The following is a 57,526-nucleotide window of genomic DNA, read 5'->3' as shown; positions in this document are numbered from 1 at the left end:
GCGCAGCAGCCACCGGATCTTCACCCCCGGCGGCCGTCATGGTTTGACGGCGCTGGGCGGCGGCTTCGGCGTGACGCGCTTCGCGGGCGGCTTTCTCCCGCTCGAAACGGGCCTGCTTGGCCTCGAAACGCTGTTTGGCGCGTTCGGCTTTTTCGGCCTCGGCACGGGCTTCGCGAATGTCGTCTTTGGCGATCTTGTAGTACTGCACCAGCGGGATCTCGCTCGGGCAGACCCAGGCGCAGGCGCCGCACTCAATGCAGTCCATCAGGTTGAGCTTCTCGGCCTTGTCATACTCCTTGGCCCGGCTGTACCAGTAGAGCTCTTGCGGCAGCAGGGTGGCGGGACAGGCATCGGCGCAGGCGCTGCAACGGATGCAGGCTTGCTCCGGGCCGGGGGCGGGCAGTTCGGCCTGCGTCGGCGCCAGCAGGCAGTTGGTGGCCTTGACCACCGGCACCATGGCGTGGGGCAGGGTAAAGCCCATCATGGGGCCCCCCATGATCACCCGCTGCTCCGCTTCCGGTTGCAGCTCGAAACGCTGCAACAGCCAGCGCACCGGCGTACCGAGGCGCACCCAGGCGTTGCCGGGCTTTTTGAAGCTGTCGCCGGTGAGGGTGACGATCCGCTCGATCAGCGGCTCGCCGTCAATGATGGCGCGCTTGATGGCAAACACGGTGGCGACGTTGAGCACCATGATGCCGATATCGACCGCGCGGCCGCCCTTGGGCACCTGACGACCGGTCAGCAGCTCGATGGTCTGCTTGGCACCGCCGGAGGGGTACTTGGTCGGCACCGTCTTGACCAGCACATCTTCGTCGGTGGCGTGGCGGGTCAGCTGCTCGATCGATTCTGGCTTGTTGTCTTCAACCCCGATCAGGGTCAGCTTGGGTTTGAGCAGGTGCTTGAGCACCCGGATGCCATCCATGATCTCGTCAGCGTACTGCTGCATCAGCCGATCATCGGTGGAGATATAGGGTTCGCACTCCAGCCCGTTGACGATCAGGATCTCGGTGAGCTGACCGCGGCCGTCGAGCTTGCTGTGGGTCGGGAATACGGCGCCGCCAAGGCCCGCTACCCCCGCCTGCTGGATGCGCTCAAGCAGCTCGCCTCGCTCCAGATTCCAGTAATCGGCTTTGCCATTGCGCTCGCCCCAGGCATCTTCGCCATCGGGGGTGAGGATGACGCAGAGATCGTCGAGCCCGGAGGGGTGGGCCACCGTGTGGTTGCCAATCTCGGTGATGGTGCCCGAGGTAGAGGCATGCACCGGCACCGTGCGCCCTTTGGCGTAACGGGTCAGCGGCTGGCCTTTTTTGACCTTGTCGCCCACCTGCACCAGCAGATCGCCGGCGGGGCCAGCGTGCTGGCGCAGCGGAATAATGAGGCGCGGCGGCAGACCGGCGTTCACCACCGGGCTCTGGCTCGATTGCAGCTTGTTGTCGGCGGGGTGAATGCCGCCGTGAAAATCCCAGAGCGTGCCGGCTTTGATTCGTTCGAGTAAGGAATGCATGGTTGCTCCGCTGTTTATTCCACTATCTTGACCGGAATCTTGCCCGGAACATGCACGTTATTGAGATCCCACTTCCAGTTATCGACCGTGGTGGGCAGCGGGATCATCTCGATGCAGTCGGTCGGGCAGGGATCAACACAGAGATCGCAACCGGTGCACTCGTTGGCAATCACGGTATGCATCGCCTTGGTGGCGCCGACGATGGCATCCACCGGGCAGGCCTGAATGCACTTGGTGCAGCCGATGCACTGATCTTCGTGGATAAAGGCGACCTTCTTGACCGGCACCGCGGCCTCGTCACTGCCCCCCAGCGGCTGGGGCTCGACCCCCATCAGATCGGCAATTTTGCGCATGGTGGCCTCACCACCGGGCACGCACTTGTTGATCTGATCGCCGTTGGCGAGCGCCTCGGCGTAGGGTTTGCAGCCGGGATAACCGCACTGGCCACACTGGGTCTGGGGCAGCAGGGCATCGAGCTGATCGACGATAGGGTCTGCTTCCACATGAAACTTGACGGCGGCAAAGCCCAGGATAATCCCGAACGCCAGCGCCAGCAGGGTGAGCACCAGAATGGCAAAGAGAATATGGATCATGGTTATATCTTGATTAGGCCGGTAAAGCCCATAAAGGCCAGCGACATCAGACCGGCGGTGATCATGGCAATCGACACCCCGCGAAACGGCGCGGGCACATCGGCGGCGACCAGACGCTCGCGCATGGCGGCGAACAGGATCAGCACCAGCGAGAAGCCGGTGGCGGCGCCAAAGCCGTAGATCACGCTCTGGATAAAGTCGTGTCGCTCATTGATGCTGAGCAGCGCCACCCCGAGCACCGCACAGTTGGTGGTGATCAGCGGCAGGAAGATCCCCAGCAGGCGATAGAGGGTCGGGCTGCTCTTGCGCACCACCATCTCGGTAAACTGCACTACCACGGCGATCACCAGAATAAAGGCGAGGGTGCGCAGATAGGCGATATCCAGCGGCAGCAGGATATAGTGCTCCACCAGATAGGAGCTGGCACTGGCGAGGGTCATCACGAAGGTGGTCGCCAGCCCCATGCCGATGGCGGTTTCCAGCTTGCCGGAGACCCCCATAAAGGGGCAGAGGCCGAGGAATTTCACCAGCACGAAGTTGTTAACCAGCACGGTGCCGATCAATAAAAGCAGGTACTCAGTCATCAATTACCGTCACTGAAAGTCGGGTTATCCGGGTTTGAAGGCGGCCGGTATTATCTGACGTTAGGGCCAGTTAAACAACCGCAAGGCCGCATGGTTATTATGCAACTGGATAATTTAGCCAGGGTTTTGGGCAAGAATCAGGTGGGTTTTGCATCATATCCCCACCGGGCGACGATCCCTACTAACCAACAGCCAGTTTGGCGGCCTCTTTCCACATAAATGGCGGCATCGGAGTGGTGAGACGCCATTTAATGTTCATCGGTTGGCTACCGCTATGAGATACGTACTCCACCTCACCAAAGTTCACAAAGCCAAGGGTGCGGCCAAATTCATCTTTGCTCTGCTCACGGACGAACAAAAACAAGCGCTTACCTTCTGCTCTGTGGTTAATGTAACTCAGACCCTTACCCCGCTCGGGGCGAGCACTGTTTTGGCTCTGCCAATGGAACAGTGACTCGTTGATGGCGTAGTCGTGATAACGGGTGGTGGGGGAGAAGTGCTGCTCCGTTTTGTTCAGGGTCACGAACAGTAACTCGATATTTTGCTCTGCGATGACATACACCCCTTCGCGAGCAGTTGGTTGTTGCGCGAAGGTGGTCGCGCCAAAGCCAACCAGCACCTGCTCTCTGGCATAGCGGGCATGCAGTTGCAGCGGATTACCGGGAAGATCTGGCATGGCGCTTTGTTCGTGTTGCACCCGATTGATCAGCATGGGCAACAGATCTGCCAGCTCGGCCCTCAACTCTGGTTGATTGAGTTGTTTCAGGCTGTGCGCCAAGGCGCTAAAGCCTGCGTTGGGGCCGCTCTGTTGCCAGAAGTCGTAATGGCACATCAAGGCCATGCGTTCATCGTGCTCGGCCGTTAAGGCAAAGGCGTCTGCCACCAAGGTTTGTAAGAAGTGCAAGTAATGGAGCGCATCGCAGCCCAATAGCCGGGTTCTGATGGCCCGGGTGTAGAGGGTGGATAGCTTCTCATCGCTCATTTCAGAAACGGTATGGTTGCGGGCCTGTTTGACCAAGGCGCTCCAGTTACCGCGCTTGTAGATCTCCTCAAGGCTGATGTGAGGGTAAAACTTCAAAAAGTTCGCCAGCGTCAGCGGTAAATCGCAATCCTGCGAGAAACGGCGGATCAGGCCCATCAGTCGCGAGGTATTGAGGGTCGCCTTCTTGATATTGCTCAGAATTAACTCTTGGGTCTGTTTTGAGAGCTCGATGCGACAACCCAAGGGGGCGTGAGGGAAGCCCTGTTTGATTTCGTGGCTGATCGCCTTATTGGTTTTCCCCACCAGTGCCCGGAATTTCTGGGCAAAGTCATACTCCGCATGAGCATTGCCAACAAAATCCAACACGGTGCAGCACTCTTTATCGCTTGCCAGCCGTAGGCCCCGTCCTAATTGCTGCAAGAAGATGGTGAGACTTTCCGTTGGTCGTAAAAACAGCAAGGTATCGACTTCTGGGATATCGACACCTTCGTTGAAGATATCCACTACACAGAGAATATTGATAACCCCGGTACGCAAATCTTGTTGTTTACTATGCCGCTCGTCTCGGTTATCGCTGGTGAGGATGTCAGCCTTGATGCCTTTTAGTAAAAATGCCTTGCACATAAAATCGGCATGTTCACGGCTCACACAAAATGCCAGCGCCTTGATCTTGGTAATATCGGTGACGATCTCATCGAGGCTCTGGACTATTTTCTGTACCCGCTGCTGATTGTGGGTGTAGATATTGGTGAGCTCACTAATGTCATAGCGGCCATTTTTCCAAGCGACTTGGCGCAAGTCAGTATCATCATCGATGCCAAAATATTGGAATGGACAGAGATGGCGACGATTGATGGCCTCTGGCAAGCGGATCTCTGCTGCAATGACACCACAAAAGTCAGCGAGAATATCACCGCCATCATGGCGCTCTGGCGTTGCGGTCAATCCCAACAGAATGTGAGGTTCAAAGGCGGCGAGCAGACCACGATAACTGGCCGCCGCAATATGGTGAACTTCATCGATAACGATGTAATCGAAATAGTCTGGGCTAAGGCGCAACGTAGCCAGTTGGTTATTCAAGGATTGCACCGAGGCAAACAGCTGACGATAGTGGGTTGGCACGGAGCCACCGACTAACAGTTCGCCAAAATTAGATTGCTTGAGCACACCGCGGTATGAGGCCAATGCTTGGCGCAAGATCTCCTCTTTATGGGCGACAAACAGAAACTTGGCATCGGGTTTGGTTTTCAGAAAACGCGCGAAATCAAAGGCGGAGATCAGGGTTTTGCCCGTACCGGTGGCCGCTACCACCAAGTTACGAAAGCGCTGGTGTAAAGCGCGCTCCATCGCCAATTGCTCAAGGATCTCCTGTTGATGGGGAAACGGCGTGATATCAAAGAAATAAGCAGGGCTATTTTTGTCACCATCCCCACGTGCCTCTCGCAGCGCATGCTGTAATTTTGTACGGCTTTCGAGCTTGCCATCAAACAGCTCAAAATCATCGGACTCCCAATAGGTTTCAAAGGTACTCAGGGATTTCTCGATAATATGAGGGATCTCTTGCGAGGTGATTTTTAGGTTCCACTCCAAGCCACTGGTGAGGGCAGAATGGGAGAGATTGGATGAACCGATATAGCCGGTATGAAAGCCGGTATTTCGGCAAAAGAGATAGCTCTTGGCATGCAATCGCTCGCGCTGGGTGTTATAGCTGAGTTTGACTTCGGTATTGGGGAGGTTGGCTAAAAATTCAACTGCCTTGGCGTCGGTTGCCCCCATATAAGAGGTAGTAATTACTTTTAATTGGCGGCCACTGCGGGTGAACTCCTCCAGCTCATGGCGGAAAATACGGATACCTGCCCATTTGATAAATGAGACCAGCCAGCAGATGCTATCTGCAGACAATATCTCCCGTTTAATCTCCGACTCCATCGACAAACCCGCATTGCTGCCGCAGAACAGCTCACTTTGCGTTAGACCGGTCAGAGGGAAAATATCCTCGGCATATTGCTTTAAATTGGCGGAGATGGGGTTATCCAACTGGTAGAGCGCTGTCAGAATTTTTCCCTGACTATCGATGAGGTTCTCGCCAATGAAGTCTGGGTCTTGGGTGCGATCCTTTAGCCAAAGCAATAACTGGTTAGCCAGCTCAATCTGCCGTTGCAGCTGATCCTCTCCAGTTACCGAACCCACCGCATATTCCAAAACCCGGCTCAGAAATCTGGATAACCAAACTGCCGCTTCGGCAGGTTCAAGCTGGCGTTCCCCTACGTAAAAGCGCTCGCGGTCGAGTCGAGATGTCAGCAGTTGAGTAATGAGCTGTTCATAAATACCGCATTGTTGCATCGCACTTTAGCCTTGAACGTTGTACATGAGGGTGGCGAGAAGAGTATCATTTTTTCCAACCAAATCAGTAAGCTGTTGTCGCCTGTTGCTCGTTTGAAAATCGCCCCGGTTTTCGGTAATCAAGCCCGGCAGTGACAATCACAGGGAGGTGGTGATGGATCCGGTTTCCTATCTTTTTTCGGCTTATCTCAATCTGGTACAGCAGCAGGTTGCGGATATCTATGGCACCGAGGCCAAGACGCTGGTGGTGCAGTATGAGGGGGAGTCGGTCCCGTTCTCTTTTCAGCTGTGGCAGATCCAGCAGCCGAGCGTTTGTCGTTCCTACCAGCAGGATGTGCGGCGTTTTAGCCAATGCACGGTCAAGGCGTCCGCCCTGTTTCACAAGCTGTGTGATGACTTGACCCGGCAGGATGACAGCAGCTGGCAACTGCCCAAATATCGCGCCATGTATTGTTCGGCCGCCGTCAGCTACAGGCCGATGATTGCCGAGATTGGGAATGCCAAACAGAGTCCGGCCAAGCTGGCAGAGCGGGCCTGCAATCAGGCGATTCTGGCGGCAATGGACAGTGACGATGAAGCCCTGCTGGCCCAGCGTGACAAAGCGTGCGCAGCGGTGCAGTAACGCGAATTTATTTGACCAGATCATTTGCGCTCGCTTTGCGCGCCACGGCACACATGGGCTTCCCCTTGCCGGGTATGATGGGGTTGCCCGCCGTGGCGACGACAGTCGGATGCTTGCGGGCATATGTCGGTCACATCAGCCAGATCACCACCAGGAGGAGACCATGATCAGCCATATCGACCATCTGGTATTGACGGTCAGCGATATTGAACGGGCCGTGGCGTTTTACAGCTCGGTGCTCAATATGGAGGCCATCACCTTTGGTGCTGGGCGCCGGGCGGTGGGGTTTGGCAACCAGAAGATCAATCTGCAACTGTTGGGGCAGGAGCCGCGCAATCGGGCGCAGGTGGGATCGGGGGATGTCTGTCTTATCACCCGCTGGCCGCTGGAGCAGGTAATGGCCCAGCTTGCCTGCCACGGGGTGGAGATTGTCGAGGGGCCGGTGACCAAAAGCGGCGCCTGCGGACTGATAGAGTCAGTCTATTTCCTCGACCCGGACCAAAACCTGATAGAAGTCAGTATCTATCCCTGATACCCCTGAGCCATCACCCATCGCCATCATCAATAGAAAGGGGCCGTCAATTGACGGCCCCTTTCTTGTATCGCCATCGACCCAGCGCCAGTGACTCTTTGCCGATTCTCTAGAAACGTCCTAGAAAGGCGCGCTGCTCTCGTCGCTCTCCTGTAAAAACTGCTCCAGCTCTGCCTGATAGGACTCGTCGTTTTGACGGCTGTTGGCAGTTTTTAAAGCCGCAGGCTGGGCGATTGGGGTGGCGGTGAGGGTCTCCATCACCCGCTGCTGCAGATAGGGGTAGAAGGGGTTGGAGGAGGTGCGAGTGAGGGCGCCGGGGTTGACGATCAGCACCCCGCGCTCGCCACGCAGGGCCAGACCGCCGAGATTGATGCCGTATTGCTCCCGCTGCTCCGGGCGCGCCGCCATGCCATAGAGGGGATCGTCCATCGGGAAGGGCAGCGCCACATGTGAGAGGGAGTAGATCTCCTTGGGATAATCGATACCCAGCAAGCGGACTTGCTCAGGCTGGTCGACGGTGGCCAGCGTCTTGGCCTGTGTCGCGGGGGAAGCGGGCTCGACATTGCCCACCACAGTGAGGCGGTAGTGTTGGGGGGCGTTTGGCAGCAAACGGTGCAGCGCCAGCTCGGAGGCCGAGCTCATCAGCGGGCCAAACAGGGTGCTGCGGTTGATATCAAACAGCACCAGTTCGCTGCCGTTGGCCGGCAGGTAGTGGTAGAGATCGGCAATGATGGAGCGGGTGCTGACGGTGTAGTCCATCACTGACTGGAAGGTGAGGGCGGGGGGAAACGCCGCCAGCTCGCCACTGGCGGCCAGCTGGCGCACCTGCTGCTGGATGGCGTGGGTCAGGCGATAGGACTGGCGTGCGCCGTTGACCGGAAACGAGTTGTACTTGAACGGGTTGAACTCCGGCATGGTGTCGAGCCAGGCGGCGTTGGCAAAGGCGGGTAGCAGGGCGGGCACGGCTTTGAGCCCGGCGAAGCGGGCAAAGCGGGTCACTCCGATCATCGGGGAGATCAGCACCAGTCGATCCGGTTTTGCCAGCGTGCCGCTCTGATCGGCCAGCGCATCGAGCGCATATTTCACCGCCAGCGCGCCGCCGTTGGAAAATCCCACCAGATGCAGCGGCCGCTTGCCGGGTGCCAGCAATCTGGCCTCCCGCACCGCCAGTCGGGTGGTGGCCAGCCAGGTCTCCCAGTCCATATCCACCAGCCCTGCGGGCACGGTGCCGTGGCCGGGGAGCCGCAGCCCCAGCGCGATAAAGCCCTGCTGCTGATAGCGTCTGGCCAGATGGCGCAGGCTATAGGGGGAGTCGGTCAGGCCGTGCAGCAGCACAGCCACCCCTTTGACTTCCCCCTCGGGGCGCAACAGGTAGGAGCGGTTCCAGTTCTCCTTGAAGCGGGCGGGGTTGATGGGGGAGTCCTGATAGTAGCGATTGCTGGCCAGTTGCTGTGCTGGCGGCGTCTTGGCGACCACCTCGCTGGCCACCAGCTCGAACAGCTGATCTTCGCGGGCCAGATAGGCTTTCCAGTCGCTCTGATCAAGCTCATCGGCGCTGAGTTCAGGGGGCACCACTGTGTGCCACAGCTGCAGCGGCGCGCTCTGCCAGGCGAAGTAGGCGATCACTGCCCATGCGGTCAGCAACAGCAGCAACAGGGTCAGCAGAGCACGGCGGATGAGGCGGCGAGTATGAGCCAGCATGGTGCAATCCTTGGCGATAGGGGTGGAGCCGCATCTGGGCGGGGTGAGTTCGGCGCAGCACTCAAGGTGCTGACAACCGGCTTAAAGCCTAATGGAAACAAGATGATATGTATAGTTGATGGCGATGGGCCGCGCCGGAGCCGGGCGTCTGCTCCCGCCAGCAACGTCAGGCTGGCAGCTCCGGGGTGGTGTCGTGTGCGTGTCGTGTGCTTTGTGTCGACTTGAGCTGATCACCGGATGGCTGCCCGATCCCCGTGGCCCTGTAACTATCTGCCCCTGAAAGGGGGCAATTATGCTACTGTAGCGGCGTTTTTTGCGGGTTAGGCTGGCATTGGCCTTTTTTGAAGATGGAATGGTATGCAGAACTTTGATGCAGTGAATTGGCTGATCCAGCAGACAGCCTTCCCAGCGTGGCTGACGCTGGCAAATGGACAACAGAATGGGGCCAAGGCCCTGTGGCAGGTGACCCATGCTGGCTAATGAATCCATGCGTCTGAACAAGTACATCAGCGAGAGCGGCATCTGCTCGCGCCGTGAAGCCGACCGCTTTATCGAGCAGGGTCAGGTGTTTATCAACGGCAAGCGGGCCGGGATCGGCGATCAGGTGCTGGCTGGCGATCTGGTCAAGGTCAATGGTCAGGTGATCGAGGCCCGTGAGGCAGACAGTCTGGTGTTTATCGTGCTGAACAAGCCGGTGGGCATCGTTAGTACCACAGAGGCGGGCGAGAAAGACAACATCGTCGATTTCGTCAACCACAGCACTCGCGTCTTCCCCATCGGGCGGCTCGACAAGGATTCGCAGGGTCTGATCTTCCTGACCAACCACGGTGATCTGGTCAACAAGATCCTGCGGGCGGGCAACGATCACGAGAAAGAGTATCTGGTGACCGTCGACAAGCCAGTGACCGACGAGTTTGTGCGCGGCATGGCGGCCGGGGTGCCGATCCTCGGTGCCGTCACCAAGAAGTGCAAGGTGAAGAAAGAGGCGCCGTTCGTCTTTCGCATCACGTTAGTGCAGGGGCTTAACCGCCAGATCCGCCGCATGTGCGAGTACTTCGGCTTTGAGGTAACCAAGCTGGAGCGTATTCGCATCATGAACGTCAGCCTCAAGGGGGTGCCGGTGGGTGAGTGGCGCGATCTGACCGATGACGAGCTGATCGAGCTGTTCAAGCTGATTGAGGACTCCTCCTCCGAGGTGAAACCGGCTAAAGGCGACAAGCCCAAGGTGGCCAAGGCCCCGGCTGGCAAAGTGGCGCCCGGCAAGAAGCCGCGCCGCGATGACGATCACGAGATCGGTGGCCGCCCCAATGTGCCGGGCCCGGATGCCTTCGAGAATAAGAGCCCGGTAGGCAAGGTCGGCGCGGGTAAAGGGGCAGCCAATAAAGGCGGCGCTGGCAAAGCGGCTGCAGGTAAAGGGGCCCCCAACAAGGGTGGCAAACCGGCCGCAGGTAAGCCGCGCGCCGGTCAGTCAGGACGGCAGAAGAAGGGGCGCTGAGTTGCAACCCTGAGCGGCTTCTGCCTCACCTTGTTATTCCCAACACGGTTATCCCCAACACTGTTATCCCAACACACCGGCCTCAGGCCGGTGTGTTGCTTTGGGCTGCCGCCTTTTTAGCCGCAGTCGTTGGCATGGCGGCTGCTGGCATTGACATGATGGCGGGCGGCAGCCGCATGGCGCGGGGGTAGTGGCGCGGGTCGAGGCGCAGCACCAGCAGGCTCATCAGTAGCAAGCCCCCTAGTTGCCACTGCCAGGCGGCCGCGAAGTCGCCGAAATGGTGATAAAGCCGCGCCGCCACCCAGGGGCCGGTGGCCGCCAGCATAAAGCCGAACCCCTGCATCAGGGCGCTCAGGGTGCCCGCGCGGCGCGGGTCGGGCAGGTGATCCAGCGCTATCACCATGATCAGCGAAAAGCTGCCGCCAAGACCGGCGCCGCACAGCATGCACCAGAACATGGGGGCCGCCTGTGGCGCCAGCCAGAGACCGCCAAATCCCGCCAACTGCATGGCGATGGCCAGCGCCATCCAGGGGCGTCGGTCCATCTTGCGGGCCGCCAGCAGCGGCAGGCTGAGGCCGCTGGCAGTCTGCGCCAGTGCCAGCCAGGCCACCAGCTCGCCCGCCTGCGCGGCGCTCCACCCTTGCGCCATATAGGCGGGGGCCAGCCATGCCACCACTATGCCGTAGCCGCTGTTGATGATGCCAAAGCAGACGATCAGCAACCAACTGCGGGGCAGGGTGATCAGCCGCTGCTCGCCGTGGGGAATCGCGACCGCTGCGGCCCGTGGCAGCCGCACCTGCCACACCAGCCAGACGAGGGCCAGCAGCACCGGCAGGCTCCAGAGCGCCAGTGCCCGCGACCAGTCGAGGCTGGCCGCCAGCCGTGGGGTGAGGCTGGCCCCCAGCGCCCCGCCCCCCATCATGCAGGCGGAGAAGATCCCCATCACCAGCGGCACCTTGTGGGCGAAGGCCTGCTTGATCAGCGCGGGCAGCACCCCTTGCACCAGCGCCGACCCCAATCCACATAGCGCCGCGCTGGCGATCAGCAGACTGCCGCTTTGGGCATCGAAGCGCATGGCGCTGCCAATGCCGAGCAGCAGCAGGGCCGCCCCCAGCAGCTGGCGGGCACTGGCGCGCCGACGCAGGCTCGGGGTGAGCAGCACGCCAATACCGATCAGCCACAGTGGCAGCAGGGTGAGCCAGGCGAGGGTGTCCATCCCCAGCGCCAGACGCTGGTCAATGGCTTGGGCCAGCGGGCCGATGGCGGTGAGAAAGGGGCGCAGGTTCAGGCCAATCAGGATCACCAGCACCAGCAGGGCGGTCTGGCCTGCTGGTTGATCCGAATTTTGTTGCTTCATTGGGTGTCGTTTCCGGTTCTGGGAGAAACAGGGAGCCTTCGGGACGCGGAATAATCGGGGCTGAACATGGCAGAACACCGTCAAAGGAGGCAAAAACGTCAGCCTAACGGGGTCTAAAGTCATTTGGAAATTAAATGATATAATGGGATTCAGTGGTTTTGTAAATGGAGCGCCCCATGCTGGATCCCCTGTTACTGCGCAGTTTTGTCGCCATTATCGATACCGGCAGTTTTACCCGCGCCGGTGAGCGGGTCCATCTGACCCAATCCACCATCAGCCAGCAGATCCGCCGCCTTGAGCAGCAGCTTGGCTGCCCGCTGCTGGATCGCGCTGGCCGTCAGGTGGTGGCGACAGCGGAGGGGGAAAAATTGCTGGGGCTGGCCCGCCGTATTCTGGCGCTGCTGGCGCAGGCCGAGGAGCAGGTGACCGAGGGGAGCGTGGCGCTTAGCCTCGGGGTGCCGGAGGATTTCGCCGCGGGTGCCATTACCCCGGTGCTGGCCGCCTTTGCCCGCGATTATCCCGAGGTGCGGCTGGAGGTGCAGAGCGGCCTGAGCCACGAGATCTGGCAGCGTTTCGCGGCGGGGGAGCTGGATCTGGCGCTGGTCAAGCAGACGCGTGGGCAGGGTTCGCCGATCGCCAACTGGCGCGAACCGCTGGTGTGGGTCGATAGCCGCGACTGGCCCGCTCGGGATCGCGAGCCACTGCCGCTAGTGGTGTTCCCGAGCGAAGGGCTCTATCGGCGACAGATGACCGAGGCGCTCGATGGTCTGGGGCGGCGTTGGCGCATCGCCTATGTCAGTGCCAGCCTCGCCAGCTTGCAGGGGTCGGTGAGCGCAGGGATCGGGGTGAGCTTGCTGCCCAAGCGGTTGATGCCTGCCGATCAGCAGGCCCTGAGCCAGTGGCCCAAGGTGGCGCCGGTGGAGCTGGCGCTGCATGCCGGAGTGAGCGGGGGCGAGCCGCTCACCCGCTTGAGCTCGGCCCTGATCGCTCTCTGCGACGAGGTGATGGGGCCGCAATGAGTGGCGATGCGGGAAAGGAAAGGCTGGGGCCGGAAGAGAAGGCGGCAAGAAACGCGACAAAGTGCGGGGGGATCAGTGATCCGCCCCCTCCGCCAGCTTGCGCTGGTAATCCTGTTTCACAATGGCCAGCGCCGCCAGCACCAGTTCGGGGGCAAGCCCGTTGGTTTCCAGCAGTTCGATGAGATCCACCGCGAGTTTTACCTCGGGCGGGGCAGTTTCCAGTGACATTCGGTTTGGCCTCGGTTGGTTCGGGTTGCAGCAATAAGGGGGGATTATACAGGGGCGCCACCGCTGGCTGAAAGCGCCCCGCTGTGTCGGGGGGGAAGTCACCAAGGTCAGAGGTGCTGGCGCATCTCCTTGTCGATCTCCTCGCGCAGGGCAATCAGCTTTTTGGCGTACTGCTGCAACTGCAGATCGCTCTCGCTGACCGGCTGCCACTGGGGCACCGGGGTCGGTTTGCCCTGCTCATCCATCGCCACAAAGATGATGATGCAGTGGGTGGTTTTGTGGCGCTCGGTGTCGGTGGGGTGGCGGCTGTAGACATCCACCGCCAGATGCATGCTGGTGGTGCCGGTGTGGATCACCTGGGCGTGCACCTCCACCAGCTGGCCAATCTGGATGGGGCGCAAAAAGCGGATCCCCCCCACATAGACGGTCACCGCATAGCCGCCGCACCAGCCCGCCGCGCAGGCATAGCCCGCCTGATCGATCCACTTCATTACCATGCCGCCATGAACCTTGCCGCCGAAATTGACGTCAGAGGGTTCGGCCAGAAATTGCAGGGTCAGTTCGCGATTGGGCACAGTCACATCCTTATTGCCTGAAGAGTTTCCCTGAGCTTTGCCCCATCGCGCAGCCCGGTCAAGGGTTCATCCCCGATTCAGGGGGGCGGGGTCACTATCTTGCTTCACGTATCCCGATTTCAGATTTCTTACCCGCAGGAGTGACGCCATGAAACAGATGCTGGAACAGTTGCTGGGGGCTGGCAAAGGCTGGCTCAATGACGGAGGCGACAAGCGCAAGGGGCAGATGCAGGGGGCGCTGGCCGGTGGCGCGCTCGGTCTGCTGCTGGGCAACAAGAAGGTGCGCAAATATGGCAGTCAGGCAGCTGCTGTGGGCGGCGCCGCAGCCCTTGGCGGACTGGCTTACAAGCTCTATCAGGATTGGCAGGCCCAGCAGTCGGCACCTGCTCAGCCCACTCATCCCATCAGCGCGCTGGAAGGCAATGCGCTGGATGCCCGTGCCGCTCTGCTGGTGCGCGCCATGGTGGCGGCGGCCCGGGCCGATGGCCATATCGACGCTGGCGAGCGCGAAAAGATCCAGCAGTACCTGACCGAACAGGGCCAGAGCGATGCCGCCCGCTGGATTGACGCCGAGCTGGCCCGCCCCCTCGACCCCCACGCGCTGGCGCGGGAAGTGACTGATATGGAGCTGGCTACTGAGGTTTATCTCGCCTCCCTGCTCGCCATCGAGGTGGATCACTTTATGGAGCGCGGTTATCTCGATGAGCTGGCGCGGGCCCTCAAGCTCGATGACAACCTCAAAGGAAGCATCGAGCGGCAGGTGGCCCAACTTAACGCCCCCGCCTGATATTGCTCACCGCCATGGATTTCCGATAACGCCCCGCAAGGGGCGTTGTTGTTTCTGGTGGTTGTAAAAAGATACGGATGAGCCTCTGTTGATTGCGGGTCACAGTCTCTAAGATGGCGCAGGGTCACATCATCTTTGCAAGGAGCAGCAGTTGGAAATGCGATTCTCGTTTATTAACTGAACTCCACATCATGTTAATGTCAAAGAACAATATCAACGTTTGCACAAGGAGCGTGCGTAATGTCAACTTCCCCAGTCGAGCTGGCCAAATATTACAGTGTTGATGATTTAACCAGTGCAACAACTGGTGGAGGCAGGCTTAACAACTTGCTTTTATCCGTGAGCAAAGGCCTGCCGCTGTCCATTTTGAGTCAACAATACCTTGAGTCTAAAGGGCTGAATGCCTTGCTTGGTTTTCTTACAGGGGTGTTATCCAAAGAGGAGTTTTATAGACGCGCCTTATTAGAGCGAGAGCAGCGTATCGCAATGGCTATAAAGCGACAGCTTGAACTTGAAGCAATTAAAATAGCAGAGCAGAAAGCAGCAGCCCTGAGGTATGAAACACTTCAGGCTCAATATAAAGCTGAACGCATAAAACGTGAGAGCGACCCAAAATTTATTGCGCGGAGGAAAAACCAAGATCTTCGCCGGAAGTTTGGGGTAGATGTATTTGTGGAAGAAGATCACTTTAAGCAACTGATGCAGATTTTGCGTACGCTGGATGCCAAGTCACGACTTTCTGAACTTGATTCTATATGGCTAAAAGTGGAGGGGAGGGACTATCAAACAGATGAAATATGGCATGCTTACCATCGAATAGAAGCTGATTTTTATATTGCAGAGTACAAGCGAACCAGTGACCCGTGGCAAGCAGTCAATGCCAGTGCGCATCTTCGAAAATGTGCAGCCGCCGCCTCGGCTGTTGAATTGCTCTCGGCTATTCCAGCTAAACACCAAGAGCATGCGAAGCTCAAGTCAGCGATTAGAACAACCCATGGCGGGGCGTTGCGTGACTTGGGAAAACGTACAGATGCTCTGAAAATGGGAGCTGAGGCTCATGCATTGCAACCGAATAATTTCAGACCATGCACACTGTTAGGTGCTCTCAATATTGAGCTGGGAAATATTGAAGAAGGACATAATTGGTATCTCATGGCGGAAGCCCGTGGTGCCAATCGAGATAGTATCGAGTACGAATTGCGTTCTCTGCTTTTGCGCATGAGCGAGGAGAAGCGTAAAGCAGCTATTGCCGAGCTATTAAAAATCGCTCCTCGAGAATATGACTGGTTACGCCGAGTATTTAAGATGTGATTGAGCGCAGAGTTTAGGTTCATGTTCCACGAGTGGCAGTATTTGCGTCATATGAAGTGCCTTGGGCAAGTTGGCGATTGATAAGCTCGGCAAGTTTGAGCAAGGCCTGCTCCAGCGGTTCGCTCCAGGGATGGGAGCTGTTGAGGCGCAGGCAGTGGTTGTGTTGCCCCTGACTGGAAAAGAGCGCGCCGGGGGCCACTGAAAAACCGCTGCCAAGGGCCTGGGCGTGCAGGGCGCGGCTGTCGAAATGGGCAGGCAGCTCTAGCCAGAGGAAGTAGCCGCCATCGGGGGAGGAGATCCGCACCTCGCCCGGCAACAGCCGCAGCAGGGCAGCCCGCATCTGCTGCTGGCGCTGGGCCAGGGTGTGGCGCAGGCGGCGAAAGTGGGCATCCACCCCGCCTTGGCGCAGCATCTCGGCCAGTGCCAGTTGGCTCGGCACATTGGTGGAGAGGGTGGACATCAGTTGCAGCCGCTGCACCCGCTCGGCATGGGGCCCCGCCACCACCCAACCGACTCGAAAGCCCGGCGCCAGACACTTGGAAAATGAGCTGCAGAGCAGGCTGTCGCCGCGCTGATCCCAGTGCCAGATCGGCTTGGGGCGCTCGCGGCCAAAGTAGACCTCTGCATAGACGTCATCTTCCACCAGCGGCACCCCGTGGCTGTTGAGCAGCGCCATCAGCCGCTCTTTGTGGCCATCCGGCATGGTGTGGCCCAGCGGGTGCTGCACATTGCCCATCAGCCAGCACGCCTTGACCGGCATGCGGGTGAGGGCGTCGGCCAGCATCTCGAGATCGATACCCACCCCCGGAATGACCGGGATCTCCACCGCCTTGAGTTTCAGCCGTTCGATGGCCTGCAGGGCGCCATAGAAGGTGGGGGACTCCACCACCACCCAGTCACCGGGCTCGGTCAGCACCTGCAGACTGAGGGAGAGCGCCTCCATGGCGCCGGTGGTGATGATGATCTCCTGCGGATTGACCGCCACCCCGTCGTTGGCGTAGCGCTGGGCGATGGCGCGGCGCAGCGCCTCGTTGCCGGGGGGCAGGTCGGCCACCGTGCTGAAGGGATCGAGCTTGCGCATGCAGCTGGCCAGCGCCCGCCCGAGCTGGGGATGGGGGAACAGGGTCGGGTCGGCCACCGACATGCCAAGGGGCACCAGCTCCCGCGACTTGCTCGCTTGCAACACCTCGAACACCAGATCGTTGATATCGACCGAACCGCTGTAGTGGGTCTGGCTTGGGGTGTGCTGCATCAGCTGCGGCGAGGCCGCCTTGACGTAGTAGCCGGACTGGGGGCGGGCGAGGATCCGCCCCTGACTCTCCAGCAGTTGATAGGCCTGCAACACCGTCATGGGGCTGAGGCCATGGGTCTTGCAGCTCTGGCGAATGGAGGGGATGCGCTCCCCCGGTTGCCAGATGCCATCGTCGATCTGGCTTTGCAGGCGGTCGGCCAACTGCTGGTAAAGGGACATGATCTGGATCAACTGTTATAGGTGTAATTCAATATAACTGCATCTGTTATAGGTGTCATGCTCCGTGGTGTACTTGTCAAACACGAAACGTGTAGAGCAAATACAACAAAAGAGAGTGACGCATGATCAATCCGGATGACGTGGTCAGCCTGTCTCGCCTGCAATTTGGCGCCACGGCTCTGTTCCACTTCCTGTTTGTCCCCCTCACGCTGGGGTTGTCCTGGATCCTGGTGATCGCCGAGTCGGCCTATGTGATGACCGGCAAGGTGATCTATCAGGACATCACCCGCTTCTGGGGCAAGCTGTTTGGTATCAACTTCGTCATGGGGGTCACCACGGGGATCACCATGGAGTTTCAGTTCGGCACCAACTGGGCTTATTACTCCCAATATGTCGGTGACATTTTTGGCACCCCGCTGGCTATCGAGGGGCTGATGGCCTTCTTCCTTGAATCAACGCTGGTGGGTCTCTTCTTCTTCGGCTGGGACAAGCTCTCCCGTGGTCAGCATCTGCTGGTGACCATGCTGGTGGCGCTCGGTTCCAACCTCTCGGCGCTGTGGATCCTGATCGGCAACGGTTGGATGCAAAACCCAGTGGGGGCCGAGTTCAACCTGCTGACCCAGCGGATGGAGCTGGTGGATATCGCCGCAGTGCTGTTCAACCCGGTGGCGCAGGTGAAGTTCGTTCACACCGTCGCGGCGGGCTATGTCGCCGCTTCCATGTTCGTGATGGGGGTGAGCAGCTGGTATCTGCTGCGCAAAACCGAGGTGCAGTTTGCCCTGCGCTCCTTCGCCATCGCCTCCGGCTTCGGGCTGGCGGCCATCCTCTCGGTCATCGTGCTGGGGGATGAGTCTGGCTATCGCACCGGTGAGGTGCAGAAGGTCAAACTCGCTGCCATTGAGGCGGAGTGGGAGACCGAGCCTGCCCCTGCCTCATTCACCCTGTTCGGCTTCCCGGATCAGACTGCCGAGACCACCCACGCCGCCATCAAGATCCCGTATCTGATGGGGATCATCGCCACTCGCTCCATCGACGAAGCGGTGACCGGGCTCAAGGATATCAAGGTGCAGAACGAGGCGCGCATTCGCAGCGGCATGGTGGCGGCAGAAGCCCTCGACCAGATCCGGCACGGCGATGACAGCCCGGCCAACCGCGCCCGCTTCGAGCAGCACGGCAAGGATCTCGGTTACGGCATGCTGTTGACCCCCTATGCCAGCAATATCGCCAAGGCCGGTGAGGCGGAGATTGCCAAGGCGGTCGATGACTCGATCCCGCCAGTGGCACCGCTGTTCTGGGGCTTTCGGGTGATGGTGGGGCTCGGCGTCACCATGCTGGGGCTGATGGTGGTGAGCTTTGTCCAGCTCTGCCGCAACCGGCTGCAAGACTCGCCACGGCTGCTCAAGACCCTGCTCTGGAGTATTCCGCTGCCCTGGATTGCCATCGAAGCGGGCTGGCTGGTGGCGGAACTCGGCCGTCAACCCTGGACCATCAGCGACGTGCTGCCGGTCTCGGCCTCGGTCTCGTTACTTCAGCCGGGCCAACTCTGGTTCAGCCTGATCGCCATCTGTTCTATCTACACCCTGTTGTTGGTGGTGGAGCTGTTCCTGCTGCGCCATGTGATCCGCAAGGGGCCCGCCATTCTCCATACCGGCCGTTACGCTGGTGAACAACCCGAACTTGCGAGGATCGCCTGATGGATTACGCAACCCTGAAACTCATCTGGTGGGGGCTGGTGCTCTTCATGATGGTCGCCTTTATCGTGATGGATGGCTTCGATCTTGGCATCGCCATGTTGCTGCCGGTGGTGTCGAAAGACGACGCAGATCGGCGACTGGTGATCAACAGCGTGGGGCCGGTGTGGGAGGGCAATCAGGTATGGCTGATCGCCGGTGCCGGTGCCCTGTTCGCCGCCTGGCCGCTGGTCTATGCCGCCGCCTTCTCGGCGCTTTATATCCCCATGGTGGTGTTGTTGCTGGGGCTCTTCCTGCGTCCGGTCGGCTTTGACTATCGCAGCAAGCTGGCCGATCCGCTGTGGCGTCGCTGGTGGGATCGGGCATTGGTGGCCGGTGGTTTGGTGCCAACCCTGATCCTCGGCGCCGCTATTGGTCTGGTGATGGAGGGGCTGCCGTTTCGTTTCGACGAGGGGCTGCGGTTGCACTACGGGGCGTTCAATTTCCACTGGGGCTGGCTGCTCTCGGTGCTCGCCACCGCCATCAGCCTGTTGCTGCTCCATGGCGCCAGCTTTTTACAGGTCAAGGTGACGGGCACCCCGGCGCTGCGCGCACGAGGGCTGGCCATCCTGCTGGCCCCGCTGGTGACCCTCTGTTACCTGCTGGCGGGTTGGCATCTGGTGGATCTGCCGGGCTATCAGCTGAGCGGTCTGGGCACGCAGCCCTTTGACCCCAATGCCGCTATCACGCCCTTGATGAAAGGGGTGATCCCCCAGAGTCATGGCTGGCTGCAGAACTATCTGGATTATCCGCTGTTGTGGCTGGTGCCGATCATCGGGGCGCTGGCGCCGCTGGTGAGCGGGATTGCCGCCTGGCTGGAGCGGGGCCGGCTTGCGCTGCTGGCAAGCGGGCTGGCCTGCGCTGCCATGCTCTGCTCGGTGGCCATCGCCCTGTTCCCCTTCGTGCTGCCCTCATCCCTCGATGCGGTCAGCAGCCTGACCCTGTGGGACAGCACCTCCAGCTACAAGACGTTGGCCATCATGTTCGGCATCGTGCTGGTGCTGCTGCCCATCAACCTTGGCTATACCGGCTGGGTCTATCGGGTGGTGCGCGGCAAGCTTGACCGTGCCCGCATCAAGCGCGACAGCCATCAACTCTACTGACCATAAGGAGGACGCTATGTGGTACTTCACCTGGATTTTGGGCCTCGGATTCGCCCTGCTGCTGGGCCTGTGCAACCTGCTCTGGCTGGAAGCGCGCTGGCAGGCAGACAAACGGGACGGCAACTGACGGCGGGGTGCTCACCGCCCCTCCCCATGGCCGGTGGCTGGCGTTCACTCGTCGCCACCGGCCCCTCTCACCCCTCTTTAAACAACACAAACGATACAAACGACACACTTTCAACCGACAACCAACCGACAGGTAATTGTGATGAAACAGAGATTGAAAGCGGTGGCGCTGGCCATCGGCTGCGCGCTCACCGTCGCCCCGGCCTGTGCCGAACCGGTACAACTGACGCCACTGGATAAAACCTTCACCCTGCAGGTGCTCGGCAGTGGTGGCCCCATCTCCGACGATCTGCGCGCCTCCTCCAGCGAGGTGATCTGGTGGAAGGGGAAATCCCGCATCCTGATCGATGCCGGTGGCGGTGTCTACCTGCGCTTCGGCCAGGCGGGGGCCAAGCTCGAAGAGGTCGATTTTATCGGCATCAGCCACTTTCACACCGACCATGTGACCGATTTGCCCGCCCTGCTCAAGGGAGCGTATTTCTTCGAGCGCAGCGATCCGCTGGATCTGGCAGGGCCGCAAGCCGGCTCGGCCTTCCCCAGCATGAGCGGCTACTTTGATGCCCTCTTCAACAAGGAGAAGGGCGCTTATGCCTACCTGAGCGGCTTCAAGGATGGCACCGATGGCCTCTTCCCCATCAACTTGCACGATGTGCCCTACCAGAGCCCGCAGCCCCACACCGTCTATCAGCAGGATGGGCTGACCATCACCGCACTTGGCATCCCTCACGGTGACGTGCCCTGTCTGGCCTATCGCATCGAGAGCGCCGAGGGGACCATCGTCATCTCGGCGGATCAGAACGGCAGCAACCCGGCTTTTGTGCCGTTTGCCAAGGGGGCCGACATTCTGGTGATGCCGCTCGCCATCCACGAAGCGGCCGATCCTGTCTCTGCCTCGCTCCACGCCAAGCCATCTGTGGTGGCCAAGATTGCCGCCGAGGTGAACCCCAAGCTGCTGGTGCTGAGCCACTGGATGGGGGTCGGCCTCAATCATAAGAAAGAGGCGATGGCCATCGTCAAACAGCAGTTCCACGGCCAGATTGTGGCCGCCCGCGATCTCTCCAGCTACCCCGTTTCATCCGTCAAGGAGTCCGCTCATGAGTAACTCAAGCAGCAACAAAACCACCGGCAAACTGACCCTCTCCATCGCCATGACCAGCCTGATTGCCCTGACCCCGGGACTGGCGCTGGCGGCCACCCCGAGCGATGCGCCGGTGAAGGCCGCCCCCAGCGAACAGCACGGCGGCAAGTGCGCGGCGGGCAAGTGCGGCACCGAGAAGCGCTTTGAAAAGCAGGCTTTAGAGAGCGATCCGCAGGGTCGGCTGGTGCGCGCTCGCGATGGCAAGTGCGGTGTGGCGGAGCAGGGGATCGATGGCGACAGATCCAGTGCCAACAAGGGCAGCAAGATGACGGAGGGGGTATGCGGCCAATAAGCTCCCGCAGTCGGGGGATCGGGCTGCGCCAAGAGCATCTGGATGCGCTCTGCTCCGGCCCCATCCGCCCCGGCATCGACTTTCTCGAGCTGGCGCCGGAGAACTGGATGGCCATCGGCGGCGCCAAGCGGGCGCAGCTGCATCAGCTGGCCGAGCGTTACCCGCTGGTGGCCCACGGGCTCAGCCTCTCCCTCGGTGATTGTCAGCCCCTCAATCTCACCTTGCTCGGCCAGATCCGCACCTTTCTGGACGAGTTCGGCATCGAGATCTACAGCGAGCACCTGAGCTTTTCCCGCGACCAGCAGGGTTATCTCTACGAGTTGCTGCCGGTGCCGCGCCAGTGGGAGAACATCCCCTATCTGGCAGAGCGGATCGAACAGGTGCAGGAGGCGCTGGCCCGCCCGCTGGTGCTGGAAAATATCTCCTACTACCACGGCTATGACCACGAGATGCCGGAGGAGGGTTTTCTCGCCGAGCTGGTGGCGCGCAGCGGTTGTGAGTTGCTGCTCGATATCAACAACGTTTTTGTGAACAGCCGCAACCACGGCTACTGCCCCAAGCGGATGATCGCCGGGTTGCCGGGCTGTGCGATCCGCTACTTCCATATCGCCGGTCATCTGGAAGAGGCGGACGGCACTTTACTGGATACCCACGGCAAACCTGTGTGTGAGGAAGTGGTGGCGCTGGCCCGTTATACGGTGCAGACCCACGGCCTGCGTCCCCTGTTGCTGGAGCGGGATCACCATCTGCCGTCGTTGCCTGAGCTGGAAGCCGAGCTGGCACGGGTGCACGGCGCCTGTTGTGAGGCGCTCGACAGTCAGGTGCGGGAGGTGCGCTATGGATAGACGGTTATCTCTGATCACATCGCCCAAAGCAGCCCCGCAGCGGATGCAGCAGCAGACCGCCTGGCTGGCGAGCCGGGTACGGCTGCCGCAGGATGGCATTGCCAGTCACTATGCCCGCAGCGTGCGCGCCAATGTGGCGTCGGTGCTGGAGAGCGCGTTTCCGCTTACCCACGGCCACTGGGCGCCGGTGGACAGATGGCAGCTGGTGGAGGGCTTTGTCATCGCGCACGGCGCCGAGGCCCCCGAGTTTCACCATATCGCCACCGAGTTTGTCCGCTATGTGCAGCATCGCCACGGCGAGGGCACCCTCAACTGGCCAAAGCAGCGGTTGGCGCTGCTGGAGTATGAGTGGGCCTGCCTTTGTGTCGAGATTGACCAAGGGGTGGTGCCGCAAGCGTTACCGGGGGAGGAGGTGACGGCGGAAAGTCCGCTCGTGCTTAATCCCACCCTGCAACTACTTGAACTCCCCTTTGCCATCCATCGCAGCGGCGTGCTGCCGACCCGGCAGGGCAATCACTGCTATGGCCTGTTTCGCAGCCCGGATCATCAGGTGGTGACCCAGCGGTTGCGCGAATGGGATGTGGCGCTGATCCAATCGCTGCAACAGCAGCCGGGGATCACCCGAGCCGCGTTCCAGCAACAGGTGCAACAGGTTCGCAGCGATTTTGATCTGACCGAGTGGGCGCGCCATTTTCACCGGCTGGGTCTGCTGACGCTGCCCGCTGGTGAGCGCCAGCCCGGCGCCCCTGTGTCCTGACTTAGGCCCTCATTTAGCAAACACCAAGGAGAATTCCCATGAACAACACCCTGATCCAGTGGTACGAACGGGCAGTGGCCCAGTGCAAGCGGCTCGATTTTCTGGCCCTGCTGGCCATTCGCCTCTATCTCATTCCGGTCATCTATGTGGGGGCCCACTCCAAGGTGGTGGGCTTTGCCGGCACCGTCGCCTGGTTTGGCGCGCCAATCTCGGAAGGGGGGCTCAACCTGCCATTCCCGACCCTGCTCGCCTTTCTGGCGGCGGGCACCGAAGTGCTGGGTTGTATCTGTATCGCCCTTGGCCTCTTTACCCGCATCATGGCCATTCCCACCATCTTCCTGATGAGCGTGGCGAGCGCCATGGTGCACTGGAAGCACGGCTGGGATGCCATCGCCACCGGCAGCATGGAGGCCACCTTGCGCCTTAACGGCTTTATCGAGTGGCTGGCGACGAACTTCCCCGGTCGCTACAACTACATCACCGAGCTCGGGGATCCTGTGATGCTCAACAACGGGATGGAGTTTGCCGCCACCTACTTCGTGATGTTGCTGGTGCTGCTGGTTTACGGCGGGGGGCGCTACGTCAGCCTCGACTACTGGCTCACGCGGGCGGTGAACAAGGGGGCAGTGGTTTCCCGCACGGCATAACAACCAACAAAAATAACAGCGCGTGAAAAGAGACGAGCGGCCTGAGCCGCTCGTTTTTATTTGATGACGGGAGAGGCTGAGTTGCCTGCTGGCGCAGCTTATGCCTGACAGGCGGCGAGCCGGACGGCTTCGCGGCGCTCGCTGACATGGGTCAGCCCATAGGCCAGCAGCACGATAAGGGCGCCGATCCAGGGGGTATGGATCAGGCCAAGGTGCTCCACCACCAAGCCACCGACGATCGACCCCAGCGCAATACCGACGTTGAAGGCGGCGATATTGAGGCCCGATGCCACATCCACCGCCTTGGGGGTGTGCAGCTCGGCCTGCTTGACCACCAGCACTTGCAGACCCGGCACATTGCCAAAGGCAAAGGCGCCCCACACCAGCACGGTCAGTACCGCCAGCAGCGGATAGGGGGCGGTGAAGGTGAGGGCCAGCAGCACCAGTGCCAGACCGGCAAACAGCAGCTTCAGGGCGGGGAGGGGGCCCAGACGGTCGGCCAGCTTGCCACCCCAGATATTGCCGATGGCGACCGATACCCCGTAGACCAGCAGGATCAGGCTCACCGCACCGGCGCTAAAGCCGCTCACCTGCTGCAGGATGGGGGCGAGGAAGGTGAAGGCGGTGAAGGCACCGCCGTAACCGAGGGCGGTTTTGGCATAGACCAGCAGCAGCGGCTTGTTAGTCAGCACGACAAGTTGCTCGCGGATGGTCGAGGCCGCCCCCTTGGGCAGGTTGCTTGGGATCAGCAGCAGGCTACCCACCATGGCGACGAGGCCCAGCAGGCTCACCACCAGAAAGGTCTCGCGCCAGCCAAAGACCTGACCAATCCAGGTGCCGAGCGGTACGCCGGTCACCAGCGCCACGGTGAGGCCGCTGAACATGATGGCGATGGCGCTCGCCGCCTTCTCTTTGGCCACCAGCCCGGTGGCTATGGTGCTGCCCACCGAGAAGAAGACCCCGTGCGCCAGTCCGGTCAGGATGCGGGCCACGATCAGGCTCTCGTAACCGGGGGCCTGCCAGGCCAGCAGGTTACCTGCGGTAAAGAGCGCCATCAGCCCTACCAGCAGCCACTTGCGCGGCACCTTGCCGGTGAGCGCCGTGAGCACGGGGGCGCCGATGGCCACCCCAAGGGCATAGAGGCTGACCAACAGCCCCGCCGAGGGGAGCGACACATTCAGCTGCTGGGCTATGGTGGGGATGAGCCCCACAATCACAAATTCGGTGGTGCCGATCGCAAAGGCACTTAAGGTAAGGGCAAATAACGCCAGTGGCATAACAACTCCTTGGATAGGGACTCCCGATGGGAGAATGGCGCCAGTATGCAGGGGCTGTTTGTTGGCAAAAATGACGGTAACAGCAAATGACTTTTGATAAATCAGCATCAATGGCGGTGAGCCGCAGGGGTGCTCGTCATCCTCTGTGCGATCGCTAATCCGTGATCGCCATCCCGGAGTTGAGTGGCTGTGAACCCTTTTGGGACTCGCTTAAGCTCCAGTACAAGATGGTCAGCATAGGATTGCCTTTGATGATCCCTCTTGTACCGGTCGTGTCACGGCCGTCTCTTGTTTGACAGGTAACATGATGAAATTAAACCGACTCTCCTCTCTTTTGCTGCTGTGCGGCGCCTTTACGGTACAGGCTGGCCAGAGCGATCCCTTATCTGCCTGGAATGACACCGCAGCCAAGCAGGCGATCACCCGCTGGGTGACCAATGCCACCGATCAGCAGCAGGCCACCTTTATCCCCCAAGAGAAGCGCCATGTGGTGTTTGACAATGACGGCACCCTCTGGCCGGAAGCGCCCATGACCTATCAGCTGCAGTTTGCGATGGACGAGATCAAGCGCCTGGCGCCGGAACACCCGGAGTGGAAGGCCGATCCCATCGTCGCGGCAGTGTTGAGCAACGACCTCAAGGCCGTGGCCAAATCGGGGGAGAAGGGACTCGCCAAGCTGGTGGGGCTGACCCACAGCGGCATGACCACCACCGAGTTTGCCGAGCGGGTCAGCCGCTGGGTCAACAGCAGCAAGGATCCCCGTTTTGGCTGCCACTATGATCAGCTCGGTTATCTGCCGATGAAGCAACTGCTGGGGTATCTGCGGGATAATGGCTTCCAGACCTGGATTGTCTCCGGTGGCGGCGTCGACTTTATGCGGGTGATGTCCGAGCAGATGTATGGCATCCCGCCCCAACAGGTGATTGGCTCCTTCACCCTTGGTGAATTTGCCCTGACCGGGCAGGGCAGCGAGATCCGCAAGACCATGAACGGCGCCTTCTTTGATGACGGCAAGGCTAAACCGGCCGCCATCCACCTCTTTATGGGACAGCGCCCGGTCGGCGCCTTTGGCAACAGCGATGGCGACGTGCCCATGCTGCAGTACACCTCGACCAATCCGGACTACCAGACTTTCGGTCTGCTGGTGCACCACACCGATGCCAAGCGTGAATACGCCTACGACAGCCATCCGCCAGCCAGCGGCAAGCTGATCGACGGACTGGCGCAGGCCAAAGATCGGGGCTGGGTAGTGGTCGATATGAAATCAGACTGGAATCAGGTGTTTGACTCAGCCCTCTGCCAGAACGCCCGTTAAGCGCGGGAGCTGCGTCAGGCATCTACAGGGCTAGATGCCTTTATGAGGCAAGTGAGAAAACAGGGAGAGCGAGCGATCGATAGAGCCTCGCTCTCTTACGCCTCGAAGCGTCTTTGTCACCTGTTTTTTGCCAAGGCCCGCTCCACATAGAGGTAGCCGATGCCCATTACCTGTTGAGGGCGAGTCAGTTCGCCGAAGCGCAGTTGGGTCGCATTGACCGCATCGCTGCAGTCGAACGGATTGGCGCCGGTCTGGCTGACGATGGTTTGCAGCCAGCTTTCACCAAAGTCGCAGCTGCGGCCATAGAGCCAGATGTGGTTGATGTTGAGGATATTGAGGAAGTTGTAGAGGCTCAGGCCAATGGCGCGGGCCCCTTCGTCCACCAGAGTGCGGATCATGGCATCCCCCTGATGGTAGAGCGCGAGCAGCCGGGCAGTATCCAGCTCCACACCCGCCTGCGCCGGGTTATCGGCGCAGGCTTGTTGCTTGAGAAAGACCCGGGCCCGTTTTTTGATGGCAAACAGCGAGGCGACCGTCTCCAGGCAGCCATAGCGGCCGCAAGCACAGGCGCTGCCGTCCGGATTGATGATGGTGTGGCCTATCTGGCCGCTGCCAAACAGGGCACCCCGGTAGATCTGACCGTTGATGATAAAGGCCGACCCTATGCCGTAATCGACGTTGATGACGCAAAAATCCCCGTTTCCTTCCCGGCCCTGCCACTTCTGGGCCAGCGCCAGCATGATGCAGTCGTTATCCACCATCACCTCGCAGCCGAGGCGCTTCTCCAGCAGATACTTGAGCTCGACCGGCGCGTGCCATGGGGCTTGCGGCATGGTTTGCGACACCCCGGTCGCCGGGTTGACCTGACCGTGTACCGACAGGGCCAGCCGGATCGCCAGCCCCTTGTGGTGGCGTTTGTGCTGGTAGTAGTGCGCTTCAATCAGGCGCAGCAGCTCATCGGGGGTTTGCGGGGCAATCTTTTGGTCGCTGAACTCACCCAGCGGGGTGATCAGGTTATCCACCAGTATGCTCTCCAGACGGGTGGGGCTGATATTGAGGCAGAGGATGGCCCCCTGGCCACTGGCAATGCGGTAGCTGCCGCCATTGATGCCGCGCTGGGAGAGGTTCTGTTCGCTGTGGCTGATGGCGCCATCGGCAACCAGTTCGTCGAGGATCTTGCTGACCGCCGGGATGGAGAGTTCGCAGTGGCGGGCCAGGGTGGACTTGCTCGCCTCCTTGAGCTGATAGAGCAGGGCCAGCAGCACCTGCTTGTTGTGGTGGCGGACCTTCTGGTTGTTCAACCCTATGTTCATCGCTTAACTAAACTCCGCTTACTGTATTGCGTGATCTTTCGGCAATTAATGCAGCTTTAACCATTCTAATCTGGTCTCACTGAAAACTTTACTAACAAATGTTGAGTGAGGCGAGATTAATGAGAGCTGATGTAAAAGTCTGGGTAGAGACCATCTCACTGCCGACCTACGAGGTTGGTGCCGAAGATCCCAACCCCATGTTTCTCGAGAAGCGGGTCTATCAGGGCTCCTCGGGGGCCGTCTATCCCTACGGCGTGATCGACACCCTCACCGGTCAGAAGCAGATGAAGTCCTATCAGGCGGTCTGGCTGGAGAATGACTTTATCAAGGTGATGCTGCTGCCGGAGCTGGGTGGCCGCATCCACCGTGCCTACGACAAGGTGATGCAGCGGGATTTTGTCTATTACAACGAGGTGATAAAGCCGGCGCTGGTGGGGCTGGTAGGGCCCTGGATCTCCGGTGGTATCGAGTTCAACTGGCCGCAGCACCACAGGCCCACCACCTTTATGCCGGTGGATTTCACCATTGCGGAGCGGGAAGGCGGTGCCAAGACCGTCTGGCTGGGCGAGGTGGAGCCGATGCGCGGTCTGCAGGTGATGGCGGGCTTTACCCTCTATCCGGACAAGGCGCTCATCGAGATCACCGGCAAGGTGTTCAATGGCAACGACACGCCGCGCCACTTCCTCTGGTGGTCCAACCCGGCGGTGAAAGGGGGCGATGCCCACCAGAGCGTCTTCCCGCCCGATGTGACCGCCGTCTATGACCACGGCAAGCGCGACGTCAGTGCCTTCCCCATCGCCCGTGGCACCTACTACAAGGTGGACTACTCCGCCGGCGTTGATATCTCCCGCTACCGCAACATTCCGGTGCCCACCTCCTACATGGCGGACAAGTCCGATTACGACTTCGTCGGCGCCTACTGCCATGACGAGCAGGGCGGCCTGTTGCACGTGGCGGATCACCACGTCTCGCCGGGCAAGAAACAGTGGAGCTGGGGCAACTGCGACTTCGGTCTGGCCTGGGATCGCAACCTGACCGACCACAACGGCCCCTACATCGAGCTGATGACCGGGGTTTACACCGACAACCAGCCCGACTTTACCTGGCTGGATGCGGGGGAGGAGAAGGTGTTTGTGCAGAACTTCCTGCCCTACAACACCCTGGGCACCCTGCAAAATGCCAATACCCGCGCCGCCATCAAGCTGGAGCGCAGCGACGACGGTCTGCTCTGCGGTGCCTACGCGATCGCGCCGCTGTGCCAGGCCCGTTTCGAAGTGAGTGACGAGAGTGGCGTGCTGTTCACCCAGACGCTGGATCTGCAACCGGGTCAGGCCTGGCTTGAGCCACAGGCCATCACCAGCGAGGGACGTTTGCAGGTACGCCTGCTGGATGAGCAGGGCCAGCCGATCCTGAGTTATCTCGAACATCAGCCTGCGGGCGAAGCCCTGCCGGATCCGGCCACGGCACCGGAGCCGGCCGTCAATCTCGACTCAATCGATGAGCTCTATTTCATCGGTCAGCATCTTGAGCAGTATCTGCACGCCAGCCGCTCGCCTTTTGATTACTACCTGCGGGCGCTTGAACTCGATGGTGGCGACTACCGCTGCAACCTGGCGCTGGCGACGCTGGAGTACAACCGCGCCAACTATGAGCCGGCGCTGGCCTACGTCAATCAGGCGCTGACCCGTGCCCATCGCCTCAACAAGAACCCCCAGTGTGGCAAGGCCAGTCTGCTGCGCGGCCACATTGAGGAGCGTCTGGGTCAGTTCGATGCTGCCTTCGATGACTTTTACAAGGCGACCTGGAGCGGTAACTGCCGCGACAGCGGCTTCCTCGGACTGGCCCGTATCGCCATGGTACGCCGTGATCCCCTGCAGGCGTTGCCCTTTGTCGAGAAGAGCCTCGCGGTCAACGGTACCCACTATGGCGCCATCGCTCTCAAAGGGTTGGCGCTGCTGGAGTCTGGTCAGCGGGCGGCGGCCCTCGTCTATATCGACGAGCAGCGAGTCCGTTATCCGCTCCACTATCAGCTGGCCTTCCTGCGCTGGCTGGCAAGCGAGCAGCCGACCGATCTCGAGGCGCTGCTCACCCTGTGCAACGGGCGTGGGGTGAACCTCTGTTTCCTGGCGAGCAATCTGCTGGCGCTGGGTCGCCCCGAGTTGGCGCAGCAACTGCTCTCGCTGCTGCCAGTGGAAGAGACCCTGCCGCTGTTGTTCCAGGCCGCTCAGTTGCCCGAAGGTGAGGCGCAGGATGCCCTGCTGGCGCGGGCCGAGCAGGCCTTTGGCCGCAAGGTGCGCTTCCCCAATACCCTTGGCGAGGTGGCCATGCTGGCGCAACTGCCCCACAGCTGGTTTGCCAGCTACTTGCTGGGCTGCTTCCACTACAGCAAGCGCAGCTACCCGCAAGCCATCGCCCTGTGGCAGCAGGTGTGCGAGCAGGCGCCCGGGTTTGCCCCGGCCTGGCGCAACCTTGGCATCTATCACTTCAACAAGAGCGGCGATCCGGTGGCGGCCGAGCAGTGTCTGAGCCGGGCCTTTGCCCTCAAGCCGGATGATGCCCGCCTCTTGTTCGAACTGGATCAGCTGCACAAGCGCTGCACCATGGCACCCAACGAGCGGTTGGCGCTGCTGGAGACACACCGTGAGGTGGTCCTCAAGCGCGACGATCTGACCGCCGAACTGCTCAGCCTCTATCACATCACCGGCCAGTTGGATGCGGCGGCCGAGATCTTGCGGCTGCGCGAATTCCACCCCTGGGAGGGAGGCGAGGGCAAGGTGACCGGTCAGTACCTCATCAATCAGCAGCGCCGGGCGCTGGTGTTGATGACTCAGGGGCGCCATGAGCAGGCTATTCCGTTGCTGCAACAGGCGCTGCACTACCCCCTCAATCTGGGGGAGGGGCGTCTGGTGGGGCAAACCGACAACGATATCCACTACCTGTTGGCGCTCTGCCATCTGGCTTGTGACAACCAGAGTCTGGCGGCCCAGTGCCTGCAACAGGCCTGTCTCGGTCAGGGGTCGCTGGGGGTCAGCCGCTACTACAACGATCAGCCGGTGGATTACCTCTTCTATCAGGGCATGGCGCTGGCGCGTCTTGGCCGGGTTGCGGAGGCGCAGCGTCTGTTCGAGGGGATGGTCGGCTGGGCCGAGCAGGCGATGGGCGAGTCGGTCGAGGCGGATTTCTTCGCCGTCTCACTGCCCGACCTCATCGTGCTGGATGACGATCCGCAACACAAACATCGCCAGCACTGTCTGCTGGTCAGGGCGCTCGGCCTGTTGGGGCTGGGTCAGCGGGATGGTTGTGAACAGACCTTGCGAGAGCTGCTCACTCTCAACCCGGCTCACGACAAGGGGCACCTCTTTGCCCTGATCTGCCGCGAGCTGTCACTCAACTCACAACACTCATAACACTCATAACAAAAACCGGCGCCCCGCCACGGTGAGGGGCGCCACTGCACCTTACAATCGACAAGATAGAAAGGATGAGACATGGAACGCACGAAAAATCAATTGGATACGAATGAGCTCAATATGAGCTACATCTGGATGATCTGCTTGGTGGCCGCCTGCGGTGGCCTGCTGTTTGGTTATGACTGGGTCGTGATTGGCGGGGCCAAGCCCTTCTATGAGGCCTATTTTTCCATTACGGATCCGGCCCAGTCCGGCTGGGCCATGAGCTCGGCGCTGGTGGGCTGCGTGCTGGGGGCAGCCATCTCCGGCTGGTCTTCCGACCGCTTCGGTCGCAAAAAGCCGCTGATCCTGGCCGCCATCCTCTTCACCATCTCGGCGTGGGGCACGGCTGCAGCCAGCAACTTCGATCTGTTTGTGGTCTATCGCATCATCGGCGGGATTGGCATCGGTCTGGCCTCTGCGCTCTCGCCCATGTACATCGCCGAGATCAGCCCGGCCGACAAGCGGGGCAAGTTTGTGGCCATCAACCAGCTCACCATAGTCATCGGGGTGCTGGCGGCCCAGCTGGTGAACCTGATGATCGCCGATCCGGTGGCGAGCAACGCGACTCAGGCCGATATTCTGGCGACCTGGAACGGTCAGTCCGGCTGGCGCTGGATGTTCGGTGCCGAACTGGTACCTGCGTTGGCGTTTCTGGTGTTGATGTTCTTCGTGCCGGAGTCGCCGCGCTGGTTGGCCAAAGATGGTCAGTATGAGAAAGCCTCCCGCATGCTCGGCAAGATTGGCGGTGATGCCTATGCCAAGCAGACCCTGGCCGATATTCGTCAAACTCTGGTGGGCGAGACCCACAAGGTGTCACTGGCGGAGCTGGGCAAACCCTCGGTGCGGCCGATCCTCATCATCGGAATTGTGCTGGCGGTATTCCAGCAGTGGTGCGGCATCAACGTCATCTTCAACTATGCGCAGGAGATCTTTGCCTCCGCCGGGTTTGATATCAACAGCACCCTCAAATCCATCGTCGCTACCGGGCTTATCAACCTGCTGTTTACCCTGATCGCACTGCCCATGGTGGACAAGATTGGCCGTCGCAAGCTGATGCTGATTGGCTCGGCCGGTCTCACCATCATCTACGGCATGATGGCTGCGGCCTATGCCACAGGCGTACTGGGGCTGCCGGTGTTGCTGCTGGTATTGGCGGCCATCGCCATCTATGCCCTGACCCTGGCGCCGGTCACCTGGGTGCTGCTCTCGGAGATCTTCCCCAACCGGGTGCGGGGGCTGGCGATGTCGGCCGGTACGCTGGCACTCTGGATCGCCTGTTTCGTGCTGACCTACACCTTCCCGCTGCTTAATGCCGGGTTGGGTGCTGCAGGCAGCTTCCTGCTCTATGGCCTCATCTGTTTTGCCGGTCTCATCTTTATCTATCGCAAGGTGCCCGAGACCAAGGGGGTAACGCTGGAGGCACTGGAAGCCCAGCTGGCCCAGGGCAAGGTCGAACTGACGCCGACCAAGGCGAGCGCTTCGGCATGACGGTATACACATTAAACAACCCGCATCTTAGGATGCGGGTTTCTGCACAAGGGGCCTGCCTGCTGGGGCTGGAGGATGATAAAGGGCGCCCGCTGCTGCGAGACACGGACCCGGCGCAGCCATGGCATCCCGGGCAGAGCGCGCTGTTTCCCATGGTGCCGCTGGCCAATCGGGTAGCGGGCAATCGGTTCGAGCTGTGGGAGGATGACTGTTCGTTGCCCGAGAGCGAGCTCGATCCCGACTTCTTTTTGCATGGGGATGGCTGGCTACAGCGATGGCAGCGGGTGGCGTTAACCGACAGCTCGGTGACCTTGCAGCTCACCAGCCAGCATGGCCCTTTTCATTATCTGGCGGAGATCGACTATCGGCTGCAGGGAGCAAGCCTGGTGGCGCGGATCAGCCTGACCCATCTCGGGGAGACGCCCTGTCTCTACGGCGCGGGTTTTCACCCCTTCTTCTGGCGTGACGAGCAGACAAAGATTCGCTTTCTGGCGAGCGGTGTCTGGCAGGAGGGGGAGGATCATCTGCCGACCGACTGGTCGAGCAGGCTTGCGCCCCACCTCGATTTTCGTCAGTGGCAGCGCCCGCAAGGGTGGCTCAACCACTGTTACGGCGGCTGGCGCGGTCAGGCCGAGATTGACCATCCTGCCCGCCAGCAGCGGCTGCTGGTTTCAAGCGAGAGTGCCTTCCTGATGCTCTACCAGCCCGATGAGGGGAGTGGCTTCGTCTGTCTGGAGCCCCAGAGTCACGCCGCCAATGCCCACCACCTGGCCGGTCACCCCGGTTTGCGGTTACTCGCAAGAGGTGACCGTATGAGTATCGGTATGACCGTGACACTGGTGTCCGGGGGCTAACGCAATCCTGCTTCGATCAGTGGGGATCCGCTGGTACCAGCAGTACCTCGATCCCGGCATGACGCAACCCGGTCAGCACTTCTGCTGGCAGGGCATCATCGGTGATCAGGGTATGAATACGCGGGGTATCGATAATCTTGTGCAAGCTGCGTCGGCCAAATTTGCTGGAGTCGGTGACCACGATGATCCGCTCGGCGACCTGACACATGCAGCGGTTAAGGCGCGCTTCATCCTCGTGATGGGTACTGACGCCACGCTCGAGGTCGATGCCATCCACCCCGAGAAACAGCTGGTCAAAATGGTAGTTTTGCAGGGATTGCTCGGCCTGCGCACCATAGAACGAGAGTGACTTGCGGCGCAGGTGACCGCCGGTCATCAGCAGCTCGACCCCCTCCGCCTCCAGCAGTGCATTGGCCACGTTCATACCGTTGGTCATCACCAGGATCTCCTGATGCTCGCGCAGATGACGAGCCACCTCCAACGTGGTTGTACCCGAATCGAGGATGAGGCGACTCCCTGGTTGCACCAGCGTCGCCGCCAGTGCACCGATCCGCTGTTTGACCGGCGTATTGAGCACGCTCTTGTCGGCAATGGTCCGCTCGGGCACAGCCTGATTAGGTTCACACAGCAGGGCGCCCCCATAGGCGCGTACAGCGACCCCTTGTTTTTCGAGGAAAGCCAGATCGTTGCGAATGGTGACGGTCGACACCTGATAATGGGTAGCCAATTCATTGACCTGAACGCTGCCATTGCTGCGCAGCTGCTGAATGATCCGCTCCCGCCGCTCACTGGTACCGAGTCCGATCTTTTCTGTTGTTTGCATAGTCTCTTCTGCCGGAGTGCTGTGGTGAAAAACGACTTTCACTTTATTACGGTTTCATATTAACGCGCAGTACCAGAGCCAAATCAAGCCTTCATTAAGCTTTCACATAGTAATATCTGCATTTATCACCCCCACGAATAGTTTCGATGTCTTTCTTTTTGTGATCACCTTCAAGAACCTATGACTCTTTTGTTTCGCTTTCCTTTTCTTGCGATTACCGTAAAGAAAAGAAAACGAAAGACTATTTTCATCTACAGCAACGAAGGAAGATCAAAATGAAATCCATGCTGGCACTGGTCGAAAGACATAAACAGGGAGAACCGGTCGGGATCTATGCCGTCTGCTCCGCTCACCCGCTGGTGCTGGAGGCCGCTTTGTGCTTGGCCGCCGAAGGGGATCAACTGCTGCTGGTCGAGGCCACTTCCAATCAGGTGGATCAGTTCGGTGGTTACACTGGCATGACCCCGGCCGATTTTCGCGATCGCCTCTATCAGCTGGCTGCCGAGTGCCACTTTCCAGCGCACCGACTGATTCTTGGAGGGGATCACCTTGGTCCAAACCGTTGGCAAGGTGAGCCCGCCGAGCAGGCCATGGCCCATGCCGAGGATCTCATCGCCTGCTATGTTGCTGCCGGTTTCAAAAAGATCCATCTTGACTGCAGCATGTCTTGTCAGGGGGACCCGGTGCCGCTGACCGATGAGCTGGTCGCCAAGCGGGCCGCCCGTCTGGCGCAGATCGCCGAGCAAACCTGTCTGGCCAAATTTGGCCAGAGCGATCTGGTCTATGTCATTGGTACCGAGGTGCCGGTTCCGGGCGGTGCCCATGAAGAGCTGGCCGAGCTGACTGTCACCACGCCGGAAGCCGCCCGTCATACCCTGGAAGCCCACCAGCAAGCCTTCGCGCAGGTCGGTCTGGCCCATATCTGGCCCCGGGTCATTGGGCTCGTTGTCCAGCCCGGGGTCGAGTTTGACCACACCCACATTATCGATTACCAATCAGCGAAAGCGGCACCACTGAGTCGGATGATCGAAGCCTACCCCCATCTGGTGTTTGAGGCTCACTCCACCGATTACCAGACCCCCGAGGCTTATCGTCAGCTGGTTCGCGACCACTTTGCCATTCTCAAGGTCGGTCCGGCCCTCACCTTTGCCCTGCGTGAAGCGTTGTTTTCCCTTGCCGCCATCGAAGAGGAGTTGGTTGTCGCCAAGGCGTGCTCGGGCCTGCGCCAGGTGATGGAAGAGACCATGCTGGATCGCCCCGACTTCTGGCGCAGCCACTATCAGGGCAACGCCAACGAATGCCGACTCGCGCGCGGTTACAGCTACTCAGACCGCATTCGCTACTACTGGCCCGATGCGCGCGTAGATGAGTGCTATGCCAGATTGCTCACCAACCTGGCCGCCGAGCCCATCCCCTTGCCACTGCTCAGCCAGCACCTGCCCCTGCAGTACCGCAAGGTACGTCAGGGCACGTTGGCGGCCAATCCCCATGAGCTCATTCTCGATCAGGTGCAGGAAGTGTTGCGCAGCTATGCCAATGCCTGCGGCACAGTCTGCCCCTGTCCTTCCCAGCTTGACCCTGTTGTTTAAGGAGTTGTAGACATGATCCTTGGTTATTCAGAAGAGATGTTGCGCACGGCCAACGGCCTGGCGACAGCCCGTGAAATAGAGCAACAACCGGCCACCTGGCGAGAGACCCTTGCGATGGTGGAGGAGTGCCGCAATGCGCTGGACCGCTTTCTTGCGCCTCTCTTGTCCCATCGCAATTTGCGGGTGATCCTGACCGGTGCCGGTACCTCTGCCTTTGCCGGACGAGCGCTGGCCCCTTACCTCTCTGGCCACTTGAAGGCCCGGTTCGAGGCGATTGCCTCCACCGATATCGTCACCGATCCGGCCGAGTATCTGGCCGAGGATTGCCCGACTCTGCTTATCTCGTTCGCTCGCTCAGGCAATAGCCCGGAAAGCGTGGCCGCCGTTGAGCTCGCCAGCCAACTGCTCGGCAACTGCCATCATCTGGTACTCACCTGTAACGGTGAAGGGGCGCTCTATCGCCGCTGCCAGCAAGATGCCCGCTCTCTGGCCCTGCTGATGCCGCCCCAAACCAATGATCGCGGCTTCGCCATGACCAGCAGCCTCACCAGCATGATGCTGAGCTGTCTTGCCGTCTTCCTGCCGAGCCAGTTCAACCAGCAGGTTTGTGCGCCGCTGGCTGGCGTCAGTGAAGCGATCCTTGAGCAGGTTGTTCAGCGGGTACCAGCATGGAATGAGCCATTGCCACAACGGGTCATCTATCTTGGCAGCGGCAGCCTGCAAGGGGTTGCCCAGGAGTCAGCCCTCAAGCTGCTGGAACTGACCGGTGGCCGACTGGTCGCCATGTTTGACTCTCCCACCGGCTTTCGCCATGGCCCCAAATCCATCGTCAATGCACAGACCCTGATCGTCCAGCTCATCTCCAACGACCCCTATACCCGTCAATATGATCTGGACCTGCTGCGCGAACTGCGGGCTGATGGACAGGCAGCCCGGGTGGTCGCCATTGCTGACCAGCATGATCCTCACATCGAACAGGGTGAGCACATCTATCTGCCCCGCACCCTGCACTGTGATGATGCCCAGCTGGCCTTCGGTTACCTGCTCTATGCCCAGTTCTATGCCTTTCATACCTCGTTGAGCCTCGGCATCAGCCCGGACAATCCCTGTCCGACCGGGCAAGTCAACCGGGTCGTACAAGGGGTAAAAATTTATCCATATAAAAGCCAGGAATGCGAATCAATGGGCAGAAATTGATACATGAATGAATCAGTATCTGCATGAATAAATTGCATATTTAAAATTGTAAACGTTTCCATTTTTCATGGTCTGTTTGTTGTTAATCATTAGAAAAAGGAGTGAGTCACATGTTGGGCATCATCATCACGGGGCATGGCGGTTTTGCCAGTGGGCTGGCAAAGGCAATGGAACAGATCCTCGGTGAACAGCCATATGTGGCGGCAATTGATTTTCCCGAATCATCGACCACCAGCAAGTTGGAGCATCAACTTGCAGAAGCCATGTCGGCAGTAGAGCAGGGTGATGGTGTGGTGTTTCTCACTGACTTGCTAGGGGGAACACCTTTCCGGGTGGCCTCTTTGTTATCAATGGCAGCTCCCAAACGAGAAGTGATCACCGGAACCAATCTCCAGCTGTTGTTGGAGATGCTGCTGGAGCGTGATGGTCTGAGTGTCAGTGAATTCCGTATCCAGGCCCTTGCCTGTGGTCACCGGGGCCTCACGTCGCTGGCGGATGAAATGCAAAAAGATCGCCAGGCAGAAGCAAGTCTGGTCGAGGAGGGCATTTAAATGGCTTCACGGATCCGTGCCCGCCGCCTGCTGACCGAGCAGGGCTGGCTGGAGCATCAGGAGCTCACCCACCAAGAGGGCATCATCACCGCCATCGCTCCCATCACAGATGGCGATCCGGTGCGGGATGTCGATCTGCTGGTCCCGGCGCTGATCGATGGTCATGTCCACGGCGGCGCCGGTGTAGATGTGATGGACAACGACAGCAACGCCCTCGGCATCCTGTCGATGGCCAAGGCGGCGGAAGGAGTCGGTGCGTTTCTCGCGACCACGGTTACCGCTCAGCTCCCCGAGATCGAGCTGGCCCTTGCCCGCATTGCCGATGGCGTCGCCAGCGGCATGCCGGGCGCCGAGCTGCTCGGTTGCTATCTGGAGGGGCCCTATTTTACCCCCGCCAACAAGGGTGCCCACGATCAGGCGCTGTTTCGGGATCTGGAGGTTGCCGAGCTGAACCATCTGCAACAGCTGGCTCGCGGCACCCTGAAAGTGGTGGCGCTGGCACCGGAAAAGCCCAATGCCATCATGGCCATTCGCCATCTCGCCGCCAACGACGTGCGGGTGATGCTGGGACACTCGGCGGCGGATCACGACACTACTATGGCCGCGCTGTCGGCGGGCGCTTCCGGGCTGGTGCACTGCTTCAATGGCATGCGGGGTCTGCACCACCGCGAGCCTGGCATGGTGGGGGCGGGCCTGGTCCATCCCGATGCCTGGCTGGAGCTGATCGCCGATGGTCATCATGTCCATCCAAGCGTGCTCAAACTCTGCCACTGCTGCGCCGGTGAGCGCCTGCTCCTTATTACTGATGCGATGCGTGCCGCTGGCATGCCAGATGGTCACTACCTGCTGGGCAACTACCGGGTCGAGATGAAAGAGGGGGTGGTGCGCACCGAGGCCGGCGGTCTGGCGGGCAGCACCCTCACCCTGCTTGGCGCCGTACGCAACATGGTGCAGCTGGCGGATGTGCCGCTCGATGAAGCCATCGCAATGGCCTCGCTGGCCCCGGCAAAGATGCTCGGCATTGCCGATCGTCTCGGTTCGCTGGCGGTTGGCAAACAGGCCAACCTGCTCGCCCTCACTACTGAACTTACTCAGCAACACATCTGGGTTGCTGGTCGGGAGATTGAGCCCGCCCACTTCACCCCCCTTTTCTCAGGATCTCGCGTCAATCAGGACGCTCAGGAGTCACTATGTATCTGATCTCTTCCCATGAAATGCTCAAAGATGCCCAGCGCCGCGGTTACGCCGTGCCTGCTTTCAACATCCACAACCTGGAAACCGTCCAGGTGGTCGCTCGTACCGCAGCACGCATGCGTTCACCGGTGATTTTGGCTGGCACTCCGGGTACCTATCGCCATGCCGGGGTCGAGTATCTGGTCTCCATCTGTCAGGCAGCTGCCCATGAGTACCGCATTCCGCTGGTGCTGCATCTGGATCACCACGAAGACGAGCAGGACATCCATAACAAGGTCGAAGCGGGTATTCGCTCGGCCATGATCGATGCCTCGCACTTTCCGTTTGAAGAGAACATCGAAAAGGTGCGCAGCGTAGTCACCTACTGCCACCGCATGGGTGCCAGCGTCGAAGCCGAACTGGGCCTGCTGGGCGGCCAGGAAGATGACCTCATCGTTGATGCCGCAAATGCCAAATTTACCGATCCGCTGAAGGCGGCCGAGTTTGTCCGCCGTACCGGTATCGACTCGCTGGCTGTTGCCATCGGCACTGCCCACGGCCTCTATAAGGAAGAGCCCCGCCTCGATTTTGCCCGCCTCGCTGCGATCCGTGAGCAGGTGGATATTCCGCTGGTTCTGCACGGCGCCTCCGGTGTGCCGGAAGCCGATGTACGCCGCTGCACCGAGCTGGGGATCTGTAAGGTCAACGTAGCGACCGAACTGAAGATCGCCTTCGCCGATGCCATGAAAGCCTTCCTTGGTAGCCACCCCGATGCCAGCGACCCGCGCCAGTATCTGGTGCCTGCCATGGCTGCCATGGAAGAGGTGGTCGAAGCGAAAATCCGCATGTGTATGAGCGATAACAAATTATAAAAACCGATATTAGTAACGTGAAATAAAGGATTACCACTATGCCAAATATTGTTTATACCCGTATCGATGAACGAGGATTACATGGTCAAGTCGCTGTAGGTCATGGCCCTCATTCTGGATGTAACCTGATTCTTTTTGCCAATGACGCGGTTTCGCAAGATCCTGCACAGCAAGCGTTGGCAAAAATGTCGGCTGGTGAATTTGATACCCGTTTTTTCAGTTTGCAGAAAACGATTGATGTCATTCATAAAGCTGCGGACCATCAAAAAATATTCATCCTTGTTCGTACACCTCAGGATGTATTGATCCTTGTTAAAGGTGGTGTGCCGATTAAGAAAATAAATGTTGGAAATATGCATTACAAGGAAGGTAAAGAGCAGGTTCATGCAACTGTGTCGTTGGATGATAATGATAAAAGTACATTCAGAGAGTTGGTCTGTCTCGGGGTTTCTTGCACCATCCAACGTAACCCATCAGATACTCCCATAAATATTGAACAATATTTGTAAGGTGAAAATATGGATATTTTAACTGTATTTGCCATCGCCCTGTGGGTTGGCTTTGCCGGGCTTGATTATTATGGATCAGGGTTGATGTTTGGTCGGCCTATTGTCACCGGGACGGTTGTTGGCCTGCTGATGGGGGATATTGAGTCAGGCCTGTTAATTGGTGCAACGTTAGAACTGGCCTGGCTTGGTTTAATGCCATTGGCTGGTGCTCAGCCACCTAATGTCACTATCGGATCTGCAGTTGGTGTTGTTTTCGGGATCCAGTCTGGATTGTCCCCAAGTGCTGTAGTCGGTGTTGCAATACCTTTCGCGATATTGATGCAGCAGTTGACCGTCATTCAATTTACAGCTTTTGCTACCTTGATGGCCAGAGTCGATAAAATGGCGGATAAATGTGACATAAAAGGGATTGAACGAGTCAATTACCTTGGTATGGCCGCCTACTTTTTCACGTTTTTCATCTGTGCCTTTATCCCGACTTACTTTGGTGATGTCGTTGCAAAAACAATTGTTGAGCAGGTGCCGAAGGTTATCATCGAAGGGTTAAGTATTGCTGGTGCCATGATGCCTGCGTTGGGTTTTGCAATGCTTTTGAAGATGATGTTGAAAGAGAGAAAATATACTCCATTTTTCATCATCGGCTTTGTCTGTGCGACATTTTTGAAGTTGCCCGTTATCGCTGTTGCGCTTCTTGGTTTGTCTGTCGCAATTATCGATTATTTTAATCATGCCGAGCGCAAGAATAGCAAAAATAAAGTAACTTCGCTTGACAATGAACAAATGGATGAGGGCATTTAATATGTCACAGCACACTGAAAAAATGATGAACAATGAAGAGTATCTTGACCAGGACACTAACGCAGTTCTGGACCAGAAGATTATGAGGCAGTCCTGGCTGCGGATGCTGTGGGTCCAAGCTTCTTTTAACTATCAAAGGATGCAATCATCCGGATTCCTCTATGCGATGTTACCAGCATTGCAGCGAATTCATAAGAATAAGCATGACCTCTCATTGTCATTGAAGCTGCATAACGAGTTTTTTAATACTGCACCTTGGCTGGTTACTTTCATGCAAGGGGTTATCCTTGCCATGGAAAAGGGCAAGCAACCAATAGAAACCATTCGCTCTTTCAAAGTGGCGGCGATGGGACCATTAGGCGGGATTGGCGATGCAATGTGTCAACTGACAATATTGCCAATCACAGCTTCTATTGCAGCAGCCTTGGCATTGGATAAAGTTTATATAGCGCCACTCATTTTCCTTTTGCTCTTTAACCTGGTTAGATTTTCAATCTACATCCCATTGTTTAACTATGGTTACAAATTAGGGCTCAGTGCGCTTGGCTCTCTGAAGCAGCAAAGTGATGCTTTTAGTCGTGGTGCAACAATTCTTGGCCTGACAGTTGTCGGAGCACTTACTGCATCATTTGTAAGGGTCAAGCTTGGTGCTGAAATTCATCTCGGTGACTCGGTGTTGAATATCCAGGATGGGATTTTAGACAAAATTATGCCGAATATTTTGCCTCTTATTGTCGTCATTGGGTGCTACAAGCTGATCATGCGTGGGCTATCACCTGTAAAAATGATGCTTGGCATGATTGTTGGTTCAGTGTTACTGCATTATGTCGGAATACTTTAATAGATATATGAGAGGACAACATGATTAAGTATATAGATAACTGTAAAGCCATTATTGAGAAACTGATGGCGAATGAAGGGACTAACATTGAGAATGCTGCGAAACTGATGAGCAATGCAGTTCAGCATGATGGTGTTATTCATGTTTCCGGTGGTCACTGCCATATATATGCGATGGAAACATTTTATCGTGCTGGTGGTTTGGTGCCGATTAACCCGCTGTTACCACATATTTATTCTACCGCGCCACGAACTCAGGCTTATTCAGATCATATTTATGAAGTTGAAGGTGTTGGGACGACCATTTTTGAAGACCAGCGGGTGACTGTGCATGATTGTGTCATTTTGGCCTCGATTGCAGGGCGTACAATTCCGACGGTAGATATCGCTTTGGCGGCCAAAAAGCGTGGGCTTCCGGTGATCGCATTGCAATCGATGGAGTTCAGCAAGCGGACAAAACCAAAGCACTCTTCCGGTTTGTTTTTGAGTGATATCGCAGATATTACGATTGATCTCAACATCCCGTATGGTGATGCGGTAATAGAATTGGATGGACTATCCGAAAAATGTTGCCCGGTATCATCCATTATTGGCTTTTCAGTTATTCAAGCATTAGTGACACAGACGGTATGCAATTTGGCTGAGGCAGGGGTAACACCACCAGTTTGGGTTAGTTCAAATCTGGATCGTGGTGATGCGATCAATAAAAAGCATATTTTGTCTATGAAAGGCCGTGTGAGTTGCCTGTAATTGGAGATGGTTATATGTACAAGAAATATTTGACTGACTTACTACAACACATTGATGCGGTGAAAGATCAGCAAGAGGTAATTGAACAGTGTGCTGTAGCGATGGCCAATTCAATCATAAATGATGGAATGATCCATGTTACAGGTTGTGGCCATTCACAAATGTTTGCCCATGAGATGTATTTCCGTGCCGGAGGCCTGGTACAAGTCAATGCTATTTTGCCACCTGTTTTGGCACTGTCTCCCTATGCTCCGATGAGTACTTTTGCTGAACGGCAACATGGGTTGGCGGCTATCGCGCTTGATGGTGAAAAAGAGTTGCGTCAAGGCGATATATTGATCGTGGTATCTACCTCTGGACGAAATCCGGTACCAGTGGAGTTTGCCATGGAGGGTAAAAAACGAGGCTTGACCGTAATTGGTTTGACTTCATTTTCATTTACTCGTTCAGTTACATCAAGGCACCAGAGCGGTAAAAGACTGGAAGATGTTTGTGATTATGTACTTGATATGGGGGGCGTGCCCGGAGATGCAATTATTCCGGTGCCCAATCATGATTTTTCAACCGGCTCAATTTCTTCCGTCATTGGCTTTACTATCTTGAATAGCTTGGTATGTGAATGTGTCAAACATACTATCAAGCTGGATAAACAACCGCTGTTATGGCGTTCTGTGAATGCGGTACAAGCAGCAGAGGTCAATAAAGGAAATCTTGACAAGTATAAGAATCGAGTTACCTGCATGTAGTTTAATTTTGGTATTGCCTGCGTGTGGCGGGCAATATCATTTCTTCTAATGACATGGAGTTTAAGATGAAAATACGCTCACAACTTGTTGCTGGGGGGATAATTGGCTTAAGTTGTTTATCTGTTCAGTATGCCAATGCCGCCGTTACTGCTACACACACACACCTCCGGTAGCGGTTCATTTAGTTAATGACTCTCCCGGTTTTTCATTCATTGATGAAACCGGGAAGTATTTCTATCATGACACCCTGTCACAATATAATAAATATAATCCCAATAATGCTGATCACGCTTGGCGTTTCTTCAGTGCAAAGAACTATCAAGAAGCAAGTGATAACATCAAAGACAAGTTGCACGATTACAACGAAGTTAAGAAAATTTATGACCAGGCAACAGTTCAAAATACCGTCCCATTGTGCACTAATACGCCATTGATGAAGCGTATACAACCCCAGGGGAGTGGTTATGATTATATAAACTATTGTGGATTAATGGATGTGTGGGTTGATCCTGATAGCGGAGATTGGTATGGCTTGCTGCATGATGAAATTTTTGGCCTGACCCCAAGATACGATGCAATTGAACTGGTTAAGTCCACGGATAAAGGGGTGAATTGGGCAGTAACTGATGTTATTCAAACTTCCCAGTATGGTATGAAAGACTCTCGAGATGAGGCGCTTGGTCAGACCTACAATTATGGTGGTGGTGACCCTCGGCTGTTTGTCGATTATGCATCAGGTTATTTCTACGTATTCTACACCAGTCGCGTAATGAACCTCTCTGGCTGGTCCGGGTTTAGCTCGTTCATGCAAGAGCATGTCATGAGAGCGCCAATAGCAGGCAAGATGTCACCAGACAGCTGGCGGAAATACCATAACGGAAAGTGGGAAAAGTTTGAGACTAATGATTACTCTCTGGGTAATGCGGGTGCTGCCAGTAACATTGTCTCAGTAGATGTTTCTTCTGATGGATATTTTTCACCTGAGTATGATCCAGATTCGATGAATGGTACTGCATCAGAATTGGCAGAACAAGGGGAATTGGTCAATTCACCCTTGAGGGTGGCCAATGTCGCATGGAATAGCTACTTGAGAAAATATATTGCTACACCGGAGCCTTCATCTGGGGTACAAAATGAAGGAAAAGCACCTCTGGAGTTTTATGTGACCGATAGCTTGTCAAGTCAAAAGTGGGCGAAGCTATTAACGCTAAATAACTATGTGACGCGCTCCTGGTATCGCTTCATGATGGATCCGCAAGTACAAACATTGTCAAACTTCATTGTGGGTAAAACGACCAGAACGTATTGTTATATTGACTGCCAACAATATGATGGTGAATATATTGATGTTACGTTCAAAAATACTGATAAAGATAGTCAAGCTGCCATAGAGAAAACACGATTAAAGAATAGTGATGGCGACGTATTGACGGCCGATAAAAAGTTCAACCTGACTGTTAAGCATGAACAAGGTAAAGGGAACCTCTCTTGGGGTCTCGTGAACAGGCAAGATGGTTATTACCATGTTGTGGCTTATCCGATAGGACATATGGAGCAAAAAAGATACTTGGGCATTACTGAGTCGGGTGGTGTCAATGACTCAAGGAGTTGGGGGGCAGAGGTCGGGTTGGTTGTGGATCCGTGCCAAGGGGCTGAAACCTCGGATGTCTGTTTGAATTCACAATGGGTCAAAGTACCAACGGTGAAAAGCCGTAATGATGGCACTGAGAAAAGAGATGGTAGCTATCGCCTGGTAAACCGGTTCAGTGGGTTGATGTTGAGTTTGGATTCAAGTCAGGCTCTGAATAATCAAGTCACTGTATCTCCATTTCGCTCCTGGAATTGTACCGATCCGACATGCAAAGATAGAAACAAAGCTGCGTCGCAAATTTTGCAGTAACGGAGGTACAGTCTACGAGTTTGCTTGAGATTGTGGATCCTGATACCGCGACTGATGCATCCGTATCCGGATGAGCGATTTGACGGGTATGTACAGATCTAGTTATCACCTGACACCGGCCTCAAACCGGTGTCTTGTTTACGCTACTTTAGTGCGCACTTCCTTCGGTATCAATTTCAGACCCTCTTGAACATGCTGTAGGGGGTCTGTCCCTCCATCATCCTGCCCTGATGTGGTCGCTGGTTGTTGTAGTGCTCCAGATCGCTATCCAGGTCTGTCGGCATCTGCTCTACCGACTCATACCAGATCGTCTGTCAGGTGAATACCATCTCCATACACTCACATAGTTCAGTTTTTCAAGGGCGTTCATGCCGTTCTTCTCCCTCATCATCAGCATCGGTGGGCTCAGCAAGTTGTTCCCACGGGGTCAGTTTAAGCTGCTTGCGCCGTAGCCAGAGAAAAGAAGCCATGGACAGGCCGAATAATCCCGAAAACAGGGCTGTTTGGCGCAGGGCAAATAGCGGATCTATCCCCATGGGTTGCCAGCTGAAAAACCACATCGCCATGCCCCAGACAAGACCAATACCGACGCCGAATACCAGAACGTTGGTTAGCCAGCCCTCATAGTGAGGCGGTTTGACGGGATAACTGAATCTGCGCAGCAGCTTGCACAGTGGGGGATTGTAGTTGGCATGCCATACCCCTTTGCTCGCCAGCTCCTGATGGGCGGCGGCCAGCCGCTCTTCAAATGTCATGGTATTGATCCTTGTGAAATGAAAGGTGCCATACGGTGCTCTTCTGGCTGCATTGTACTGATAAATCGCGAGCATGATGTGGGCTCGCGGTCACGTTCTTTCTCTGTAGAAAAAAAAGAACTGTCCTCACCGTACGCTTGCCAAGCCAGTGCGGCTACGCCTATAAAGGCCCATTACTCTTGTCCGGATAACAGCAATGAAGACCCATTCTGATGAACTGACCCTGTTTGTGGCGGTGGTGGAGGCGGGCAGTTTTCGCCAGGCTGCGGAGAACCTCGGCATGGACAACTCGGTGGTGAGTCGCGGCATCAAGCGGCTGGAGGAGAAGCTCTCAACCGTGCTGCTCAATCGCACCACCCGCCGGGTCAGTCTGACCGAGGAGGGGAGCTGGTTCTATCAGCGGGCGGTGAAGATCCTGACCGAGATGAGCGAGGCGGAGGGGCATCTGCTGATGCGCCGGGAACAACCCGAAGGGGTGTTGAGAGTCGATGCGGCTACCCCCTTTATTCTGCACCGGCTGGTGCCGCTCATCGGCGAGTTTCGCCGCCGCTACCCTGCCATCGAGTTGCAGCTGCACAGTTCGGAGGGCTTTATCAATCTGATGGAGCGGCGGGTGGACATGGCCATCCGCATCGGCGAGCTGACCGACTCCTCACTGCGCGCACTGCCACTGGGCCGTTCGCGGCTGCGGCTGCTGGCCTCTCCTGCTTACTTGAGCGAGCGCGGCACCCCGCGCCAACCGGCGGATCTGCTGAGCGGTCACGAGCTGCTTGGATTTTTGCATCCCGATCACCTCAACCACTGGCCGCTGCTCAGTGCCGAGCAGGGGGATCGCTTTGCCATCACCCCCAGTCTGCGAGCCAGTAGCGGTGAAACCTTGCGCCAGCTGGCGCTGGCGGGGCAGGGGATCGTCTGTCTGTCGGATTTCATGACCGGGCCGGATCGGGCGAGCGGGGCGCTGGTGGAAGTGCTGGCGCGCAACAACAGCGGTGCCTCGCGCCCCATCAATGCGGTCTTCTACTCCGATGCCCAGCGGGATATCCGGCTGCGGGTCTGGCTCGATTTTCTCAAAGAGCAGCTGGGCAGCCATACCCTGTAGCGCAGCTTGGTTTGTGCGGTTAGTCGATGTGGTTTGCTTATCGAAGAACAAGCCGCACCTTAGTTGAGGCCAATCAGCATCAGCCAAGCGGTGGATAAGCAGATAAACAGACGGCCAACTTGAGGGTCGGCCGCCGGTTCGGGAAGGTGTATGAGCTGAAGCGCAGTTACCGTGGCAGTTTGCCCCAGACCCGGCTGAGCAGGACGCCGCCGATCACCGGCGGAATCGCCAACAGCAGGGTCCACTGCCAGGAGAGGCCGCCGACGGTGGCTGCCAGTACGATGCAGGTGAGTACCACCAGTTGGGCCACCATCATCAGGAAGGTGCCTTCGCGGGGTGTCAGTGTCACTTTTTGAGCGGTGGTCGGTTTCATGGCGATATCCCTCTGTTGAGTCTGATATCACTAAGCAATGGCCGTTCCACATTTTTTCATGTTAATTATCAATATCTTGCGAGTTTTGTCGTCATTCCCGTTTCGAGAGCGCAGGCAAAATGATTTGCAAAATGAAAACGCCACCCTGTGGTGGCGTCTTGGTTATTGAGAGGGAGAGAGGGAAGCGCCGGGTCTAGCCAATCCGGTATTGGCGGATCTGCTCGTCGATGGCTTTGGCCAGTTCGAACAGTTCGCGGCTGGCTGCATTGCTCTCCTGCGCGTGTTCCCGCTGGTGCTCGGCCACCATGGCCAGCTCATCGAGCGCGGTTCTGGCTTGCCCCATCTGCTGATTCTGGGACTGGGCCAGTGCGCTGATCTCGTTGATCTCTAAGGCTGTCTGGTTGATCTGGCTGGTGGCATCAACCAGCACCTCTCTGGCCTGATTCATCCGGTTGTAGCCCTCTTCGCTCAGGGTGCGGGAGTCTGCCATCGAGCCGCTGGCCTGCCGGGTTCCCTCCTGCAGCCGCAAGATGAGATCCTGCACATCTTTGGTGGCGGTCTGGGTACGCACCGCCAGCTGGCGTACCTCGTCGGCCACCACCGCAAAGCCGCGTCCCATCTCCCCCGCCCGAGCCGCTTCAATGGCCGCATTGAGGGCCAGCAGGTTGGTCTGGTTCGAGACATCACGGATCAGATTCATGATTTGGGTGATGTTGTTGCTGTCTTTCACCACTTCCTCCAGCAGGGTCGATGAGCTGCCGATGCTGTTGCGCAAGGTGTCGAGCCGTTCGGCGCTCTGAGTTACGTCTTGCTCGATGCTGAGCATATGGTCGGCGATGCGCCGGGTCACCTCGTTGACCCCTTCAGATCGGCTGGCGATCTGCTCGGCGTTGTCGCCGATGGTGGTGACCACATTGGTCAGCTCCTGAATGCTCTGGGCCTGCTGGCTCGCTTCCCCCGCCAGTGCCTGCGCCTGCTGCATGGATTGGGATGACTGCGCGGAGAGGGCGCTGCCCGATTGTTGAAAGCGGGAGAAGCTCTGGTTCAGGCTGTGGATCAGCTGGTTGAAACTCTGGGCCATCATTCCCAACTCCGATTCGTCAGAGAAGTCGAGGCGGGTCGCCAGATCCCGATCAGCGGTGATGTGGTGCATGCCATCGGCCGCCTGCCGAATGGGACGGCTGATGGAGTGGGCGAGCCAGGCAGAGGCCAGCATCGCCAGTCCACCAATGGCCAGCGATACCATGATAATGAGCTTGCGGGAGGCGAGCAGCCCCTCTTCCAGTTCGGCGCTGTTAATCTCGCCAATCAGCAGCCGGTTGAGGGTGGGGATGTAGCGCACCGCGATAAGGTAGGTCTCTCCCTCCAGTGTCAGCGCTTGCACGGCCACTTGATCCCGGGCGTTTGGGGTGAGCCGCTTGACGGTATCGAGGAAGGATTGCTGGTGGTGGGCGGCGCTTTCCTGCTCCTGCTCGGGGTGGATCTCGATATTGCCGTCCATATCCGCCAGATAGACCTGACCGCTCTTGCCGATCCGGTAGCCGCTGATGAGCTTGCTCAGGGCGCTCATATCGATGGAGGTGCCTGCCACCGCCAGGGTCTTGCCCTCGTGGGTGACGGCGGTGTTGATATAGAGGGAGGCGCGCTTGTCAAAATCGGAGATGTCGAGGTTCAGCTCATAGGGCTTGCTGCGTTTGAGAAAGCCGTAAAACCACTCATCTTTCGGATCTGATCCGTTCAGCGCTTTCTGGGCGGTGGGGCCGCCGCTGAAGTTGATCAGGGTGTTGCTCTGGCGGGGAGCGATAAAGACGTTGCCGCCGATGCGCCGCTGCAGATCCTGAAAGTAGCGCTCCATCTCGGGCCACTGCGCCTCGGGCATGCCCCGGGCCAGCCAGTTGATGACGAAGCTGTTGCTGGCGAGCGCCTGCGCCTCGGTCAGGTGCTGGATCAGCTGGGCGGTCAGCTGGTTGGCAATGCGATCGACACTGCTTGGCAGCTCATAGCGTTCGACCCGCTGCTGGGCCTGATTGTGGGATATCTGCTCGAGGATCAAGGTGATGCAGCTGATGGCGATGGCCATCAGTATCGCCACGCCAGCGAGGATCCGGGTGCGGATCCCGAGTCCCGACCAGAGTGACTGCAGTCTAAAACGGTGTATCGCCCTATCCATATCGCTCTCCTCATAAATAAGGTCGCATATGCGACCCAGAAGATGATTATAGATAGAGAACTCAATTGTGTTGTTACGGATGGTGACAACAGAGGGCGGCAGGAAAACAGGGGGGGAGCAACGGACGGAGAAGGGGGCAGATACCAGCAAGGGCAACAACAAAAAGAGAGGCCGACATTGCTGTCGGCCTCATTAGTTATGTATGTCAAAGGGGAGTCGGTTGCCCGATTAATCCTCTTCAGCCCAGCGGCGTGAACGCTCAACCGCTTTTTGCCAGCCGTGATAGCGCTTGTCGCGATCGGCGTGATCCATCTGCGGGATGAACTCGCGATCCACACTGAACTTGTCTTGCAGCTCGTCAGAGCTTTTCCAGAAGCCAACCGCCAGACCGGCCAGGAAGGCGGCGCCCATGGCGGTAGTTTCGATGCGGGTCGGACGCACCACCGGGGTGTGCATCATGTCGGACTGGAACTGCATCAGGAAGTCGTTGGCTACGGCGCCACCGTCTACCTTCAGCGCGGCCAGTTTGATGCCGGAGTCCTGCTGCATCGCATCCAGCACATCGCGGCTCTGATAGGCGATGGATTCCAGCGCGGCACGGATGATGTGGTTGCGGTTGGCGCCACGGGTCAGGCCGACCATGGTGCCGCGAGCATACGGATCCCAGTAGGGGGCGCCCAGACCGACGAAGGCTGGCACCAGATAGACACCGTTGGTATCACCTACTTTGGAGGCGAAGTAGTCGGTATCGCGGGCATCGTGAATGAGTTTCAGCTCGTCACGCAGCCATTGGATAGTGGCGCCGCCCATGAACACCGCACCTTCCAGCGCGTAGTTCACTTCCCCTTTCGGGCCGATGGCGACTGTGGTCAGCAGACCGTGGCTGGAGCGAACCGGGGCGGTGCCGGTGTTCATCAACAGGAAGCAGCCGGTACCGTAAGTGTTCTTGGCCATCCCTTTTTCAAAGCAGAGCTGACCAAACAGGGCTGATTGCTGGTCACCGGCAATACCGGCGATCGGGATGCGGGAGCCGCCGCCACGGGTGGTGTAGCCGTACACTTCGGACGAGGGTTTGACCTCTGGCAGCATGGACATGGGGATGCCCAGCTCATCCAGCATCTTCTCATCCCACTTCAGATCGCGGATGTTGTAGAGCATGGTACGGGAGGCGTTGGTCGGGTCGGTGACGTGCACTTCGCCGTTGGTCATCTTCCACACCAGCCAGGTGTCGATGGTGCCGAACAGCAGCTCGCCGTTCATCGCCTTCTCGCGGGCACCTTCGACGTTATCCAGAATCCATTTGATCTTGGTACCGGAGAAATAAGCATCCAGCACCAGACCGGTATTTTCGCGAACGTACTCTTCCAGGCCGCGCGCCTTGAGCTCTTCACAGATGCTGGCGGTACGACGGCACTGCCAGACGATGGCGTTGTAGACGGGCTTGCCGGTGGCTTTTTCCCATACCACTGTGGTTTCACGCTGGTTGGTGATACCGATGGCAGCGATCTCTTCGCTGCGCAGGCCAGTCTTGGCCAGCACTTCGGTAAAGACGGAGGATTGGGTCGCCCAGATCTCCATCGGGTCGTGCTCTACCCAGCCCGCTTTCGGGTAGTGCTGGGTGAATTCGCGCTGGGAGGTGCCGACGATGTTGGCATCCTGATCAAACACGATGGCGCGGGAAGAGGTGGTTCCCTGGTCCAGAGCGACGATATATTTTTTTTCAGCAGACATGATGTTCTCCACGTTTCTATTTTCCACGTTGTTACACGTTGGAGGGGCCGCTCTTATGCGGCAGCCTCTTCTTTGGCGGTTTGGGTAGCTTTCTCGGCGGCGGCAACACGGTTGCCCGGCACGCAGGGAGCCAGCACTTTGACATACAGAGCGGTACCAAGCTGGGCACCAACGATGGGGCCAAGGATCGGAACCCAGAAGTAGGGGTTGTCACGGCCACCGGTCAGGGCGACATCACCCCAGCCAGCAAAGAACGCGAACAGTTTCGGACCAAAGTCTCGGGCCGGGTTCATGGCGAAACCGGTTAACGGGCCAAGGGAGGCACCGATCACCGCGATCAGGATGCCGATCAGCAGGGCGGCAGCGAAACCTTTGGGTGCGCCGTTGTTATTGTCACCCAGCGCCATGATGCCCAGCATCAGGACGGCAGTGATCACCAGCTCGACCGCGAAGGCTTGCATGTTGTTCAGCAGAGGATTGGGGTAGGTGGAGAAGATCCCGGCGGTGCCAAGGCTCTCGACGCTGCCGCGCACCACGTTGTGGGTCACTTCCCACTGGGTGAACAGGCCGCCGTAGAGGAAGTAGACAAGGGCGGCGAAGCAGAAGGCACCGGCGATCTGGGCGATGATGTAGGGCACTACCTTGCGCTTGTCGAAACCGGCGAAGGTCATCAGTGCCAGAGTTACCGCCGGGTTGAGGTGGGCACCGGAAATACCGCCGGTCACGTAGATGGCGATGGCCACACCCAGACCCCAGGTAATGGAGATTTCCCACTGCCCGAAGTTGGCGCCTGCCAGCACCAGTGCGGCGACACAGCCGACGCCGAAAAATATCAGCAAGCCGGTTCCGATAAACTCGGCGATGCATTCGCCAAGCAGGGTATTGGGTCTTTGTATGCTCATACGTTTGTTCCTTATATCCACCCAGAGTTGAAGTGATGTTCTGTTTTGTTGTTTTTCAGGCCGAGCAATGGTTCCGAAAACGTTTTTTCTTGTTTTTCGAGCTAGCGCAAACGTTATGCTCGTTTGCGCTCGTTATCGGACGTGACTGAAAATAACCCTTCTCGCGGATTTCACCATCCCCCCGCCATAGGAAATGTGGACAAGATCCCACTCATTGCTAAGGAAATGTGACGTAAAGCAACTTGAAAAAGGGTTAATACCCCTTAGGTGGTAGCTTAAGCCCTTGTGGCATAAGGGCTGGCGCTTGCTGAGTAACTGCTCATTTGGAGCTTTTATTTGTAATAAAAATGCAATATTTGAGCCTTCATCACAGATTGAATGTTCACTTGTGAGCACAATAGGCTCGCTTACGAATCAGTGGACTCACATTGTTCGTGGTCATGATCAGGGCACCCTCAACCGCCCATAACAACAATAAGGAAGCAGAACATGCTTAGTCTCTTCAAGCCTGCGGCGCACATCGACAGGCTCCCGGCTGACAAGGTCGATCCCTTCTACAAGCGCATGCGTTGGCAGGTGTTTTTCGGGATCTTCTTCGGTTATGCCGGTTACTACCTGGTACGGAAAAACTTCAGCCTGGCGATGCCTTACCTGATCGAGCAGGGATTCTCTCGCGGTGATTTGGGCCTGGCCCTCTCCGGTGTCTCTATCGCCTATGGTCTGTCCAAGTTCCTGATGGGCAACGTCTCTGACCGTTCCAACGCCCGTTACTTCCTCTCTGCCGGTCTGCTGTTGTCGGCCGGTATCATGTTCATGATGGGTACCATGCACTGGGCAACCTCCAGCATCGCCATCATGTTCGTGCTGTTGTTCCTCAACGGTTGGGCACAGGGCATGGGCTGGCCGCCTTGCGGTCGTACCATGGTGCACTGGTGGTCACAGAAAGAGCGTGGCGAAGTGGTTGCGGTCTGGAACGTGGCGCACAACGTGGGTGGCGGCATGATTGGTCCCTTGTTCATCCTTGGGATGGGCTGGTTCAACGACTGGCGCAGTGCCTTCTATGTGCCTGCAGCGGCCGCCGCGGCCATCGCGGTGATCGCCTTCTTCGTGATGCGTGATACCCCGCAATCTGTCGGTCTGCCGCCTATTGAAGAGTACAAGGACGACTATCCGAAGGATTACAACGCGAGCCACGAACAGGAGTTTTCCGCCAAGGAGATCTTCGTCAAGTACGTGCTGCACAACAAACTGCTGTGGTACATCGCCATTGCCAACGCCTTCGTTTACCTCATTCGTTACGGTGTGCTGGACTGGGCGCCGACCTATCTGAAAGAGGCCAAGCACTTCACTGTTGATAACTCCTCCTGGGCTTACTTCCTCTACGAGTGGGCCGGTATTCCGGGCACCCTGCTGTGTGGCTGGATCTCTGACAAGATGTTCCAGGGCCGCCGTGCCCCGGCCGGTATCCTGTTTATGGTACTGGTGACCGTCGCTGTGCTGGTTTACTGGCTCAACCCGGCGGGTAACCCCACCGTGGATATGCTGGCGCTGGTCGCCATCGGCTTCCTGATTTACGGCCCGGTCATGCTGATTGGTTTGTATGCCCTTGAGCTGGCACCGAAGAAAGCAGCCGGTACTGCGGCAGGTTTCACCGGTCTGTTCGGTTATCTGGGGGGCGCCGTGGCAGCCAACGCCATGCTGGGCTATACCGTTGACCACTTCGGTTGGGACGGTGGCTTCATGGTATTGACCGCCTCTTGCGTGGTTTCCATCATCCTGCTGGCGATGACCCTCAAGCACGAGAATATTGCTGTTGCGGCCAAGAAAGCGGCTGCCGGTAAGGCATAAAACGTGATCCTCAGCTTATTGATCCCAAAGGGGATCAGGTAAACTGCCAAAAGGCCCCGCACCTGCCGGGGCCTTTTTTTGTCTCATCATCGGAGTGCAAGCGTGAAGCAAACCCAACGACATCTGGAGATCCTGGACGTCCTGACGCGGCAGGGCTTTGTCTCGACCGACGATCTGGTGACCCATTTTGATGTCAGTCCCCAGACTATTCGCCGGGATCTGAACGATCTCGCCGAGCAAAGCAAGATCCGGCGCCATCATGGCGGTGCCTCCCTGCATTCGAGTACCGTCAATACCGCCTACAGTGCCCGCAAAGTGATGCAACTCAAGGAGAAAGAGCGCATTGCCCGTGAGGTGGCGGCCAATATTCCCGACGGTTCATCGCTCTTTATCGATATCGGCACCACCACCGAAGCCATCGCCCGGGCTCTGCTCGATCACCGGGAATTGCGGGTGGTGACCAACAACCTCAACGTCGCCAGCATTCTGACGGCCAAGGATGACTTCACCGTGATCATCGCCGGTGGCGAGATCCGCAACCGCGATGGCGGCATCGTCGGGGAGGCTACCCGTGACTTTATCGGTCAGTTTCGCATGGACTATGGCGTCATCGGGATTTCGGGTATCGACAACGACGGCTCCCTGCTCGATTTCGATTACCACGAAGTAAAAATTGCCCAGGCCATCATTGCCCACTCCCGTCAGGTGTTTCTGGCGGCTGACCACACCAAGTTTGGTCGTAACGCCATGGTCAATCTGGGTAATCTCAACCAGATCCACGCCCTCTTTACCGATCAGGAGCCACCGGAAAGCCTGACGCGATTGATGGAGCAACACCAGATCGCCTGTCACATCTGCTGATCGCGGTGTGAAGCAGCGCAGTGCCGGTCGCCCGTTCGGGCGGCCTCCTTTCTTTCTTGTTTATCTCATTTCATCCCTTTCTGGGTATTGCTAAAACCTGTATTCAATCTGGTTTTTTTGGCTATTAACTCGCCGATTTCAGCCCACCCCCTGTTGCTCACCTGACGGGCCCTCCTTGTTCCCTCTGGCGGGCTGTGGCGATCACACTTTCGTTAAAAAATGTTCGTTTGTTGTATTTTCATGTTCTAAAATGAGCGAAATCAAACATTGCTGTTATAGCAATCATAAAAATGAAAGTAGGTGAACATGAGCGAACATTATGATCTGGTTGTCGTCGGTGGCGGCATCAATGGGGTCGGCATCGCAGCCGATGCGGCAGGACGGGGCCTGAAGGTTGCCCTGTTTGAGGCGCAAGATCTCGCCTCTGCCACCTCGTCCAACTCCAGCAAGCTGATCCACGGTGGTTTGCGCTATCTCGAACATTACGAATTCCGGCTGGTGAAAGAGGCGCTGGCTGAGCGTGAGGTGCTGCTGGGCATGGCCCCCCATATCGCCCGCCCCATGCGTTTTCGCCTGCCCCATCGCCCGCACCTGCGTCCGGCCTGGATGATCCGCGCCGGCCTGTTCCTGTATGACAATCTGGCCAAGCGCGACAAGCTCAAGGGGAGCTGTGGTGTGCGCTTGCTGCCGCAAGATGGCTTGATCGCCGGCATCAACAAGGGGTTTGAATACTCCGACGCTTGGGTCGACGACGCCCGGCTGGTGGTGCTCAATGCCATGATGGCCCGTGACAAGGGCGCCGATGTGCAGACCCGCACCCGCTGCGTCAAGGCGGTGCGCGGTTCCAAACACTGGACGCTAACGCTGGAGCGGGAAGGGGGCGAGCAGTTCACCGTCACCTGTCGTGGTCTGGTCAATGCGGCCGGCCCCTGGGTCAAGACCTTCTATGACGAGAGCCTGCAAGAGAAATCCCCCCGTGGCATTCGCCTGATCAAGGGCAGCCACATCATAGTGCCGCGCATCCATGAGCGCGAAGAGGCTTATATCCTGCAAAACGAGGACAACCGCATTGTCTTCGTCATCCCCTATCAGCAGGACTATTCGCTGATTGGCACCACCGATGTGGAGCACCACGGCAGCCCGCGCGAGGCCAAGATCAGCGAGGCCGAGATCACCTACCTGTGCAAGGTGGTCAATGCCCACTTCACCCGCCAGATCGCCCCGAAAGATGTGATCTGGACCTATGCCGGGGTGCGCCCGCTCTGCGATGACGAGTCAGATTCACCGCAGGCAGTGACCCGCGACTACACCCTCGAACTCTCCGGTGAATCGGACGGCGCACCGCTGCTCTCGGTGTTTGGCGGCAAGCTCACTACCTATCGCAAGCTGGCTCAGGCCGCCTGCAACAAGCTCAAACCCTGGTTCAGCCAGATGGGGGATGACTGGACTGCCACCAGCCGTCTGCCCGGCGGCGAGTTTGACTGCTCGGTGCGCGAGCTGGCCCGCGCCTTTGCGCTGGAGTTTGACTGGCTCGACGATCGCAGCGCCCTGCGTATTGCCGAAGCCTATGGCGCCCATGCCCGTCTCTGGCTGAAAGAGGATCGCGGCATTCACTTTGGTGGCGGTCTCTACGAGTCGGAAGTGCGTTATCTCATCGAGCGGGAGTGGGCCTGTTCACTGGACGATATCCTCTGGCGCCGCAGCAAGCTGGGGTTGCGCCTGAACGAGTCAGAGCAGCAGATGCTGCACATCTGGCTCGACCAATATCATCACGCTTTGCGCAAGGCGAGCTGATGAGTGGCGGTGGGCAGCGTGCTGCTGCCCACCGCCATCCACCGCCATCCACCGAAAATATGCAATCAACCTCTGATAGAACAATTCCCTACACACAATAATAACGAGCATCACATATGAAAAAACTCGCCGTTTCCCTTATCGCCTTGAGCCTTGGGGCCTCCCTCTCATTACCCGTATTTGCTGCCGATGAAGGCAAGGTGGTGATCGCCCACCGTGGCGCCTCCGGCTACCTGCCCGAGCACACCCTTGAGTCCAAGGCGCTGGCCTATGGCATGGGGGCCGACTATCTGGAGCAGGATCTGGTGATGACCAAGGATGACCAGCTGGTGGTGATGCACGATCACTTCCTCGATGGCATCACCGATGTGGCCGAGCGTTTCCCCGGTCGCGCCCGTCCGGACGGGCGCTATTATGTGGTGGATTTCACCCTGGCCGAGGTGCGCTCCCTGCGCATGACAGAGCCGTTCCAGCTGGTGGATGGCAAGCAGGTGCCGGTCTATCCGGCCCGCTTCCCGCTTTGGCAGTCGGACTTCAAGATCCACACCTTCCAGCAGGAGATTGAGATGATCCAGGGGCTCAACAAGAGCACCGGCAAGCACATCGGCATCTACCCGGAGATCAAAGCCCCTTGGCTGTTCCGTCACGAGGGCAAGGACATCTCCAAGGCGGTGCTGAAGGTGCTCAAGGAGTACGGTTACACCGGGAAGGATGACAAGGTCTATCTGCAGTGCTTCGATGCCGACGAGCTCAAGCGCATCAACAGCGAGCTGATGCCTGCCTTAGGGATGGATCTGAAACTGG

Annotated in this window: 51 protein-coding genes and 2 pseudogenes (2 of these 53 only partly in view); 35 read left to right on the top strand and 18 right to left on the bottom strand. The window is 58.1% G+C overall.

Translation table 11 applies throughout. The features are described from left to right. From rsxC to CF137_RS10775, 4 genes and pseudogenes are all read right to left on the bottom strand, one after another. Positions 1-1,504: pseudogene (gene rsxC, locus CF137_RS10790) on the bottom strand (electron transport complex subunit RsxC) (its annotated part extends 282 nt beyond the left edge of the window); the annotation flags it as partial. 14 nt (positions 1,505-1,518) lie between these two features. Continuing rightward, entirely contained in the window at positions 1,519-2,097 is a 579-nt protein-coding gene (rsxB, locus tag CF137_RS10785; protein ID WP_101315266.1) for an electron transport complex subunit RsxB, read from the bottom strand. A gap of 2 nt (positions 2,098-2,099) precedes the next feature. Then, positions 2,100-2,681 (bottom strand): electron transport complex subunit RsxA, encoded by a 582-nt coding sequence (gene rsxA / locus CF137_RS10780; RefSeq protein ID WP_005337600.1) that lies wholly within the window; start codon positions 2,679-2,681, stop codon positions 2,100-2,102. A gap of 181 nt (positions 2,682-2,862) precedes the next feature. Next, the gene (locus CF137_RS10775; protein ID WP_139718990.1) at positions 2,863-6,006 is read right to left on the bottom strand and encodes a DUF3427 domain-containing protein; all 3,144 of its coding nucleotides are present in this window, start codon (positions 6,004-6,006) and stop codon (positions 2,863-2,865) included. Between the two features lie 154 nt (positions 6,007-6,160). Here CF137_RS10775 and CF137_RS10770 point away from each other — a divergent pair, with 154 nt between their 5' ends. Further along, on the top strand, positions 6,161-6,628 hold the full coding sequence (locus CF137_RS10770; protein WP_139718989.1) for a hypothetical protein: 468 nt from the start codon (positions 6,161-6,163) through the stop codon (positions 6,626-6,628). A 163-nt stretch (positions 6,629-6,791) separates the two neighbouring features. Beyond that, complete coding sequence (locus CF137_RS10765) at positions 6,792-7,160, top strand: VOC family protein (RefSeq protein ID WP_139718988.1); 369 nt, start codon at positions 6,792-6,794, stop codon at positions 7,158-7,160. A 120-nt stretch (positions 7,161-7,280) separates the two neighbouring features. On the opposite strand, the gene CF137_RS10760 is transcribed toward CF137_RS10765, so the two are convergent. Further along, positions 7,281-8,861 (bottom strand): alpha/beta hydrolase, encoded by a 1,581-nt coding sequence (locus tag CF137_RS10760; protein WP_139718987.1) that lies wholly within the window; start codon positions 8,859-8,861, stop codon positions 7,281-7,283. 357 nt (positions 8,862-9,218) lie between these two features. Here CF137_RS10760 and CF137_RS22390 point away from each other — a divergent pair, with 357 nt between their 5' ends. Both CF137_RS22390 and rluF read left to right on the top strand, forming a co-directional pair. Then, the gene (locus tag CF137_RS22390; RefSeq protein WP_256028901.1) at positions 9,219-9,341 is read left to right on the top strand and encodes a hypothetical protein; all 123 of its coding nucleotides are present in this window, start codon (positions 9,219-9,221) and stop codon (positions 9,339-9,341) included. Beyond that, positions 9,331-10,356, top strand: coding sequence for a 23S rRNA pseudouridine(2604) synthase RluF (rluF, locus tag CF137_RS10755; RefSeq protein ID WP_139718986.1), 1,026 nt, complete (start codon positions 9,331-9,333; stop codon positions 10,354-10,356). Before CF137_RS22390 ends, rluF begins: the two co-directional genes overlap by 11 nt. A gap of 82 nt (positions 10,357-10,438) precedes the next feature. Here the strand turns inward: rluF and CF137_RS10750 are convergent, their stop codons facing one another. Next, positions 10,439-11,713 (bottom strand): cyanate transporter, encoded by a 1,275-nt coding sequence (locus tag CF137_RS10750; protein WP_139718985.1) that lies wholly within the window; start codon positions 11,711-11,713, stop codon positions 10,439-10,441. Between the two features lie 176 nt (positions 11,714-11,889). Between CF137_RS10750 and CF137_RS10745 the strand changes: the two genes are divergently transcribed. Beyond that, on the top strand, positions 11,890-12,732 hold the full coding sequence (locus CF137_RS10745; RefSeq protein WP_139718984.1) for a LysR family transcriptional regulator: 843 nt from the start codon (positions 11,890-11,892) through the stop codon (positions 12,730-12,732). 72 nt (positions 12,733-12,804) lie between these two features. On the opposite strand, the gene rsmS is transcribed toward CF137_RS10745, so the two are convergent. Continuing rightward, on the bottom strand, positions 12,805-12,960 hold the full coding sequence (gene rsmS / locus CF137_RS10740) for a pleiotropic regulatory protein RsmS (protein WP_101315252.1): 156 nt from the start codon (positions 12,958-12,960) through the stop codon (positions 12,805-12,807). Positions 12,961-13,067: 107 nt separating this feature from the next. Next, positions 13,068-13,535, bottom strand: coding sequence for an acyl-CoA thioesterase (locus CF137_RS10735; protein WP_021230653.1), 468 nt, complete (start codon positions 13,533-13,535; stop codon positions 13,068-13,070). 148 nt (positions 13,536-13,683) lie between these two features. On the opposite strand from CF137_RS10735, the gene CF137_RS10730 reads away from it, so the two are divergent. Together CF137_RS10730 and CF137_RS10725 are read left to right on the top strand one after the other, a co-directional pair. Continuing rightward, a complete protein-coding gene (locus CF137_RS10730; protein WP_139718983.1) occupies positions 13,684-14,322 on the top strand; it encodes a tellurite resistance TerB family protein in 639 nt (212 codons plus the stop codon). A 240-nt stretch (positions 14,323-14,562) separates the two neighbouring features. After that, positions 14,563-15,633: a hypothetical protein gene (locus tag CF137_RS10725; RefSeq protein ID WP_139718982.1), complete on the top strand. Its 1,071-nt coding sequence runs from the start codon at positions 14,563-14,565 to the stop codon at positions 15,631-15,633. Positions 15,634-15,652: 19 nt separating this feature from the next. Here CF137_RS10725 and CF137_RS10720 read toward each other — a convergent pair whose 3' ends face one another. Beyond that, on the bottom strand, positions 15,653-17,104 hold the full coding sequence (locus CF137_RS10720; RefSeq protein WP_139718981.1) for an aminotransferase-like domain-containing protein: 1,452 nt from the start codon (positions 17,102-17,104) through the stop codon (positions 15,653-15,655). A 122-nt stretch (positions 17,105-17,226) separates the two neighbouring features. Here CF137_RS10720 and CF137_RS10715 point away from each other — a divergent pair, with 122 nt between their 5' ends. The 8 genes from CF137_RS10715 to CF137_RS10680 all read left to right on the top strand — a co-directional run bounded on the left by CF137_RS10715 (position 17,227) and on the right by CF137_RS10680 (position 23,742). Further along, positions 17,227-18,798 (top strand): cytochrome ubiquinol oxidase subunit I, encoded by a 1,572-nt coding sequence (locus CF137_RS10715; RefSeq protein WP_139718980.1) that lies wholly within the window; start codon positions 17,227-17,229, stop codon positions 18,796-18,798. Further along, positions 18,798-19,937, top strand: coding sequence for a cytochrome d ubiquinol oxidase subunit II (cydB, locus tag CF137_RS10710; RefSeq protein ID WP_139718979.1), 1,140 nt, complete (start codon positions 18,798-18,800; stop codon positions 19,935-19,937). Before CF137_RS10715 ends, cydB begins: the two co-directional genes overlap by 1 nt. Before the next feature lie 16 nt (positions 19,938-19,953). Beyond that, a complete protein-coding gene (gene cydX / locus CF137_RS10705; RefSeq protein ID WP_139718978.1) occupies positions 19,954-20,064 on the top strand; it encodes a cytochrome bd-I oxidase subunit CydX in 111 nt (36 codons plus the stop codon). Positions 20,065-20,205: 141 nt separating this feature from the next. Continuing rightward, a complete protein-coding gene (locus CF137_RS10700) occupies positions 20,206-21,165 on the top strand; it encodes an MBL fold metallo-hydrolase (RefSeq protein WP_139718977.1) in 960 nt (319 codons plus the stop codon). Further along, the gene (locus tag CF137_RS10695) at positions 21,158-21,493 is read left to right on the top strand and encodes a hypothetical protein (RefSeq protein ID WP_139718976.1); all 336 of its coding nucleotides are present in this window, start codon (positions 21,158-21,160) and stop codon (positions 21,491-21,493) included. The genes CF137_RS10700 and CF137_RS10695 overlap by 8 nt, the downstream gene beginning before the upstream one ends. After that, a complete protein-coding gene (locus CF137_RS10690; protein ID WP_139718975.1) occupies positions 21,481-22,338 on the top strand; it encodes an MbnB/TglH/ChrH family RiPP precursor modification enzyme in 858 nt (285 codons plus the stop codon). The genes CF137_RS10695 and CF137_RS10690 overlap by 13 nt, the downstream gene beginning before the upstream one ends. Then, positions 22,331-23,095, top strand: coding sequence for an HvfC family peptide modification chaperone (locus tag CF137_RS10685; RefSeq protein WP_139718974.1), 765 nt, complete (start codon positions 22,331-22,333; stop codon positions 23,093-23,095). The genes CF137_RS10690 and CF137_RS10685 overlap by 8 nt, the downstream gene beginning before the upstream one ends. Before the next feature lie 38 nt (positions 23,096-23,133). Then, positions 23,134-23,742, top strand: coding sequence for an HvfX family Cu-binding RiPP maturation protein (locus CF137_RS10680; protein ID WP_139718973.1), 609 nt, complete (start codon positions 23,134-23,136; stop codon positions 23,740-23,742). Positions 23,743-23,840: 98 nt separating this feature from the next. On the opposite strand, the gene CF137_RS10675 is transcribed toward CF137_RS10680, so the two are convergent. Continuing rightward, positions 23,841-25,019 (bottom strand): MFS transporter, encoded by a 1,179-nt coding sequence (locus tag CF137_RS10675; protein WP_139718972.1) that lies wholly within the window; start codon positions 25,017-25,019, stop codon positions 23,841-23,843. Between the two features lie 304 nt (positions 25,020-25,323). Between CF137_RS10675 and CF137_RS10670 the strand changes: the two genes are divergently transcribed. Then, entirely contained in the window at positions 25,324-26,334 is a 1,011-nt protein-coding gene (locus CF137_RS10670) for an HAD family hydrolase (RefSeq protein ID WP_240038544.1), read from the top strand. A 116-nt stretch (positions 26,335-26,450) separates the two neighbouring features. Here the strand turns inward: CF137_RS10670 and CF137_RS10665 are convergent, their stop codons facing one another. Continuing rightward, positions 26,451-27,647, bottom strand: a complete 1,197-nt coding sequence (locus CF137_RS10665) for an ROK family transcriptional regulator (RefSeq protein ID WP_162850436.1) — start codon at positions 27,645-27,647, stop codon at positions 26,451-26,453. A gap of 119 nt (positions 27,648-27,766) precedes the next feature. Here CF137_RS10665 and CF137_RS10660 point away from each other — a divergent pair, with 119 nt between their 5' ends. From CF137_RS10660 to CF137_RS10650, 3 genes are all read left to right on the top strand, one after another. Further along, entirely contained in the window at positions 27,767-31,054 is a 3,288-nt protein-coding gene (locus tag CF137_RS10660; protein ID WP_139718970.1) for a DUF5107 domain-containing protein, read from the top strand. A gap of 81 nt (positions 31,055-31,135) precedes the next feature. After that, the gene (locus CF137_RS10655; protein ID WP_139718969.1) at positions 31,136-32,587 is read left to right on the top strand and encodes a sugar porter family MFS transporter; all 1,452 of its coding nucleotides are present in this window, start codon (positions 31,136-31,138) and stop codon (positions 32,585-32,587) included. Beyond that, positions 32,584-33,441, top strand: a complete 858-nt coding sequence (locus CF137_RS10650) for an aldose 1-epimerase (protein ID WP_139718968.1) — start codon at positions 32,584-32,586, stop codon at positions 33,439-33,441. The genes CF137_RS10655 and CF137_RS10650 overlap by 4 nt, the downstream gene beginning before the upstream one ends. Before the next feature lie 16 nt (positions 33,442-33,457). Here CF137_RS10650 and CF137_RS10645 read toward each other — a convergent pair whose 3' ends face one another. Further along, positions 33,458-34,264, bottom strand: coding sequence for a DeoR family transcriptional regulator (locus tag CF137_RS10645; protein ID WP_139718967.1), 807 nt, complete (start codon positions 34,262-34,264; stop codon positions 33,458-33,460). Positions 34,265-34,539: 275 nt separating this feature from the next. Between CF137_RS10645 and kbaZ the strand changes: the two genes are divergently transcribed. From kbaZ to CF137_RS10590, 11 genes are all read left to right on the top strand, one after another. After that, entirely contained in the window at positions 34,540-35,853 is a 1,314-nt protein-coding gene (gene kbaZ, locus CF137_RS10640; protein ID WP_139718966.1) for a tagatose-bisphosphate aldolase subunit KbaZ, read from the top strand. Between the two features lie 12 nt (positions 35,854-35,865). Next, positions 35,866-37,050: an SIS domain-containing protein gene (locus CF137_RS10635; protein WP_139718965.1), complete on the top strand. Its 1,185-nt coding sequence runs from the start codon at positions 35,866-35,868 to the stop codon at positions 37,048-37,050. A 110-nt stretch (positions 37,051-37,160) separates the two neighbouring features. Beyond that, positions 37,161-37,601, top strand: a complete 441-nt coding sequence (gene agaF / locus CF137_RS10630; protein ID WP_139718964.1) for a PTS galactosamine/N-acetylgalactosamine transporter subunit IIA — start codon at positions 37,161-37,163, stop codon at positions 37,599-37,601. Further along, positions 37,602-38,801 carry an N-acetylglucosamine-6-phosphate deacetylase gene (gene nagA, locus CF137_RS10625; protein WP_139718963.1) on the top strand — a complete coding sequence of 400 codons (1,200 nt, stop codon included), beginning with the start codon at positions 37,602-37,604 and terminating at the stop codon, positions 38,799-38,801. It begins immediately after the preceding gene. Beyond that, on the top strand, positions 38,792-39,646 hold the full coding sequence (locus CF137_RS10620; protein WP_139718962.1) for a tagatose bisphosphate family class II aldolase: 855 nt from the start codon (positions 38,792-38,794) through the stop codon (positions 39,644-39,646). The genes nagA and CF137_RS10620 overlap by 10 nt, the downstream gene beginning before the upstream one ends. A 38-nt stretch (positions 39,647-39,684) precedes the next feature. Next, positions 39,685-40,155, top strand: a complete 471-nt coding sequence (gene agaV / locus CF137_RS10615) for a PTS N-acetylgalactosamine transporter subunit IIB (RefSeq protein WP_139718961.1) — start codon at positions 39,685-39,687, stop codon at positions 40,153-40,155. Positions 40,156-40,164: 9 nt separating this feature from the next. Continuing rightward, positions 40,165-40,953 (top strand): PTS N-acetylgalactosamine transporter subunit IIC, encoded by a 789-nt coding sequence (gene agaW / locus CF137_RS10610; protein WP_139718960.1) that lies wholly within the window; start codon positions 40,165-40,167, stop codon positions 40,951-40,953. Between the two features lies 1 nt (position 40,954). Beyond that, complete coding sequence (locus tag CF137_RS10605; RefSeq protein ID WP_204787367.1) at positions 40,955-41,794, top strand: PTS system mannose/fructose/sorbose family transporter subunit IID; 840 nt, start codon at positions 40,955-40,957, stop codon at positions 41,792-41,794. Positions 41,795-41,814: 20 nt separating this feature from the next. Next, complete coding sequence (locus CF137_RS10600; protein ID WP_139718958.1) at positions 41,815-42,543, top strand: sugar isomerase domain-containing protein; 729 nt, start codon at positions 41,815-41,817, stop codon at positions 42,541-42,543. Positions 42,544-42,557: 14 nt separating this feature from the next. Continuing rightward, complete coding sequence (locus tag CF137_RS10595; protein ID WP_139718957.1) at positions 42,558-43,289, top strand: sugar isomerase domain-containing protein; 732 nt, start codon at positions 42,558-42,560, stop codon at positions 43,287-43,289. Between the two features lie 112 nt (positions 43,290-43,401). Continuing rightward, positions 43,402-45,189 carry a hypothetical protein gene (locus CF137_RS10590; protein WP_139718956.1) on the top strand — a complete coding sequence of 596 codons (1,788 nt, stop codon included), beginning with the start codon at positions 43,402-43,404 and terminating at the stop codon, positions 45,187-45,189. A gap of 138 nt (positions 45,190-45,327) precedes the next feature. Here the strand turns inward: CF137_RS10590 and CF137_RS10585 are convergent. Both CF137_RS10585 and CF137_RS10580 read right to left on the bottom strand, forming a co-directional pair. After that, positions 45,328-45,503: pseudogene (locus CF137_RS10585) on the bottom strand (IS481 family transposase); the annotation flags it as partial. Positions 45,504-45,545: 42 nt separating this feature from the next. Next, positions 45,546-45,944 carry a DUF6404 family protein gene (locus tag CF137_RS10580; protein ID WP_139718955.1) on the bottom strand — a complete coding sequence of 133 codons (399 nt, stop codon included), beginning with the start codon at positions 45,942-45,944 and terminating at the stop codon, positions 45,546-45,548. Positions 45,945-46,140: 196 nt separating this feature from the next. Between CF137_RS10580 and CF137_RS10575 the strand changes: the two genes are divergently transcribed. Then, positions 46,141-47,043 carry a LysR substrate-binding domain-containing protein gene (locus tag CF137_RS10575; protein WP_139718954.1) on the top strand — a complete coding sequence of 301 codons (903 nt, stop codon included), beginning with the start codon at positions 46,141-46,143 and terminating at the stop codon, positions 47,041-47,043. 166 nt (positions 47,044-47,209) lie between these two features. Here the strand turns inward: CF137_RS10575 and CF137_RS10570 are convergent, their stop codons facing one another. The 4 genes from CF137_RS10570 to CF137_RS10555 form a co-directional block, all read right to left on the bottom strand. Beyond that, positions 47,210-47,416, bottom strand: coding sequence for a hypothetical protein (locus CF137_RS10570; protein WP_139718953.1), 207 nt, complete (start codon positions 47,414-47,416; stop codon positions 47,210-47,212). A gap of 193 nt (positions 47,417-47,609) precedes the next feature. Then, on the bottom strand, positions 47,610-49,586 hold the full coding sequence (locus tag CF137_RS10565) for a methyl-accepting chemotaxis protein (RefSeq protein ID WP_139718952.1): 1,977 nt from the start codon (positions 49,584-49,586) through the stop codon (positions 47,610-47,612). A 228-nt stretch (positions 49,587-49,814) separates the two neighbouring features. After that, the gene (glpK, locus tag CF137_RS10560) at positions 49,815-51,317 is read right to left on the bottom strand and encodes a glycerol kinase GlpK (protein WP_101315214.1); all 1,503 of its coding nucleotides are present in this window, start codon (positions 51,315-51,317) and stop codon (positions 49,815-49,817) included. Between the two features lie 53 nt (positions 51,318-51,370). Next, positions 51,371-52,219: an MIP/aquaporin family protein gene (locus CF137_RS10555; protein WP_101315213.1), complete on the bottom strand. Its 849-nt coding sequence runs from the start codon at positions 52,217-52,219 to the stop codon at positions 51,371-51,373. Positions 52,220-52,708: 489 nt separating this feature from the next. Here CF137_RS10555 and glpT point away from each other — a divergent pair, with 489 nt between their 5' ends. From glpT to glpQ, 4 genes are all read left to right on the top strand, one after another. Continuing rightward, complete coding sequence (gene glpT, locus CF137_RS10550; RefSeq protein ID WP_068977473.1) at positions 52,709-54,067, top strand: glycerol-3-phosphate transporter; 1,359 nt, start codon at positions 52,709-52,711, stop codon at positions 54,065-54,067. A gap of 102 nt (positions 54,068-54,169) precedes the next feature. Continuing rightward, on the top strand, positions 54,170-54,928 hold the full coding sequence (locus CF137_RS10545; RefSeq protein WP_068977472.1) for a DeoR/GlpR family transcriptional regulator: 759 nt from the start codon (positions 54,170-54,172) through the stop codon (positions 54,926-54,928). A gap of 306 nt (positions 54,929-55,234) precedes the next feature. Then, a complete protein-coding gene (gene glpD, locus CF137_RS10540) occupies positions 55,235-56,722 on the top strand; it encodes a glycerol-3-phosphate dehydrogenase (protein WP_139718951.1) in 1,488 nt (495 codons plus the stop codon). A gap of 116 nt (positions 56,723-56,838) precedes the next feature. After that, a protein-coding gene (glpQ, locus tag CF137_RS10535; protein WP_139718950.1) for a glycerophosphodiester phosphodiesterase crosses the window boundary here: on the top strand, positions 56,839-57,526 show its 5' portion. The gene runs 401 nt beyond the window's last position; 688 of the gene's 1,089 nt are visible here — the first part of the coding sequence; its start codon is at positions 56,839-56,841; the stop codon falls past the right edge of the window.

It is taken from the genome of Aeromonas sobria (assembly GCF_006243315.1).
Taxonomy (GTDB): Bacteria; Pseudomonadota; Gammaproteobacteria; order Enterobacterales; family Aeromonadaceae; genus Aeromonas; species Aeromonas sobria_A.
This window is presented reverse-complemented; position numbering and strand designations above follow the sequence as displayed.

Coding starts and splice junctions, on each gene's coding strand:
- rsxB (WP_101315266.1), bottom strand. CDS start 2,097: ATGATCCATATTCTCTTTGCCATTCTGGTGCTCACCCTGCTGGCGCTG.
- rsxA (WP_005337600.1), bottom strand. CDS start 2,681: ATGACTGAGTACCTGCTTTTATTGATCGGCACCGTGCTGGTTAACAAC.
- CF137_RS10775 (WP_139718990.1), bottom strand. CDS start 6,006: ATGCAACAATGCGGTATTTATGAACAGCTCATTACTCAACTGCTGACA.
- CF137_RS10770 (WP_139718989.1), top strand. CDS start 6,161: ATGGATCCGGTTTCCTATCTTTTTTCGGCTTATCTCAATCTGGTACAG.
- CF137_RS10765 (WP_139718988.1), top strand. CDS start 6,792: ATGATCAGCCATATCGACCATCTGGTATTGACGGTCAGCGATATTGAA.
- CF137_RS10760 (WP_139718987.1), bottom strand. CDS start 8,861: ATGCTGGCTCATACTCGCCGCCTCATCCGCCGTGCTCTGCTGACCCTG.
- CF137_RS22390 (WP_256028901.1), top strand. CDS start 9,219: ATGCAGAACTTTGATGCAGTGAATTGGCTGATCCAGCAGACAGCCTTC.
- rluF (WP_139718986.1), top strand. CDS start 9,331: ATGCTGGCTAATGAATCCATGCGTCTGAACAAGTACATCAGCGAGAGC.
- CF137_RS10750 (WP_139718985.1), bottom strand. CDS start 11,713: ATGAAGCAACAAAATTCGGATCAACCAGCAGGCCAGACCGCCCTGCTG.
- CF137_RS10745 (WP_139718984.1), top strand. CDS start 11,890: ATGCTGGATCCCCTGTTACTGCGCAGTTTTGTCGCCATTATCGATACC.
- rsmS (WP_101315252.1), bottom strand. CDS start 12,960: ATGTCACTGGAAACTGCCCCGCCCGAGGTAAAACTCGCGGTGGATCTC.
- CF137_RS10730 (WP_139718983.1), top strand. CDS start 13,684: ATGAAACAGATGCTGGAACAGTTGCTGGGGGCTGGCAAAGGCTGGCTC.
- CF137_RS10725 (WP_139718982.1), top strand. CDS start 14,563: ATGTCAACTTCCCCAGTCGAGCTGGCCAAATATTACAGTGTTGATGAT.
- CF137_RS10720 (WP_139718981.1), bottom strand. CDS start 17,104: ATGTCCCTTTACCAGCAGTTGGCCGACCGCCTGCAAAGCCAGATCGAC.
- CF137_RS10715 (WP_139718980.1), top strand. CDS start 17,227: ATGATCAATCCGGATGACGTGGTCAGCCTGTCTCGCCTGCAATTTGGC.
- cydB (WP_139718979.1), top strand. CDS start 18,798: ATGGATTACGCAACCCTGAAACTCATCTGGTGGGGGCTGGTGCTCTTC.
- cydX (WP_139718978.1), top strand. CDS start 19,954: ATGTGGTACTTCACCTGGATTTTGGGCCTCGGATTCGCCCTGCTGCTG.
- CF137_RS10700 (WP_139718977.1), top strand. CDS start 20,206: ATGAAACAGAGATTGAAAGCGGTGGCGCTGGCCATCGGCTGCGCGCTC.
- CF137_RS10695 (WP_139718976.1), top strand. CDS start 21,158: ATGAGTAACTCAAGCAGCAACAAAACCACCGGCAAACTGACCCTCTCC.
- CF137_RS10690 (WP_139718975.1), top strand. CDS start 21,481: ATGCGGCCAATAAGCTCCCGCAGTCGGGGGATCGGGCTGCGCCAAGAG.
- CF137_RS10685 (WP_139718974.1), top strand. CDS start 22,331: ATGGATAGACGGTTATCTCTGATCACATCGCCCAAAGCAGCCCCGCAG.
- CF137_RS10680 (WP_139718973.1), top strand. CDS start 23,134: ATGAACAACACCCTGATCCAGTGGTACGAACGGGCAGTGGCCCAGTGC.
- CF137_RS10675 (WP_139718972.1), bottom strand. CDS start 25,019: ATGCCACTGGCGTTATTTGCCCTTACCTTAAGTGCCTTTGCGATCGGC.
- CF137_RS10670 (WP_240038544.1), top strand. CDS start 25,324: ATGATGAAATTAAACCGACTCTCCTCTCTTTTGCTGCTGTGCGGCGCC.
- CF137_RS10665 (WP_162850436.1), bottom strand. CDS start 27,647: ATGAACATAGGGTTGAACAACCAGAAGGTCCGCCACCACAACAAGCAG.
- CF137_RS10660 (WP_139718970.1), top strand. CDS start 27,767: ATGAGAGCTGATGTAAAAGTCTGGGTAGAGACCATCTCACTGCCGACC.
- CF137_RS10655 (WP_139718969.1), top strand. CDS start 31,136: ATGGAACGCACGAAAAATCAATTGGATACGAATGAGCTCAATATGAGC.
- CF137_RS10650 (WP_139718968.1), top strand. CDS start 32,584: ATGACGGTATACACATTAAACAACCCGCATCTTAGGATGCGGGTTTCT.
- CF137_RS10645 (WP_139718967.1), bottom strand. CDS start 34,264: ATGCAAACAACAGAAAAGATCGGACTCGGTACCAGTGAGCGGCGGGAG.
- kbaZ (WP_139718966.1), top strand. CDS start 34,540: ATGAAATCCATGCTGGCACTGGTCGAAAGACATAAACAGGGAGAACCG.
- CF137_RS10635 (WP_139718965.1), top strand. CDS start 35,866: ATGATCCTTGGTTATTCAGAAGAGATGTTGCGCACGGCCAACGGCCTG.
- agaF (WP_139718964.1), top strand. CDS start 37,161: ATGTTGGGCATCATCATCACGGGGCATGGCGGTTTTGCCAGTGGGCTG.
- nagA (WP_139718963.1), top strand. CDS start 37,602: ATGGCTTCACGGATCCGTGCCCGCCGCCTGCTGACCGAGCAGGGCTGG.
- CF137_RS10620 (WP_139718962.1), top strand. CDS start 38,792: ATGTATCTGATCTCTTCCCATGAAATGCTCAAAGATGCCCAGCGCCGC.
- agaV (WP_139718961.1), top strand. CDS start 39,685: ATGCCAAATATTGTTTATACCCGTATCGATGAACGAGGATTACATGGT.
- agaW (WP_139718960.1), top strand. CDS start 40,165: ATGGATATTTTAACTGTATTTGCCATCGCCCTGTGGGTTGGCTTTGCC.
- CF137_RS10605 (WP_204787367.1), top strand. CDS start 40,955: ATGTCACAGCACACTGAAAAAATGATGAACAATGAAGAGTATCTTGAC.
- CF137_RS10600 (WP_139718958.1), top strand. CDS start 41,815: ATGATTAAGTATATAGATAACTGTAAAGCCATTATTGAGAAACTGATG.
- CF137_RS10595 (WP_139718957.1), top strand. CDS start 42,558: ATGTACAAGAAATATTTGACTGACTTACTACAACACATTGATGCGGTG.
- CF137_RS10580 (WP_139718955.1), bottom strand. CDS start 45,944: ATGACATTTGAAGAGCGGCTGGCCGCCGCCCATCAGGAGCTGGCGAGC.
- CF137_RS10575 (WP_139718954.1), top strand. CDS start 46,141: ATGAAGACCCATTCTGATGAACTGACCCTGTTTGTGGCGGTGGTGGAG.
- CF137_RS10570 (WP_139718953.1), bottom strand. CDS start 47,416: ATGAAACCGACCACCGCTCAAAAAGTGACACTGACACCCCGCGAAGGC.
- CF137_RS10565 (WP_139718952.1), bottom strand. CDS start 49,586: ATGGATAGGGCGATACACCGTTTTAGACTGCAGTCACTCTGGTCGGGA.
- glpK (WP_101315214.1), bottom strand. CDS start 51,317: ATGTCTGCTGAAAAAAAATATATCGTCGCTCTGGACCAGGGAACCACC.
- CF137_RS10555 (WP_101315213.1), bottom strand. CDS start 52,219: ATGAGCATACAAAGACCCAATACCCTGCTTGGCGAATGCATCGCCGAG.
- glpT (WP_068977473.1), top strand. CDS start 52,709: ATGCTTAGTCTCTTCAAGCCTGCGGCGCACATCGACAGGCTCCCGGCT.
- glpD (WP_139718951.1), top strand. CDS start 55,235: ATGAGCGAACATTATGATCTGGTTGTCGTCGGTGGCGGCATCAATGGG.